At 59.8% G+C, this 56,435-nt stretch carries 55 protein-coding genes (1 of these 55 only partly in view); 44 read left to right on the top strand and 11 right to left on the bottom strand.

The features are described 5' to 3' along the window. The 20 genes from K0B93_RS05230 to flhB form a co-directional block, all read left to right on the top strand. Window positions 1-900, top strand: partial view of a sensor histidine kinase gene (locus K0B93_RS05230; protein ID WP_219866208.1) — the 3' portion only. 339 nt of this gene lie to the left of the window's left edge; only the last 900 of its 1,239 coding nucleotides appear in the window; the start codon falls outside the window, past its left edge; it ends in the stop codon at window positions 898-900. 12 nt (window positions 901-912) lie between these two features. Next, a complete protein-coding gene (locus tag K0B93_RS05225; protein ID WP_219866207.1) occupies window positions 913-2,370 on the top strand; it encodes a sigma-54-dependent transcriptional regulator in 1,458 nt (485 codons plus the stop codon). A 240-nt stretch (window positions 2,371-2,610) separates the two neighbouring features. Continuing rightward, complete coding sequence (gene fliE, locus K0B93_RS05220; protein WP_219866206.1) at window positions 2,611-2,988, top strand: flagellar hook-basal body complex protein FliE; 378 nt, start codon at window positions 2,611-2,613, stop codon at window positions 2,986-2,988. Between the two features lie 15 nt (window positions 2,989-3,003). Next, complete coding sequence (fliF, locus tag K0B93_RS05215) at window positions 3,004-4,710, top strand: flagellar basal-body MS-ring/collar protein FliF (RefSeq protein ID WP_219866205.1); 1,707 nt, start codon at window positions 3,004-3,006, stop codon at window positions 4,708-4,710. Next, complete coding sequence (fliG, locus tag K0B93_RS05210; RefSeq protein WP_219866204.1) at window positions 4,703-5,746, top strand: flagellar motor switch protein FliG; 1,044 nt, start codon at window positions 4,703-4,705, stop codon at window positions 5,744-5,746. The genes fliF and fliG overlap by 8 nt, the downstream gene beginning before the upstream one ends. Further along, entirely contained in the window at window positions 5,746-6,648 is a 903-nt protein-coding gene (locus K0B93_RS05205; RefSeq protein ID WP_219866203.1) for a flagellar assembly protein FliH, read from the top strand. Before fliG ends, K0B93_RS05205 begins: the two co-directional genes overlap by 1 nt. Continuing rightward, window positions 6,629-8,026, top strand: a complete 1,398-nt coding sequence (gene fliI, locus K0B93_RS05200; protein WP_219866202.1) for a flagellar protein export ATPase FliI — start codon at window positions 6,629-6,631, stop codon at window positions 8,024-8,026. The genes K0B93_RS05205 and fliI overlap by 20 nt, the downstream gene beginning before the upstream one ends. Continuing rightward, the gene (gene fliJ / locus K0B93_RS05195; RefSeq protein ID WP_219866201.1) at window positions 8,026-8,469 is read left to right on the top strand and encodes a flagellar export protein FliJ; all 444 of its coding nucleotides are present in this window, start codon (window positions 8,026-8,028) and stop codon (window positions 8,467-8,469) included. The genes fliI and fliJ overlap by 1 nt, the downstream gene beginning before the upstream one ends. 122 nt (window positions 8,470-8,591) lie before the next feature. Then, window positions 8,592-8,897 (top strand): STAS domain-containing protein, encoded by a 306-nt coding sequence (locus K0B93_RS05190; protein ID WP_219866200.1) that lies wholly within the window; start codon window positions 8,592-8,594, stop codon window positions 8,895-8,897. A 27-nt stretch (window positions 8,898-8,924) separates the two neighbouring features. Further along, window positions 8,925-10,688 carry a PP2C family protein-serine/threonine phosphatase gene (locus K0B93_RS05185; RefSeq protein ID WP_219866199.1) on the top strand — a complete coding sequence of 588 codons (1,764 nt, stop codon included), beginning with the start codon at window positions 8,925-8,927 and terminating at the stop codon, window positions 10,686-10,688. Window positions 10,689-10,715: 27 nt separating this feature from the next. Continuing rightward, a complete protein-coding gene (locus tag K0B93_RS05180) occupies window positions 10,716-11,063 on the top strand; it encodes an Hpt domain-containing protein (RefSeq protein ID WP_219866198.1) in 348 nt (115 codons plus the stop codon). Window positions 11,064-11,177: 114 nt separating this feature from the next. Continuing rightward, window positions 11,178-12,374 carry a flagellar hook-length control protein FliK gene (locus tag K0B93_RS05175; protein WP_219866197.1) on the top strand — a complete coding sequence of 399 codons (1,197 nt, stop codon included), beginning with the start codon at window positions 11,178-11,180 and terminating at the stop codon, window positions 12,372-12,374. 203 nt (window positions 12,375-12,577) lie between these two features. Further along, window positions 12,578-13,090 carry a flagellar basal body-associated FliL family protein gene (locus tag K0B93_RS05170; RefSeq protein ID WP_219866196.1) on the top strand — a complete coding sequence of 171 codons (513 nt, stop codon included), beginning with the start codon at window positions 12,578-12,580 and terminating at the stop codon, window positions 13,088-13,090. Window positions 13,091-13,128: 38 nt separating this feature from the next. Then, on the top strand, window positions 13,129-14,127 hold the full coding sequence (gene fliM, locus K0B93_RS05165; RefSeq protein ID WP_219866195.1) for a flagellar motor switch protein FliM: 999 nt from the start codon (window positions 13,129-13,131) through the stop codon (window positions 14,125-14,127). Next, window positions 14,120-14,614 carry a flagellar motor switch protein FliN gene (fliN, locus tag K0B93_RS05160; protein WP_219866194.1) on the top strand — a complete coding sequence of 165 codons (495 nt, stop codon included), beginning with the start codon at window positions 14,120-14,122 and terminating at the stop codon, window positions 14,612-14,614. The genes fliM and fliN overlap by 8 nt, the downstream gene beginning before the upstream one ends. 1 nt (window position 14,615) lies before the next feature. Continuing rightward, window positions 14,616-15,062, top strand: coding sequence for a flagellar biosynthetic protein FliO (gene fliO, locus K0B93_RS05155; protein ID WP_219866193.1), 447 nt, complete (start codon window positions 14,616-14,618; stop codon window positions 15,060-15,062). Window positions 15,063-15,066: 4 nt separating this feature from the next. Further along, complete coding sequence (gene fliP, locus K0B93_RS05150; protein ID WP_219866192.1) at window positions 15,067-15,852, top strand: flagellar type III secretion system pore protein FliP; 786 nt, start codon at window positions 15,067-15,069, stop codon at window positions 15,850-15,852. An 8-nt stretch (window positions 15,853-15,860) separates the two neighbouring features. Next, on the top strand, window positions 15,861-16,130 hold the full coding sequence (gene fliQ / locus K0B93_RS05145) for a flagellar biosynthesis protein FliQ (protein ID WP_219866191.1): 270 nt from the start codon (window positions 15,861-15,863) through the stop codon (window positions 16,128-16,130). Between the two features lie 3 nt (window positions 16,131-16,133). Further along, on the top strand, window positions 16,134-16,919 hold the full coding sequence (gene fliR / locus K0B93_RS05140; protein ID WP_219866190.1) for a flagellar biosynthetic protein FliR: 786 nt from the start codon (window positions 16,134-16,136) through the stop codon (window positions 16,917-16,919). Window positions 16,920-16,944: 25 nt separating this feature from the next. After that, complete coding sequence (gene flhB, locus K0B93_RS05135) at window positions 16,945-18,081, top strand: flagellar biosynthesis protein FlhB (protein WP_219866189.1); 1,137 nt, start codon at window positions 16,945-16,947, stop codon at window positions 18,079-18,081. Window positions 18,082-18,138: 57 nt separating this feature from the next. Here the strand turns inward: flhB and K0B93_RS05130 are convergent, their stop codons facing one another. The 3 genes from K0B93_RS05130 to upp are packed head-to-tail and all read right to left on the bottom strand — an operon-like array spanning window position 18,139 to window position 20,871. Then, window positions 18,139-18,993 carry a class I SAM-dependent methyltransferase gene (locus K0B93_RS05130; RefSeq protein WP_219866188.1) on the bottom strand — a complete coding sequence of 285 codons (855 nt, stop codon included), beginning with the start codon at window positions 18,991-18,993 and terminating at the stop codon, window positions 18,139-18,141. Then, window positions 18,974-20,230, bottom strand: coding sequence for a uracil-xanthine permease family protein (locus K0B93_RS05125; protein WP_219866187.1), 1,257 nt, complete (start codon window positions 20,228-20,230; stop codon window positions 18,974-18,976). Before K0B93_RS05125 ends, K0B93_RS05130 begins: the two co-directional genes overlap by 20 nt. A gap of 2 nt (window positions 20,231-20,232) precedes the next feature. Next, complete coding sequence (gene upp, locus K0B93_RS05120) at window positions 20,233-20,871, bottom strand: uracil phosphoribosyltransferase (protein ID WP_219866186.1); 639 nt, start codon at window positions 20,869-20,871, stop codon at window positions 20,233-20,235. 226 nt (window positions 20,872-21,097) lie between these two features. Here upp and flhA point away from each other — a divergent pair, with 226 nt between their 5' ends. The 14 genes from flhA to K0B93_RS05050 all read left to right on the top strand — a co-directional run bounded on the left by flhA (window position 21,098) and on the right by K0B93_RS05050 (window position 35,351). Then, window positions 21,098-23,278 (top strand): flagellar biosynthesis protein FlhA, encoded by a 2,181-nt coding sequence (gene flhA / locus K0B93_RS05115; RefSeq protein ID WP_219866185.1) that lies wholly within the window; start codon window positions 21,098-21,100, stop codon window positions 23,276-23,278. 61 nt (window positions 23,279-23,339) lie between these two features. Continuing rightward, the gene (gene flhF / locus K0B93_RS05110; RefSeq protein ID WP_219866184.1) at window positions 23,340-24,632 is read left to right on the top strand and encodes a flagellar biosynthesis protein FlhF; all 1,293 of its coding nucleotides are present in this window, start codon (window positions 23,340-23,342) and stop codon (window positions 24,630-24,632) included. 106 nt (window positions 24,633-24,738) lie between these two features. Next, on the top strand, window positions 24,739-25,551 hold the full coding sequence (locus tag K0B93_RS05105) for a MinD/ParA family protein (protein ID WP_219866183.1): 813 nt from the start codon (window positions 24,739-24,741) through the stop codon (window positions 25,549-25,551). A 30-nt stretch (window positions 25,552-25,581) separates the two neighbouring features. Then, complete coding sequence (locus tag K0B93_RS05100; RefSeq protein WP_219866182.1) at window positions 25,582-26,325, top strand: RNA polymerase sigma factor FliA; 744 nt, start codon at window positions 25,582-25,584, stop codon at window positions 26,323-26,325. Between the two features lie 162 nt (window positions 26,326-26,487). Beyond that, on the top strand, window positions 26,488-26,871 hold the full coding sequence (gene cheY, locus K0B93_RS05095; protein WP_219866181.1) for a chemotaxis response regulator CheY: 384 nt from the start codon (window positions 26,488-26,490) through the stop codon (window positions 26,869-26,871). Window positions 26,872-26,891: 20 nt separating this feature from the next. After that, the gene (locus K0B93_RS05090) at window positions 26,892-27,677 is read left to right on the top strand and encodes a protein phosphatase CheZ (RefSeq protein ID WP_219866180.1); all 786 of its coding nucleotides are present in this window, start codon (window positions 26,892-26,894) and stop codon (window positions 27,675-27,677) included. Between the two features lie 17 nt (window positions 27,678-27,694). Next, window positions 27,695-29,737, top strand: a complete 2,043-nt coding sequence (locus tag K0B93_RS05085) for a chemotaxis protein CheA (RefSeq protein WP_219866179.1) — start codon at window positions 27,695-27,697, stop codon at window positions 29,735-29,737. Window positions 29,738-29,783: 46 nt separating this feature from the next. After that, entirely contained in the window at window positions 29,784-30,938 is a 1,155-nt protein-coding gene (locus tag K0B93_RS05080) for a protein-glutamate methylesterase/protein-glutamine glutaminase (RefSeq protein WP_219866178.1), read from the top strand. Beyond that, window positions 30,938-31,678 (top strand): flagellar motor protein, encoded by a 741-nt coding sequence (locus K0B93_RS05075; RefSeq protein ID WP_219866177.1) that lies wholly within the window; start codon window positions 30,938-30,940, stop codon window positions 31,676-31,678. The genes K0B93_RS05080 and K0B93_RS05075 overlap by 1 nt, the downstream gene beginning before the upstream one ends. Before the next feature lie 18 nt (window positions 31,679-31,696). Continuing rightward, on the top strand, window positions 31,697-32,479 hold the full coding sequence (motD, locus tag K0B93_RS05070) for a flagellar motor protein MotD (RefSeq protein ID WP_219866176.1): 783 nt from the start codon (window positions 31,697-31,699) through the stop codon (window positions 32,477-32,479). A 206-nt stretch (window positions 32,480-32,685) separates the two neighbouring features. Continuing rightward, complete coding sequence (locus K0B93_RS05065) at window positions 32,686-33,483, top strand: ParA family protein (protein WP_219866175.1); 798 nt, start codon at window positions 32,686-32,688, stop codon at window positions 33,481-33,483. Continuing rightward, window positions 33,476-34,267: a chemotaxis protein CheW gene (locus K0B93_RS05060; RefSeq protein ID WP_219866174.1), complete on the top strand. Its 792-nt coding sequence runs from the start codon at window positions 33,476-33,478 to the stop codon at window positions 34,265-34,267. Before K0B93_RS05065 ends, K0B93_RS05060 begins: the two co-directional genes overlap by 8 nt. A 133-nt stretch (window positions 34,268-34,400) precedes the next feature. After that, on the top strand, window positions 34,401-34,889 hold the full coding sequence (locus K0B93_RS05055; protein ID WP_219866173.1) for a chemotaxis protein CheW: 489 nt from the start codon (window positions 34,401-34,403) through the stop codon (window positions 34,887-34,889). A gap of 69 nt (window positions 34,890-34,958) precedes the next feature. Further along, window positions 34,959-35,351, top strand: coding sequence for a DUF2802 domain-containing protein (locus K0B93_RS05050; RefSeq protein WP_219866172.1), 393 nt, complete (start codon window positions 34,959-34,961; stop codon window positions 35,349-35,351). A 27-nt stretch (window positions 35,352-35,378) separates the two neighbouring features. Here the strand turns inward: K0B93_RS05050 and K0B93_RS05045 are convergent, their stop codons facing one another. Beyond that, on the bottom strand, window positions 35,379-35,687 hold the full coding sequence (locus tag K0B93_RS05045; RefSeq protein ID WP_219866171.1) for an EscU/YscU/HrcU family type III secretion system export apparatus switch protein: 309 nt from the start codon (window positions 35,685-35,687) through the stop codon (window positions 35,379-35,381). Next, complete coding sequence (locus K0B93_RS05040; RefSeq protein ID WP_219866170.1) at window positions 35,684-37,039, bottom strand: flagellar hook-length control protein FliK; 1,356 nt, start codon at window positions 37,037-37,039, stop codon at window positions 35,684-35,686. The genes K0B93_RS05045 and K0B93_RS05040 overlap by 4 nt, the downstream gene beginning before the upstream one ends. 160 nt (window positions 37,040-37,199) lie before the next feature. On the opposite strand from K0B93_RS05040, the gene ccmA reads away from it, so the two are divergent. From ccmA to ccmI, 9 genes are read left to right on the top strand one after another with little or no spacing between them, the layout of a single operon-like run. After that, window positions 37,200-37,838 carry a cytochrome c biogenesis heme-transporting ATPase CcmA gene (gene ccmA / locus K0B93_RS05035; RefSeq protein WP_219866169.1) on the top strand — a complete coding sequence of 213 codons (639 nt, stop codon included), beginning with the start codon at window positions 37,200-37,202 and terminating at the stop codon, window positions 37,836-37,838. Beyond that, on the top strand, window positions 37,828-38,553 hold the full coding sequence (gene ccmB / locus K0B93_RS05030; RefSeq protein WP_219866168.1) for a heme exporter protein CcmB: 726 nt from the start codon (window positions 37,828-37,830) through the stop codon (window positions 38,551-38,553). Before ccmA ends, ccmB begins: the two co-directional genes overlap by 11 nt. A gap of 33 nt (window positions 38,554-38,586) precedes the next feature. Beyond that, entirely contained in the window at window positions 38,587-39,330 is a 744-nt protein-coding gene (gene ccmC, locus K0B93_RS05025; RefSeq protein WP_219866167.1) for a heme ABC transporter permease CcmC, read from the top strand. A 3-nt stretch (window positions 39,331-39,333) separates the two neighbouring features. Continuing rightward, window positions 39,334-39,570, top strand: a complete 237-nt coding sequence (ccmD, locus tag K0B93_RS05020; RefSeq protein WP_219866166.1) for a heme exporter protein CcmD — start codon at window positions 39,334-39,336, stop codon at window positions 39,568-39,570. A 14-nt stretch (window positions 39,571-39,584) separates the two neighbouring features. Continuing rightward, window positions 39,585-40,055 carry a cytochrome c maturation protein CcmE gene (gene ccmE / locus K0B93_RS05015; RefSeq protein ID WP_219866165.1) on the top strand — a complete coding sequence of 157 codons (471 nt, stop codon included), beginning with the start codon at window positions 39,585-39,587 and terminating at the stop codon, window positions 40,053-40,055. A 39-nt stretch (window positions 40,056-40,094) separates the two neighbouring features. Beyond that, window positions 40,095-42,098: a heme lyase CcmF/NrfE family subunit gene (locus tag K0B93_RS05010; RefSeq protein ID WP_219866164.1), complete on the top strand. Its 2,004-nt coding sequence runs from the start codon at window positions 40,095-40,097 to the stop codon at window positions 42,096-42,098. After that, window positions 42,095-42,631: a DsbE family thiol:disulfide interchange protein gene (locus tag K0B93_RS05005; protein ID WP_219866163.1), complete on the top strand. Its 537-nt coding sequence runs from the start codon at window positions 42,095-42,097 to the stop codon at window positions 42,629-42,631. Before K0B93_RS05010 ends, K0B93_RS05005 begins: the two co-directional genes overlap by 4 nt. Continuing rightward, window positions 42,631-43,110, top strand: a complete 480-nt coding sequence (locus K0B93_RS05000) for a cytochrome c-type biogenesis protein (RefSeq protein ID WP_219866162.1) — start codon at window positions 42,631-42,633, stop codon at window positions 43,108-43,110. The genes K0B93_RS05005 and K0B93_RS05000 overlap by 1 nt, the downstream gene beginning before the upstream one ends. Before the next feature lie 49 nt (window positions 43,111-43,159). Continuing rightward, a complete protein-coding gene (gene ccmI, locus K0B93_RS04995) occupies window positions 43,160-44,416 on the top strand; it encodes a c-type cytochrome biogenesis protein CcmI (RefSeq protein ID WP_219866161.1) in 1,257 nt (418 codons plus the stop codon). A 31-nt stretch (window positions 44,417-44,447) separates the two neighbouring features. Here ccmI and K0B93_RS04990 read toward each other — a convergent pair whose 3' ends face one another. The 6 genes from K0B93_RS04990 to K0B93_RS04965 are packed head-to-tail and all read right to left on the bottom strand — an operon-like array spanning window position 44,448 to window position 51,381. Further along, window positions 44,448-46,178, bottom strand: a complete 1,731-nt coding sequence (locus K0B93_RS04990) for a BatD family protein (RefSeq protein WP_219866160.1) — start codon at window positions 46,176-46,178, stop codon at window positions 44,448-44,450. Next, complete coding sequence (locus K0B93_RS04985) at window positions 46,172-47,959, bottom strand: VWA domain-containing protein (protein ID WP_219866159.1); 1,788 nt, start codon at window positions 47,957-47,959, stop codon at window positions 46,172-46,174. Before K0B93_RS04985 ends, K0B93_RS04990 begins: the two co-directional genes overlap by 7 nt. Further along, window positions 47,952-48,977 (bottom strand): vWA domain-containing protein, encoded by a 1,026-nt coding sequence (locus K0B93_RS04980; protein ID WP_219866158.1) that lies wholly within the window; start codon window positions 48,975-48,977, stop codon window positions 47,952-47,954. The genes K0B93_RS04985 and K0B93_RS04980 overlap by 8 nt, the downstream gene beginning before the upstream one ends. After that, window positions 48,971-49,441, bottom strand: coding sequence for a DUF4381 domain-containing protein (locus tag K0B93_RS04975; RefSeq protein ID WP_219866157.1), 471 nt, complete (start codon window positions 49,439-49,441; stop codon window positions 48,971-48,973). The genes K0B93_RS04980 and K0B93_RS04975 overlap by 7 nt, the downstream gene beginning before the upstream one ends. Further along, on the bottom strand, window positions 49,438-50,382 hold the full coding sequence (locus K0B93_RS04970; RefSeq protein ID WP_219866156.1) for a DUF58 domain-containing protein: 945 nt from the start codon (window positions 50,380-50,382) through the stop codon (window positions 49,438-49,440). Before K0B93_RS04970 ends, K0B93_RS04975 begins: the two co-directional genes overlap by 4 nt. A 36-nt stretch (window positions 50,383-50,418) precedes the next feature. Then, entirely contained in the window at window positions 50,419-51,381 is a 963-nt protein-coding gene (locus K0B93_RS04965; protein ID WP_219866155.1) for an AAA family ATPase, read from the bottom strand. Between the two features lie 163 nt (window positions 51,382-51,544). Here K0B93_RS04965 and K0B93_RS04960 point away from each other — a divergent pair, with 163 nt between their 5' ends. Beyond that, entirely contained in the window at window positions 51,545-56,431 is a 4,887-nt protein-coding gene (locus tag K0B93_RS04960; RefSeq protein WP_219866154.1) for an NAD-glutamate dehydrogenase, read from the top strand. Window positions 56,432-56,435 lie beyond the last annotated feature (4 nt).

Genomic DNA, 56,435 nt, shown 5'->3' with positions numbered 1-56,435 from the left:
CAGACCAACCCGGCCGCCATCGCCTTGCTGGGGGAGCCTCTGGACGGCGAACGCTGGATTGATGTCATTCAGCGTTGCTTTGCGCCCCGCCGTGACGACGGTCATGAAGTCTCACTCAAGGATGGACGTCGGGTCAGCATTGAAATTCGGACCATGGAAAACCAGCCAGGACAGCTCATTCTGCTGACGGACCTGACGGAAACCCGTCAGTTGCAATCCCAGCTTGCCCACGCCCAGCGTCTTTCGGCCATGGGCAAGATGGTGGCTTCCCTGGCACACCAGATCCGTACGCCACTCTCGGCCGCAATTCTGTACGGCGGCCATTTGAGCCAGGACGACCTGGATGAGGAAATGCGCCAGCGGTGCGCATCCCGTTTGATGTCACGCCTGACCCACCTGGAGCAGCAGGTTCGCGACATGTTGATTTTCGCCCGGGGCGAAACCCGGCTCGCGGAAGAGCTGTCTGCGGCGACACTGGTCTCGGCTCTCGAATCGGCCCTCGAAGGCCTGAAGCTGGCACCCGGAACCGACGTCTCGGTCATCGACGACGTGCCAGCCGCGTGTCGGTTGATGTGCAATCGGGATGCGTTGGTAGGCGCCTGCACCAATCTTGTTAATAACAGCCTTGAGGCCGGCGCCACCGCGGTTGCGGTCCAGGTGATTGCGGAACGCAGCGATTTGGTGGTCCGTGTGGTCGATAACGGTCCGGGCTTCGAACGTTCCGAGGCCAATCGGCTGTTGGAAGCCTTCTACACCACGAAGTCCCACGGTACCGGCCTCGGTCTGGCGGTGGTCCAGGCCGTGGTGAAGGCTCATCAGGGGCAGTTTCGCCTTGAATCGCCGGAGCAGGGTGGCGCTGTCGCTACCCTCCGTTTACCGCAACTGAACAATAACCACTGATCGGAGGCAAGCATGGCCAAGGCCCAGATTCTGATTGTTGAAGATGACCATGACCTGCGCGAGGCATTGGTGACAACGCTGGAACTTGCCCGCTTCCGGGTTCGGGAAGCTTCCAATGCCCGCGAGGCATTGGCTCGCCTGGCTGAGGCGCCGGTCGATATGGTGGTCAGCGACGTCAATATGCCGGGCCTGTCCGGCCACGAGTTACTCTCCGAGGTTCAGCGTCTGTACCCGGGGCTGCCCATGATGCTGATTACGGCCTATGGCCAGATTGATCATGCGGTATCGGCCATGCAGGCAGGCGCCATCGATTATCTGGTCAAGCCGTTCGAGCCTCAGGTTCTGGTTGAGGCCGTCAGTAAAGTGGTTGGCGGTTCCCGTCAGAAATCCGCAGACGCCCCCGTGGCGGAGGATCCGATCAGCAAGCGCATGTTCCAGTTGGCCACCAAGGTGGCCGGTAGCGATTCTACGGTAATGATCTCCGGAGAGAGCGGAACCGGTAAGGAAGTGCTCGCCCGTTACATCCATCAGCAGTCCCCCCGGGCGGATCAGCCGTTCGTCGCCATCAATTGCGCGGCGATTCCGGAGAATATGTTGGAGGCAATCCTTTTCGGCCATGAAAAGGGCGCGTTTACCGGAGCGGTAGCGTCGTCCCCGGGCAAATTCGAGCAGGCTAATGGCGGAACCATCCTGTTGGATGAAATCTCTGAGATGGATCTGGGTCTGCAGTCGAAATTACTGCGGGTGCTGCAAGAGCGGGAGGTGGACCGTGTCGGTGGTCGAAAGACCATTGATCTGGATGTGCGCGTGGTGGCTACCACGAACCGTGACCTGGGAGATTACGTTCGCGAAGGCAAGTTCCGGGAAGACCTGTACTACCGGTTAACGGTATTCCCCATGCACTGGCAGCCTCTCCGAGAGAGACCACTGGATATCATGCCGTTGGCCTCGTCGCTTCTGAAAAAGCATTGCCGAAAGATGAAACTGGCCGGGATTACCTTTGCCGCCGATGCGAAAAACGCGTTGATGGGCCATCGCTGGCCGGGCAACGTGCGCGAACTCGACAATGCGATCCAGAGGGCGCTGGTCTTGCACCAGGGCAACGTCATTCACGCCGGCGACCTGTGCCTGGAACTTGGCATAACGGGCAGACCGGATACCTCGCCTGCGCAGATGCAGTCGCCGTCTTTTGCTGGGCCAGCCGCGAGCGCGTTTGAGCCGGGCTCCGGTGAATGGGCGGGTGATGAGCAGTCGCAGCCGGATTCGGATGAATCTTTTGCGGCCGGATCCCTGGGGGATGATCTGAGGCAACAGGAGTTCCGTATTATTATCCAGACGCTCAAGCAGGAGCGCGGGCGTCGAAATCGCGCAGCCGAGCAGCTTGGCATCAGTCCACGGACCCTCCGTTACAAACTGGCTCAGATGCGCGACGCCGGTATCGATCTCGATTCCGAATTGGCCATGGCCTGACCTCGGGCAAAGACTCCTTCATTGGGCACTCATTCGAGTGCCTTTTTTTATGCCCCTCCGGATCCTTGTCCGTTCCTGTCAAAAGACCGTCACGGCTTGGGTTTAGGCATCCTGAAAGTCAATTAAGTCATTGAAAAATAACAATAAAAGTTACTTGGCCTAGTCATTGCTAAACGATCTGTAATGAGAATTCCATGAGTAAGTCTGCCGCCCCCAGCGCGGCGGAATCGGGAGAGAGTTATGGTCCAGCGTGCCGACATCAACAGTGTTCTGTCCGACATCCGCTCACTACGTTCACAGATGATGCAGAATCAGCAGATTCAGCAGGATCAGTCGGTGCGGGGTCGAATTGACGGTCCTCGTCAGGTTCAGGAAACCCGCGAAACGCAGGAAGTTCCAAGCTTCAGCGACATGCTGGGCAAAGCGGTGAACAACGTGAACGAACTTCAGCAGAATACCAGCGAACTGCGCACCGCGTACGAGATGGGTGACCCCAACGTGGACATCACCAGGGTAATGATCGCGGCCCAGAAGTCCTCTGTCTCCTTTGAAGCGCTGACCCAGGTACGTAACCGGGTGGTTCGTGCCTACGAAGACATCATGAACATGCCGATCTGATAACGGAGCAGAGAAATGGCCAGCGTTCCTGCAGAAACCTCTTCATCGAATGTTCCCGCGGCCCAGGCATCGGATGTGTCTGAGGGCGGCAACGATATGTTTTTGGGGTTCAACCGTCTGAATCTGCTGCGGCAGATCGGTCTGATGGTTGGACTGGCTGCCAGCGTGGCGCTGGGTGTCGCCGTCGTCCTGTGGGCACAGGAGCCCAATTATCAGCCTGTTGTCGGGAATTTGTCGTCGTACAATCCGCAGGACGTCACCGCGATTCTCGAAAGCAATGGTATCGACTACAAGATGGATCCGCGGAGTGGTGCGCTCCTGGTGCCGTCTGACCAGGTCTACAACGCCCGCCTGAAGCTCGCTGCCGAAGGTGTCACCGACGAGAAGACCATGGGCTTTGAACTGCTCGACCAGGATCGCGGTCTGGGCACCTCGCAGTTCATGGAAACCATCAGTTATCGCCGTGGCCTCGAGGGTGAACTTGCCCGTACCATTGGCGCCATGCGTGGGGTGCGCAGCGCCCGTGTCCACCTGGCCATCCCCGAGCGCTCGGTGTTTGTTCGCGATGCCCGCGAGCCATCTGCGTCCGTGTTCCTCGAGGTCTTTGCTGGCCGTCGTCCGGAGCAGGAGCAGATCAGTGCGGTGGTGAACCTGGTGGCCGGCAGCATTCCCATGATGAAAAAAGAAAGCGTCACCGTGGTGGATCAGAACGGCAGCCTGCTTACCGGTATGGAAGGTCAGGGCGAGACCGATCGAATGCAGGACCAGTATGAGTACACCTCGAAGGTTGAGGAACGGCTGACCCGGCGGGTGACGTCGCTCATAGCGCCCATCGTCGGGGAGGGGCGTTACCGTGCTGAGGTGTCAGCAGATCTGGATTTTTCATCGGTGGAACAGGCAGAGGAGCTGTTCAATCCGGAGCAGCAGGCGGTGCGCAGTGAGCGGGAAATGAGCGAACAGCGGGTGCCCGGTGGCGGCGCCCTTGGCATCCCGGGTGCCCTGTCCAATCAGCCGCCGGCGGATGCGACGGTTCCCGAGCAGGCTAACGACGATACCGGTGAAGAGCAGCGGGCCAGTCAGCCGGTAGATGTGCGCCGTGAGTCCACCCGTAATTACGAGATGGATCGAACGGTCAGCTACGTGCGCCAGGAGTTGGGCCGCATCAAGCGGGTGACCGTCGCACTGGCCGTGGACGACATGAAAGTGGTGAACCCGCAGACCGGTGAAGTGAGCTACCAGCCGTGGCCCGAACAGGAACTGCAGCGTCTGAGTATGCTGGTGCGTGATGCGGTGGGGTATTCGGCCGCTCGCGGCGACAGTGTTACGGTGATGAACACGGCGTTCGCGCCGGAAGAGGCGATTGAGTTCGAAGCGCCGGGCTTCTGGGAGCAGCCCTGGTTCTGGGACCTGATGAAGCAGGTGTTGGCGGGGCTGGTCATTCTGGTTCTGGTGCTCGGCCTGTTGCGTCCTGCCCTGAAGAGTCTGTCCGGTGGTGGCCAGCGCGAGAGGGGCGGGGCTCAGGGTGATCATGGGTACGGTGAGCTGGACGGCATCGACGGGGGAGCAGAGCTGCGCGAGGCAATGTCGGCCCAGGATGATCTGCTTTTGCCGGGTGCGACGGGCAGCTATGATAGGCAACTCAACGCTTTGAAAGGCCTGATTGCAGAGGACCCGGCCCGGGTGGCCCAGGTCATGCGCCAGTGGGTGAACGTCGATGACTGATCAAGACAACCAGCAGGGCGTGGCCGCGCCCCAGAAACCGCAGCGCAAGATCCCGAGGGTAGAACAGGCCGCGATTCTGTTGATGTCCCTGGGTGAGGCGGATGCAGCCGAGGTTCTGAAGCACATGGGTCCCAAGGAGGTCCAGCGCGTCGGTGTGGCGATGGCCCAGATGAAAGACGTCAGCAAAGACGACGTCACCTTCGTGCTGAATCAGTTTGTAGATGCGGTTGGCGGACAGACCGGCCTTGGTGTCGGCAACGACGATTACATTCGAGCCATGCTTACCCAGGCCCTCGGCGACGACAAGGCCGCGAGCCTGATTGACCGTATCCTGATCGGCGGCAATACCACGGGCCTCGACACGCTCAAGTGGATGGAGCCCCGTGCCGTCGGTGACATTATCCGTTACGAGCACCCGCAGATTCAGGCCATTGTAATCTCGTATCTCGACCCGGATCAGGCTGCCGAGATTCTGGCGACACTGGACGACAAGGTCCGGCTGGACGTGATGATGCGCGTGGCCTCCCTGGAGAGCATTCAGCCCCAGGCGCTGCAGGAGCTGAACGATATCCTCGAGAAGCAGTTCTCTGGTGGTTCCGCCGCCCAGACCAGCCGGATCGGCGGTATCAAGCGGGCCGCGGACATCATGAACTTCATGGACCGCAGCATCGAAGGCAATCTGATGGATTCCATCAAGGAGATGGATCCGGACCTGGCGTCGACCATTGAAGACCTGATGTTTGTCTTTGACAACCTGAAGGACATTGACGATCGCGGCATCCAGGCACTGCTTCGCGAAGTCTCGTCCGAAGTTCTGGTCGTGGCGCTCAAGGGTGCCGATGACGCAGTTCAGGAAAAGATCTTCAAGAACATGTCCAAGCGTGCGGCCGAGCTGTTGCAGGATGACCTCGAAGCGAAGGGCCCGGTCAAGGTCAGCGAAGTCGAAGCGGCCCAGAAGGATATTATTACGGTGGCCCGACGCATGGCCGAAGCGGGTGAAATCTCACTCGGTGGTGCTGGCGAAGAAATGATGTGATGAAAGACTCCTCCAAGGACCTCAACCGGATTCCCAAGGAACAACTCACAGCCTATGAGCGCTGGGAGTTGCCGCTGCTGGACGGCCATGGCAATGAAGTGGCCCGGGAAGAAGAGCGCAACGTCAAACCGCTGACGGCCGCCGATATCAGTGAAATTCGCAAGGCGGCTAGGGAAGACGGCTATAACGAGGGCCGGGAGGAAGGCTATCAGGCCGGCCTGGCCGAAGGCCGCGAGCAGGGCCATGACGAAGGGATGAAATCCGGCCTGGCCGAAGGTCGTGAGCAGGGCGAAAAGCAGGCTTACGAGGACACCCGGAAGGAAGTGGACGCAAGGCTCGACCGCCTGGAACACCTGATGGGTGAATTGCTGTTGCCGATCCGTCGTCACGAGGACGAGATCGAAAGTGCGCTGGTGAACCTCACCACGGTTCTGGCCCGAGCGGTCGTGTTCCGGGAGCTGACCATCGATTCCTCGCAAATTCAAAGCGTGGTCCGCAGGGCCCTGGATGCCCTGCCTTCGACCGCGGAAAACCTCCGGATCCAAATCCATCCCGACGACAGTGAACTCGTACGGGAGGTGATGGTGCGTCTGGAAACCCAGGCATCGGTTGTTGAAGACGACGGCATCCTGCCCGGGGGCTGCCGGGTGGAGACGCGTCACAGCCTGGTGGATTTTACCGTCGAGAAACGTTTCCAGCGCGCAGTACAGACTATGCTCGACCAGCAGGCTGGCGAAGGCGAGAGCGGGGAAGTCGAGGAACTGGATGCGCTGATGGGCGACCTGACCGATTTCCAGCGTGATGTGCTGAGCTCGACCGACGCCGGGGAAGAGGGTGACGCCGGGCGTCCGGGCGAGCGTGATGATGATACAGGTGAGGGCGATGACCTCTCGTCTGGCTGATCGTCTAAATCGTTTCCAGGATTTCGTCGGGGGCGATCCCGAACCCGAATTGTCCGGGCGTCTGACCCGCATGGTCGGATTGACACTGGAGTGCGTTGGCTGCCCCATGGTGGTTGGTGACCGCTGTGTTATCCAGGGTCAGGGAACCGGCACTGTGGAAGCCGAAGTGGTCGGTTTTGAGGATGACAGGGTTTACCTGATGCCGCTCACGGCCATCGAAGGCCTCAAGCCCGGGGCCCGGGTGGTGCCGGTTTCGGCAGCCAGCCGCGTGCCGGTGGGGCCACAGATGCTCGGTCGCGTGGTGGACGGCAGCGGTGAGCCGCTTGACGGCAAGGGCCCCTTGCAGGCCGAAGCCCGGGTGGCTTTGTCCGGAGATATTATCAACCCCCTGAATCGGGCTCCGGTCAGGGACTCCATGGATGTGGGGATTCGCGCGATCAACGCGCTTCTGACGGTGGGGCAGGGCCAGCGACTGGGCCTGTTCGCCGGCAGCGGTGTAGGCAAGAGTATGCTGATGGGCATGATGACCCGCTTTACCGACGCCGATATCACCGTGGTGGGCCTTATTGGCGAGCGTGGACGGGAGGTTAAGGAATTCATCGAGGATATTCTGGGGGAAGAGGGCCTGTCCCGGTCGGTGGTGGTTGCCTCCCCGGCTGACGATTCCCCCCTGATGCGCCTGCGTGCGGCGATGCTGACCACCCGTATTGCGGAGTATTACCGGGATCAGGGCAAGCGGGTGCTCCTGCTGATGGATTCGCTGACCCGCTACGCCCAGGCCCAGCGGGAAATTGCGCTGGCGGTGGGGGAACCGCCAGCCACCAAGGGCTATCCGCCTTCTGTTTTTGCGAAATTACCGCAACTGGTTGAACGTACTGGCAATGGCCGGCCCGGTGGCGGTTCCATCACCGCTTTCTATACGGTCCTGACGGAAGGCGATGATCAGCAGGATCCCATTGCCGATGCGGCGAGGGCCATTCTGGATGGCCACATCGTGCTGTCTCGGCGTCTGGCCGAGGAAGGTCATTACCCCGCCATTGATGTTGAAGCCTCGATCAGCCGGGTCATGCCCCAGGTGACCGACGTCGAACACTTCTCGCGGGCCCAGCGTTTCAAGCAGGTCTACTCTCGCTACCAGCAGGCCCGGGATCTGATCAGCGTGGGCGCTTATGTCAAAGGGTCTGACCCGGAAACCGATTTTGCCATCGCTCATATTGGCAGGATGGGCCAGTTCCTGCAGCAGGGACTGAACGAGAGTGCCCCGTTGCAGGAAAGCATTGAGCAGTTGCTGGCGGTCGTGCCGGAGCGTCGCTCCCCCGAACGCGTGAAGTCTGCCGCCCCCAACAGCCAGTCAGGCGCGGGTAGGGGGAATGCCTGATGCTGCGTTCCCGACGTCTGGAAGTGGTGCTGTCCCTGGAGGAGCGCAAGGAGCAGCAGGCCCTGGAACGGATGGGAGAGGCCCGCAGTGTCGTGGAGCAGCAACGGGAACAGGTCGACAACCTGAACCGGTATCAGCAGGAATACCGCGACCAGATTCGACACAGCCAGCAGGGCGTGGTGCCCGTCAGCCGCTTGCAGGCCTGGCAGGCATTCATCGCCCAACTGGATCAGGTGATCCTTCAGCAGCAGAGGCAACTGGACCAGGCTGAGCAGGTGTTTGAGGCGCGAAGGCTGGACTGGCAACAGGCCTGGGAACGCCGCCGGGGGATGGAAAAATATATCGAAACCTGTCGTCGCCAGGAACAGCGGGATCAGGACCTGCGTGAGCAGAAGTTGTCGGATGAGGCAGCCGGCCGCGCCTTCGCCCGTCGCCAGCGATAAATTTGCGTTGCATCAACTCGCCGCAGGTGCATTTTAGACGCGTTGGGCTATTCTTACCCGAAGATGATCCACGTAAAAAACCGGCGGCCAATGCTGCCAGTGACACCTTCGGAGGTTTCGGAATGCCGATTCAGACACGTCGCGGAGAGGATGGCCAGACTCTGATCATCAGTATTGAGGGACGTTTTGATTTCAGTACCCACCAGGCCTTCCGCGATGCCTACGAGCATGGCGACGAAAAAGTCCGTAACTACGTCGTAGATCTGTCTGAAACAACCTATCTGGACAGTTCGGCACTGGGGATGTTGCTGTTGCTCAGGGATTATGCTGGCGGCGATGGTGCCCGGATTGCCATAGAAAACTGCAACAACGACGTTCGCCGCATCCTTTCCATTTCCAATTTCGAGCAGCTGTTCGCCATCAGGTGATTCACTCAAACCGTTCGGGGCCTCATAGTGGACGAGTCTGTTGCCGAATCAAGGCCGCTCAAGATTCTTATCGCCGATGACAGCGACACCGATCGCCTTATTCTCAAAACACTCGTCAAGCGGCTTGGCCACAGTGTTTTCGATGTCAGCAACGGTGCGGAGGCGGTAAGGCTGTTCCGGGAATCCGATCCGGACATCGTACTGCTCGATGCGCTCATGCCCGTAATGGATGGCATGGAGGCCGCACGCCAGATCAAGCAACTGGCAGGGGAGCGGATGGTGCCCCTGATTTTTCTGACCTCGCTCTCCGAGGCGGGCGCGCTGGCGCGCTGTCTGGAGGCGGGTGGCGATGATTTTTTGAGTAAGCCCTACAACCGAACCATCATCGAAGCAAAAATTAACGCCTTCAATCGGATGCGGCTCATGCACCAAACCCTGTCGGATCAGCGGGATCTGATCAGGGAGCGCAATCAACAACTGCTGGAAGAACAGAAGGTCGCCAAACGGGTTTTTGACAACGTAGCCCATACCGGCTGCCTCGACGCCTTCAACATCCGCTATCACGCCTCGCCACTGACCATCTTCAACGGTGACGTTCTGTTCGCGGCGCCGCGCCCGGCGGGGGGCATGCTGATCTTCATCGGCGATTTCACAGGCCATGGGTTACCGGCGGCCATTGGCGCCATGCCGATGGCCGAGATTTTCTACGGCATGGCGTGCAAGGGCTTCAAGAGCGCCGATGTGCTCCGGGAGATCAACCAGAAGCTCAAGCAGATTCTCCCTACTGGCATGTTCTGTTGCGCCGGCATGATTGAGGCGGATTTCAAGCTCGACCAGCTCCGGTTCTGGAATGGTGGCCTGCCGGACGGCTGGCTGATCCGGGAAACGGGGGAGCCTCAGGTCTTGCCGTCCCGGCATCTACCTCTGGGAATACTGGCCCCGGATCAGTTTGATGCGGAAATGGAAACACTGGCCACCAGGCCTGGTGACCGGCTGCTGATGATGACCGACGGATTTCTGGAGTCGCGCAACGCGCAGGGGGAACTCTTCGGGGAAGCCGGAATCTGCCGGGTATTGGAGGCGCAGGGAGCTGACCAACACCCCTTTGACGCACTCATGGGCGCTGTACATCGGTTCAGGGGCGGCGACGGAGAGGGTGATGATCTCACCCTATGCTGCCTTGAAATGGTGGACGAGGCCGGCATTTCAGCGATTCCGGACCGCAATCCGCCGTCGGCCCGACCGGGCCCCACCGAGTGGCATTGCACCTATGAAATCCGAGAACGAACGCTGGGGGATTTCAGTCCCTTGCCGCTGTTGCTCCACATCTGTATGGAAGTGCCGGGGCTTCGGCGCAAGAGCGGCGAAATCTACACCTTGCTCGCGGAACTGTACAATAATGCCCTGGAGCACGGCGTACTGGCCTTGCCATCAGAGTGGAAACACTCCCCCGAGGGGTTCGGACGCTACTATGAGGAGCGTCGGCGCAGACTGACGCGGACTGAGGGGCATTACATCCGCTTCGGTCTTCATCATTCCATGAAACCCTCGGGAGGCCGACTGCGTGTCATCTGTGAGGACAGCGGCCCGGGTTTTGCCTTCAGGGACCACCCGATGCTGCGCGAAGACGCGAGTTCGGGTTCAGCTGCCAGGTATGCCGGGCGCGGGCTGTTGCTATTGAAACGCTTGTCAGAATCCGTCACCTTCCACCAACGGGGTAATCATGTCGAAATCGTTTACGACTGGGATTTTTCCGGAGCCTCGTCGGATCAGACGTCAACAAACCGGTGATAGCCGGTTCAAAGACAGGGGGTTGGTATGAGTGCAACACCACACCTTGACGAAGAAGCACTGGCTGAGCTTCAGGAGGTCATGGATGAAGAGTTTGAAGTGCTGATACACACATTTCTCAGCGATTCCCGCGAACGAATTGCCGGACTGAAACGAGCGGTCGATGTTCAGGACGCCGAAGCGCTCGCCCATATGGCTCACAGCTTCAAGGGCAGCTGCATCAACATCGGGGCACCGCAGCTTGGCGAGCTTTGCCGGGTAGCGGAAACGGCGGGCAAGGAGCAACGCCTGGAGGACGCGCCCGCTACGGTGGATGCCATCGAATCGGAGTTTCAGGCCATCACTGGCATGCTTGAGAATCTGCTGGCTCGCTGATTCACTAAAGCTGTCTGGCACCGCTTTTGCACAAATAACGGGAAACCGCCCGTCAACCGGCCTCAGGCCGGCAAGGATCGGGTGTCCACGAGACAAAAGCGGCAAGAGGTTGCCATGCCCCAGATGGTTCTTCCCCAGACTCCCGCCCCCGGGATGCAAAAAGACGCCAACGCCACCAGGCCCGGTTCCGGACGAGAACCCAATGGCGAGAGTCGGTACGAATCAGTGTCGCGGGCTGAACAGGAGCGGTTGGATCGGCAGAAGACCGAACGCCGGGACGAAGCCCGGGCCGGTGACAAACATGCTGCCGGCGCACCCGGCAAAGCTGGAAAAGACCGGCAATCCACCGCGTCTTCTGAGCAAGCCCCTCATTCGAAGCCCGAGGCTCCCACCCGAACGGAGAAGGCCGTTGCCGGCAAGGCGGAGACGTCTGAGTCGGCCGAGGCTGTCTCTGACATGGACGTGACCTCCACACCACTGACTTTTTCTGAATTGCAGGCATTGCTGATTCCTGCTGCCGGTCAGGCCGAAATGGCAGCTCCTGGTCTTTCCTCCAACACCAATGGGGTGCCTCAGGCGCTGAATCCCCTGATGCCTGCCGGCGGCCCCCTTAATGGTGTTATAGCGGGTAAGGCTGGCCAGGCCGGGCCAGCCGGGCAGGCGGCTCCAGGCATTACCGCAGGGCTGCAATTGTCCGAGGCGTTAGCGGCGACGCTGGGCTCTGAGAGTGGCCGACCGGCTGACCCGACCAGCCTCGTCGCCTCCGGCCGATTCCACTCCGCTCTGGAAGTCGCCGGTCAGCAGGCGGCGAATGCCGGTGCTGCCAAATTGACGGCAGAAACAGCGGTGCCGCTGAAAAGCTACGCCACTTCCATTGATACCCCCGTGGGCCATGCCGAATGGGGGGACAAACTGGTGGGCAAGCTCAGCTGGCTGACGGCAAGAAATATGTCAGTGGCCGAGATCCACCTGACTCCGCCGGATATGGGTCCGATGGAAGTCAAAGTACGGGTCCAGAACGAACAGGCCAACATTACGGTTCACACGACCAATCCGGTTGTGCGCGAACAGTTGGAACAGCAGTCGCACCGGCTTCGGGACATGCTCGGGGACCAGGGCCTGAACCTCGCGCGGTTTGAGGTCTCGGATTCTCCCCAGCAGCGAGGAGGCGAACAGGGGGCTGGTGAGGATCAGGGCGGTAAACCGGGAAACCATGTCAGTAATCAGGCGGTGTCGGAGGTTGATGAAGCCGATGTCCAGGCTGGTAGCCTTGATCTCAGTTGGAAGGGTGAGGTCGACATTTTCGCCTGAGAGTTCAGCCCGGGTAATGCTTCATTGGTAAACCGCTATCAGTCCGAGAATTTCCCTCCAAACTGTTTTGCCCATCCTCCCGTGCGACGCTAAACTGCGGTTCTGAACGGGAAGGGTGGGGCTTCTGGCCCACCCTTTGCATCCAACCAATGAAAGTCACGGAAAAACGCTCCGACTGACGGATTTCTGGCAAAGCGGATACTATGGCTGAAAATACTACGCCCGACGTGGCTCCCACCAAGAAAGGCAGGCTGAAGCTCATCATCATGCTGGTGGTGGTCGTCATTCTGGCGATCGTCCTCTCCGTTGTGGGTACGCTCTGGTTCCTTGGAGGCAGTTTGCCTGGCATGGAGGCAGACGGGGGCGAGGGTGCCAATGAGATGGCAGAAGAAAGCTTTGAACCCAGCACTTATTTGGAGCTGGACAAAGCGTTGGTCACGACGGTGCAGGCGGAAGGGCGCCAGCGGTATGCCCAGGTTTACCTGGCGATGGAGGCAACGGATCCCCAGGCACTCGCCGCGGCCCGGTTGCATCTCCCGCTGATCCGCAGCCAACTCGTCATGGCGCTGGGGAATAGCGAGTTTGATCGGTTGCAGACGCCGGAAGGAAGGCGAGGACTGGCCGACAAGATGTTGACGACCGTCAACGAGGTACTGGACCAGGAAGGCGAGCCCGTCATCAAGCGGGTGCTGTTCAGAAATTTTGTAGTGCAATAGGACCCGTCGCGGGCAAGGCATTTCAGGGCAGGACTACTATGCAGGACTTGTTGTCACAGGACGAAATCGATGCCCTCCTTCATGGGGTGGACGATGGCGATATCGATACCTATGAAGAGACGGACGACACCGGCGTAAAGTCCTATGACCTCGCCAGCCAGGATCGCATTGTCCGTGGTCGGATGCCGACTCTGGAGATGATCAACGAGCGCTTTGCCCGTTACACCCGGATCAGTCTGTTCAACCTGATGCGTCGCAACGCCGATGTCTCCGCCGGTGGCGTGCAGATCATGAAGTTCGGGGAGTACATCCACACCCTGTACGTACCCACCAGTCTCAATCTGTGTAAGGTCCGCCCTCTGCGCGGCACCTCCCTGTTCGTTCTCGACGCCAAACTGGTGTTCAAGCTGGTCGACAACTTTTTCGGCGGCGAAGGGCGTCACGCCAAGATTGAGGGCCGGGAATTCACGCCGACCGAAACCCGTATCGTGCAGATGGTTCTGAACCAGGTCTTCCACGACATGAAAGAGGCCTGGCATGCCGTCCTGAAGGTGGAATTCGATTACCTCAGCTCGGAAGTGAACCCGGCCATGGCCAACATCGTCAGTCCGAGCGAAGTCGTGGTGGTGAGCACCTTCCACATCGAGCTTGATGGCGGTGGCGGTGAACTGCACTTTGCCTTGCCGTACTCCATGATCGAGCCCATCCGGGATGTCCTCGACGCCGGTGTCCAGAGTGACATCGACGACGTCGACGAGCGCTGGGTGAACGCCCTGCAGGAGGATATCAAGGACGTCGACGTGCCGGTGAACACCACGGTCTGTCGGCGCCGGATCTCCTTGCGGGACATCGCCAAGATGAAAGCCGGCGACATTATTCCGGTAGAAATCCCCGAGTATCTGACAGTGACCGCAAACGGCATTCCGATCTACAAGGCCACCATGGGCACCCGGGACGGGAAACTGGCACTGCGAATTCATGAAAGGGCATCGCTGCCCAAGGTCAAGAAACAACTGAAGGTGGGACGCAATGGCTGACGACAAGAAAGACGAGCAGCAGCTCAGCGAAGACGAGAAGCTGGCGGCCGAATGGGAAGCGGCCATGGAAGAGTCGGGCGATGGCGACGACAGCGGTTCCGCCGAGGATGAGTGGGCGGCTGCCATGGCAGAGGCAGGCCAGACGGGGCGGGACGACGACGTTCAGACTGCGCCCATGGAGGAGTTTGATCACGTACGTCAGCCTACACAGGGCTCCGGGCCCGCGCCGGATATGGACGTGATTCTGGATATTCCGGTGACGATTTCGATGGAAGTGGGGAACACCCAGATCCCGATCCGTAACCTGCTGCAACTGAACCAGGGTTCGGTCATCGAGCTCGACCGGCTGGCCGGGGAGCCACTGGATGTCCTGGTCAACGGCACCCTGATCGCCCACGGTGAGGTCGTCATGGTGAACGAAAAGTTCGGTATTCGTCTGACCGACGTGATCAGCCCGGGCGAACGCATCAAACGGTTGCAGAAATAACATGTGGTCAAAGCTGGTTGGGCTGTCGGTGCTTTTTCTTGCCAGCCCGGTGTTCGCGGAAGAGACCGTCAAGGCCGAGCAATCAGCACCGGTTCGGGCCCCGGATACCATGGGCACGCTGGTTAGCCTCGGTGTCGGACTGCTGGCCGTGATCGCGATTATCTATGGCTGTGCCTGGATCATTCGCCGGATGAACGGCATGACCGGGATGAACAATAACGCCATCAAGGTGGTCTCGGTAATGGCGCTGGGTGCCCGGGAGCGTCTTGCGTTGATCGAAGTTGGCGGCCAACAGATACTGCTGGGAATCACGCCCTCGGCGATACGGACGCTGCATGTGTTCGATGAGCCGGTAGTCGATGCCAGTAATCCGCCTTCTGGTGACTTTGCCAGACGGCTTCAGAGCATGATTGGCAAATCCTGGACTTCGCCCACAAGGAACGACTGAGCCCATGATTGCCCTCATTTCCACCCGGTTCTTTCCGATTCTGCTCCTGTTGCTCGGCATGCTCTGGGCGCCTTTGTCCCTGGCGCAGGACGCTGGCGGCGCCAGCGGCATTCCCGGTATTCCTGCGTTCACCGTTGAGCCCGGTGAAGGGGAGGGTGTTCAGGAATACTCGGTAACCCTGCAGATCCTGGCGCTGATGACGGCGCTGACGTTCCTGCCGGCGATGCTGATGATGATGACGTCATTCACCCGTATCATCGTGGTGTTTGCCATTCTCCGGCAGGCACTTGGATTGCAGGCCACGCCGTCAAACCAGATCCTTCTGGGACTGGCGCTGTTCCTCAGCATTTTCATCATGAAGCCGGTCCTTGAGGAGGCCAATCGGGTGGGCCTGCAGCCGTACCTTCAGGAGGAAGTAACGTCCCTTGAAGCCGTCGAACTGGCCAGCCAGCCGTTCAAGAAGTTCATGCTGGAACAGACCCGGGAAAGCGACCTGGGCCTGTTCATGCGGATGGCGGATGAGCAATACCAGACGCCGGATGACGTGTCTTTTTGGGTATTGATGCCAGCGTTCGTCACGAGTGAGTTAAAGACCGCCTTCCAGATCGGGTTTATCCTGTTTATCCCGTTCCTGATCATCGACATGGTGGTGGCGAGCGTCCTCATGGCGATGGGTATGATGATGCTGTCTCCGATTATCATCTCGTTGCCGTTCAAGATCATGCTGTTTGTCCTTGTGGACGGTTGGGCCCTGATTATGGGGACACTGGCGGCCAGTTACGGAATATAGGGGGCGTTATGACTCCGGAAACCGTCATCGATATTCTGCGCGAGGCACTCTGGATGATCGTGCTGCTGTCGTCGGTGATCATCGGGCCGGGGCTGGTTATCGGCCTGGTGGTCAGCACCTTTCAGGCCGCAACCCAGATCAACGAACAGACCCTCAGTTTTCTGCCGCGCTTGCTGGTGACCCTGATTGTCATCATCGTCATGGGGCCGTGGATGCTGACCAAACTGCTGGATCACGCCAACCGGCTGATTTCCAGTATTCCCTACCTGATCGGCTGACGGATGATACCAGCGGAGTTCAGTGCAGATCTGCTGGGGCAGTGGGTAGGCCAGCACCTGTGGCCCCTGTTCCGGATTGCCAGTTTCCTGATGGTGATCCCCGTCTTCGGGACCCAGCTGGTCCCCGCCCGTGTTCGCCTAGGGCTGGCGCTGCTGATGACCATTCTGATCGTTCCGATGATCCCGCCGGTGCCGCAGGTGGAAGCGTTGAGTGCCGATGCGGTCGTCATTACCCTGCAGCAGATCCTGATCGGCGTGGGGCTCGGTTTTGCCCTCACCGCCTTGTGGCAACTTTTCGTCGTCGCCGGTCAGATGATCGCTATGCAGATGGGTCTCGGCTTTGCGTCCATGGTAGATCCGGCCAATGGCGTCAACGTGCCGGTGCTGTCCCAGATCTACACCATCACGATTACCCTGCTGTTCCTGGCCATGAACGGCCATCTTGCCGCGTTTGAGGTCTTTATCGAAAGCTTCCGTACCCTGCCCATTGGCCTGGAGGGTTTGGGGCAGGGCGGTATCTGGGACCTGGCGCACCGCATCAGCTGGATGTTTGCCTCTGCCATGCTGCTGGCGTTGCCGGCGGTGACGGCCGTGCTGATTGTTACTATCTCCTTTGGTGTGACGACCCGCGCTGCGCCTCAAATGAATATCTTCGCACTGGGTTTCCCGATTGGCCTGATTTTTGGATTGTTTGCCATATGGGTCCTGCACGCCAACTTTCTGCCGCACTTTGATCAGTACACGCGGGAGACGTTCGATTTCATGAGACAGCTGCAGGGCCAGCCCTAGGCACTAACACCAAAGACGCTGAGCCATGGCCGAAGAGAACGACAACAGCCAGGAAAAAACGGAAGAGGCCACGCCCCGAAGGCTTGAGAAAGCCAAAGAGGAAGGTCAGACGGCCCGCTCCCGGGAACTGGCGACCATGGCGGTGCTGATGGCGGGCGCCGGCGGTCTGCTGATGTTTGGCACCAGTCTCGGTGCTGCGCTCGAAGGGATCATGCGCGACAGTTTCGTGCTCGAACGCTCCGCGATCTTTGACACCCGCCACATGAGTATCCAGCTCATCGCTTCCGCCAAGGAAGCGGCATGGGCACTGTCTCCCATTCTGGTCGTGTTGTTGATAGCCGCTATCTTTGGCTCCATCGGCATTGGCGGCCTGCTGTTCAGTGGCAAGGCCATCACGCCGAAGCTGAACCGAATGGACCCCATCAAGGGCCTCGGCCGGATGTTCTCCGCGCGCTCGCTGGTGGAGCTGGTCAAGGCCATTGCCAAGGTCAGTCTGGTGATGGCCCTTGCGGTCCTGATCCTCGATCTGAGAACCGAAGATCTTCTGAGCATTGCAGAAGAGCCTGCCGTTCCAGCCATGGAACACGTGTTGTGGACGCTGGGCTGGAGCTTTTTCCTGCTTTCCTGCGCAACCATCATCGTTGCCCTGGTCGATGTGCCTTTCCAGATCTACGACCATCAGAAGAAGCTTCGAATGACTAAGCAGGAGGTCAAGGACGAGTTCAAGGACACCGAGGGTAAGCCGGAAGTCAAAGGCAGGATTCGCCAGCTGCAGCGCGAAATGGCCCAGCGTCGCATGATGCAGGATGTGCCTACCGCGGACGTGGTCATCACCAACCCGACCCACTATGCCGTGGCGTTGAAATACGATCAGGGCGCCATGGCAGCGCCGGTCGTGGTGGCCAAGGGTGCGGACGAAGTTGCTTTCAAGATCATGGAAATCGCCCGGGAGCACAAAGTGGAAGTCCTCCGCACGCCACCGTTGGCCCGGGCGGTCTACCACAACACCGATATTGGTGAAGAGATCCCCGACGGCCTCTACATGGCCATCGCGCAGGTGCTGGCCTACGTGTTCCAGCTCCGCCAGTTCCGCAAGGGGCGTGGTCCAAAGCCCGGCATGCCTGACCTTCCGATTCCTTCTGACTTGAAGCGCGATATCTAGATTGGTTTCGTTCCCTGGCCTGTGAGTTTCGGGCGAGGGCCGTGCCAGTCAGCGAGTTCAGGAGCGAGCTTCGATAACCCGAACCATCGGCTCCCCGCGGCTTTCCGGAATCGGTAGTGTCCCGTACCACGCCCGCGGATCATGAACCCTCGTGGAGCGGAATCCGCAGGCAAGGAAGTGCTGTCGTGCTTCGTCGTCATTCCGGAAATGGAATGACACTTGGCTCCGTGTGGCGGCGCCGAGAACGGACCCGAGTGCTCGCAGGGTGCCGTCCAGAAGAGGCTGTTTCGGGCGGTAGTAACTCTCGGAAAGATAGAGCGAACCGGGGCGCTTTGCCATCGCCGCGGCCAGGCGCCGCCAGAAGTCGCTGATAACTGCCAGGGAGAAATAGCTGGTCAGCCCTTCGGTGACAATAATCACGGGTCTGGTGTTGTCGAAGACGCGATCGATGACCTGTTCAAGGCAGTACTCGCCACGCTCGGCCAGAATGTCGATCGGGGTAACCTGGTGGTGGTCCCCCAGTCGGCCTGTGGCGAGCAGGCGCAGCGCTTTACGCCCGGCCATGTCCGGCAGGTCCGCTTCGACCATGTGAAGCCGCGGGTGCCGCTGTCGCAGCCGGATGCCCCTGGGAGACATGCCGCAGGCGATTTCCAGGACCTGGTCGATACCCTGGTGATTTATGGCCTCGTCGATCAGATGATCAATGATCAGATGGCGCTGGAGCAGGAAGGTCCGGATGTTGCCGCCGATGGCGGCCTTGCTGGCCGCTTCGAACGGCGTCATCAGGTGATAGAGCCAGCGGCCCTGTTGGGTGGCGAGGGCGTCGTCAGAAAGGCCATACCGGTGCCAGACGGCACCGGTATAGAGGGCGGTGAAGCTGATCCCCGAGCTGTCAGTCGGTTTGGTGCTCATAAATTGCCTTGCCCCATGCCTCGCGACTGCCTGGCAGGATCAGGTTCAGGATAATGGCGGCCACCGCACACAGGGCGATGCCTTCGAGGTGTCCCAGAACCATGCCACCGATACCGAAGACCAGGGTGACGCCCACAATCACCAGGTTGCGCGACTGGGAAAGGTCGACCTGATGACGAATCAGGGTGTTGAGGCCGACCACGGCAATAGAGCCGAACAGCAGGCACAGGATGCCACCCATGACCGGAACCGGAATGGTCTGCAGCGCCGCGCCAAACTTGCCGACGAACGCCAGCACAATGGCGATGACGGCAGCCCACCACATGACCCGGGGATTGAAGTTCTTGGTTAGCATGACCGCACCGGTGACTTCCGAATAAGTGGTATTGGGTGGGCCACCGAGCAGAGCCGCCGAGCTGGTTGCCAGGCCGTCGCCCAAGAGGGTGCGATGCAGGCCCGGTTTTTCGAGGTAGTTCTTGCGGGTGACGTTACCGATGGCCAGGACGTCGCCAATGTGCTCGATGGCCGGAGCGATGGCGACCGGAATCATGAACAGGACGGCGCCCCAGCTGAACTCGGGTGCGACGAATTTCGGCATGGCGAACCACGCCGCTTCCTGAACGGGGGTGGTGTCGACGATACCGGCAAAGGCCGACAGCACGTACCCGGTGATGACCCCGAACATAATCGGAATCAGGCGAAAAATGCCGTGCGACCAAACCGACATGACGATGGTCACCGCCAGTGAGATCATGGCAATCCAGATGGCCGTGTCGTAGGGAATGAGCTGGGTCGCTCCGTCACCGGTGCGGCCCGAGGCCATGTGCACGGCGACCGGGGCCAGGCCCAGGCCGATCGTCATGATTACCGGGCCAATCACCACGGGCGGCAGCAGGGCGCGGACAAAACCCGTGCCGCGAAGGCGAACCAGGCCGCTGAGCAGGATGTAGAGAATACCGGCCGCCATCAGGCCGCCCATAGTTTCCTCCATGCCGAATTTGCCCTTGGAGGCGATGACCGGGGCGATGAAGGCGAAGGATGAGGCCAGGAAAATCGGGATCTGGCCCCCGGTGACGATGTGAAAAATGATGGTGCCGAGGCCTGCGGTGAACAGGGCGACATTGGGGTCCAGCCCGGTGATCAGGGGCATGAGGACCAGGGCGCCAAAGGCGACCAGCAGCATTTGCGAACCGGCGATGGCCTGTTTCCAGATCGGGTCGTTGGTATGATCCTGCATGCTTATACGTCCTTCTGCTTGGTACCAAAGATCTTGTCACCGGCATCGCCGAGGCCCGGCAGGATATACCCTTTCTCGTTCAGACGGTCGTCAACCGAGGCGGTATAGATCGAAACGTCCGGGTGCTTTTCCAACACTTTCTTGACGCCTTCGGGAGCCGCAACCAGCACGAGGGCCCGAATTTCGGTGCTGCCCGCTTTCTTGAGCAGGTCGATGGTGGAAATCATCGAGCCGCCGGTCGCCAGCATCGGGTCCACGATCAGCGCCATTCGCTGATCCAGTTCGCCGACCAGCTTTTCCAGGTAGGTGCTGGCCTCCAGGGTTTCTTCGTTGCGGATCTGGCCGACCACACTCACCCGGGCGACCGGGATCAGGCTCAGGACGCCGTCCAACATGCCCAGCCCGGCTCGCAGGATGGGAACGATGGTGATTTTCTTGCCGTGGATCTGCTCAACGTTGACCGGGCCCGCCCAGCCTTCAATCGTCTTTTCCTGAAGATTAAAATCCTTGGTGGCTTCGTAAGTCAGCAGGGCGCCAACCTCCTGTGCCAGTTCACGAAAATTCTTGGTGCTGATGTCCGCCCGGCGCATAAGGCCGAGTTTGTGTCGGATCAGTGGGTGTTTAACCTCGTGGATTGGCATGGGTCACCTGTGTGTCTGGTTGGTCTGTCGTGGTTTTTCAGCGCGTTCAAATGGCGCAAGGATACCGTATCTGAGGAGGAACGTCAGGCGACACCGGGAGAAAGCCCGGGGAATTCGGGTAAGGAGTGGTACGGATCTTGCGATGCCACCTCCAGAAGGCGCCAGGGCGTCAGACTTTCGACCCTGAAACCCTCTTCAGGTAAAGCCAAGCGGAGAAGAGTCCTGCATGGACAGAGCATTAGTCCTTAACAACGTCAAATCCCTGACGCGGGGAAATCTGGGCATTCCCATTATGCTGATGGGGCTTCTGGGCATGATGATCCTGCCGATGCCCGCGTTCCTGCTGGACGTTTTCTTCACTTTCAACATTACCCTGTCCATCGTCATCCTGCTGGTGTGTGTTTACGCCATGCGCCCTATGGAATTTGCCTCCTTCCCCACGGTGCTGCTAGTGGCGACGCTTCTGCGACTAGCCCTTAACGTGGCTTCCACCCGCATCGTACTGCTGGAAGGTCATGAGGGTGGAGACGCTGCAGGTAAGGTGATCGAGTCTTTTGGTGCCGTGCTGATTGGTGGCAACTACGCCGTGGGGCTTGTGGTCTTCGCCATCCTGATGATCATCAACTTCCTGGTGGTTACCAAGGGCGCCGGCCGGGTCTCCGAAGTCAGCGCCCGCTTTACCCTCGACGCCATGCCGGGCAAGCAGATGGCCATCGACGCCGACCTGAACGCCGGTTTGATCAACCAGGACGAAGCCAAGCATCGCCGGTCGGAGATTGCCCAGGAAGCCGACTTTTACGGCTCGATGGATGGCGCCTCGAAGTTCGTCAAAGGCGATGCGGTTGCCGGCCTTCTGATTCTTGCAATCAACATCATCGGTGGCGTGGCCATTGGCATGTTGCAGCACGATTTGACCTTCGGGCTGGCCATGCAGCGTTATGCACTGCTGACCATCGGTGACGGGCTGGTGGCCCAGATACCCTCACTGCTGCTGTCCACATCCGCCGCCATCATGGTTACCCGGGTGACCTCCAGCCAGGACATGGGCGGCCAGATCCTGAGCCAGATGTTCAGTGCGCCCAAGGCCTTGGCCATCGCGGCCGCCATCCTCCTGATTCTGGGTCTGATCCCGGGGATGCCGCACGTTGCTTTCCTCGGGCTCGGCAGCCTCGCAGCGGCCGCGGCCTGGTATATCTGGAAGCAGGATCGCCAGACCGTTGAGGAAGACGGGGTCTTCCCGGGTCGTGGCGGCGCCGTGGGCGTGCCGCGCTCGACGGGGCAGGATCTGCCGCCCGGCGGAGACAGTGGTGGTGATGCCGGCCGTCAATTACCCGCGCCCGGGGAGAGCAAAGAGTTGGGCTGGGACGACGTCGCTACGGTCGATATTGTCGGACTGGAAGTGGGGTACCGGCTGATTCCCCTCGTGGACAAATCCCAGGGTGGTCAGCTGCTGAGCCGGATCAAGGGCGTGCGTAAAAAGCTGTCGCAGGATCTGGGCTTTCTGATGCCGTCGGTACACATTCGCGACAACCTGGACCTGATGCCCAACGTTTACCGCATCACGCTGATGGGCGTGACCATCGCTGAGGCTGAGATCCATCCGGAGCGGGAACTGGCCATCGATCCCGGCCAGGTGTTCGGGAAGGTCGAGGGAATCCAGGGCAAGGATCCGGCTTTCGGGCTGGATGCCATCTGGATCGAGCCTGACAAAAAGGACCAGGCCCAGACTCTGGGCTACACCGTGGTTGATGCCAGTACCGTGGTTGCGACCCATCTGAACCAGGTGTTGCAGAAGCATGCCCATGAGCTGCTGGGGCACGAGGAAGTGCAGAAGTGGCTGGATCAGTTGGAGAAAGTGTCGCCGAAGCTGGCCGAGGAGCTGGTGCCGACGACGGTGTCCATCAGCCTGTTGCTCAAGGTGCTGCAGAACCTGTTGAAGGAAGAGGTCCCCATTCGGGATATGCGCTCGATTGCCGAGGCCATCGTCAACGTTCATCCCAAGAGTCAGGATCCGAAACTGCTGACTACGGTGGCGCGCCAGTCCCTGCGACGGATGATCGTTCAGAGTATCTGTGGCAACGAATCGGAGATTCCGGTCATCACCCTCGATCCGGATCTGGAACAGTTATTGCTAAAGTCTGTTCAACAGAGTCAACAATCCGGCGGTCAGGACGACATCGGTCTGGTTCTGGAGCCGAACATGGTGGAGAAGCTGCAGCGTTCCCTGCAGGACAGTGTTCAGCGCCAGGAAATGCTGGGCAAGCCGGCAATTCTGCTGGTTTCCGGACCGTTGCGACCGGTACTGGCGAGGTTTGCGAGCTACGGGGTAGAGCGCCTGCACGTGCTCTCCTACCAGGAAATACCGGATAACAAACAGATCACTATCGTGGCGTCCGTCGGTCAGTAATGACACGGACCACAACGCGGCCAGCGCCCGCAAAGGGGTTGCCGGTGGAGGATGAGTCAGTATGAAAGTAAAACGGTTTTTCGCTCAGAGCATGGCAGAGGCGCTGAAGCAGGTCAGTGAGCAGATGGGGCCGGATGCCGTGATTCTTTCCAATCGTCGTGTTGACGGTGGCGTCGAAATCGTGACGGCACTGGACTACGACGAGAACATGGCGCGCCAGCGACTGGGTGACAAGGCCGAGTCTGCCATCAACGGGTCGCGGCTGGCGGAAATGCAGGCCGACCAGCATCGCCGGCTCGAGGACGAGCTGAACCGTTCCCGTGATCGAATCCGTGAAGTGCGGGAAAAGCGGGCAAAAGCGGGTGCAACCTATTCCGGCGCCACGTTTGCGGATCTGAACGAGGCAGCCTCGTCCGGCTTTGACGAGTCGGTGGCAGCGTCTGCGCCGAATGCTCGGGGGTATTCCGATGAGCTGGCCCAGATGCGGGCTGAAATCAGCTCACTCAAGGATATGATGAGCGGCCGTTCCGCCGAGCCGGCAAAGCCAGTCAGCAATGCGCTCCAGCAGCGGCTGGCCGAGCGACTGCAGGAGTTTGGTCTGAGCAGTGACCTGGCGGGTTCGCTGTCCCGCCGTCACAAGGGCGGCCGGCTTGAAGATGGCTGGAAGCAATCCCTGAAAATGCTGGCAACCGGCGTCCGCACCTCGCGCCAGGAATGGCCGGACGAGGGAGGGGTCTACGCGTTGGTTGGTCCGACAGGTTCCGGTAAGACCACCACCATCGGCAAGCTGGCGGCGCGTTATGTGTTGCGACACGGAGCGGACTCCCTGGCCCTGGTGACGACTGACCGCTACCGGGTGGCCGCTCACGAGCAGCTGTTCGTGTTTGGTCGGATCCTGAACGTTCCGGTGCGGGTGGTGGATGAAAGCCATTCGTTGGACGATATTCTGGACGAGCTGTCCGGTCGGCATCTGGTGTTGATCGATACCGCCGGCCTGACCAGCTCGGACAAAGGCTACCAGGAGCAGTTGGCCGAGCTGGCGCGCAGCCACCACAACATTCGTACTCATCTGGTGGTGTCTGCCACCAGCCAGCCGCGTATCATGAAATCCGTGTGGCATTGCTATAAGATGGCAAATCTTGCGGGCTGCGTAATGACAAAGATTGACGAAGCCCTGACACTGGGGGAATCTCTTGGGTTCGTGATGGAAACCGGATTGCCGGTGGCCTATTACACGGACGGGCAGAAAATTCCCGAGGACCTGCACCACGCGGAAGCCATTCCCCTGGTGCGGCTGGCGGTGGAACGGCTGAAACGCCTGCAGCAACAGCAGTCGGTTGCTGAAGGGGCCTGAGCGCGAACGCACCTTTACCGGATGACAGAGTATCCGGCGCGCAGAGCTGGCGCCGTTCAATGACAAGACGAGCCCTCAGTACAACTGGCGAGAGACAAGAATCAACATGAGCAAAGCACATCCGGTACAGGTGATTGCGGTTTCCGGCGGCAAGGGTGGGGTCGGCAAGAGTAACGTGTCGGTTAACCTTGGAATTGCCCTGGCGCAGAAAGGTCGCCGGGTGGTGATTCTGGATGCCGATCTCGGCCTGGCCAACATCGATGTCCTGCTCGGAATAACGGCCAGCCGGAATATTGCCGATGTGCTTTCCGGCGAGTGCGAACTCAAGGACATACTGGTCAGCGGGCCAGGTGGAGTCAAGATTGTTCCGGCCTCATCGGGCACCCAGCGCATGACCCACCTCAGCCCGATGGAACACGCTGGACTGATCAACGCCTTCAGTGAGCTGGGTGACCAGATTGACGTACTGATCGTCGATACCGCAGCGGGTATTTCCGAATCCGTTGTCAGTTTCCTCCGGGCATCGCAGGAGCTCCTTTTTGTCGTCTGCGACGAACCTACCTCCATCACCGATGCCTACGCCCTGATCAAGCTGATGAATCGGGAGTACGGCACAAACCGTTTTCGTATCCTGGCGAACCAGGTGCGAAATGAGCAGGAAGGCCGCCACCTGTTTGAGAAACTGAGCCGGGTGACCGAGCGCTTCCTTGATGTCGCATTGCAATATGTGGGTATGGTGCCCTACGACGAAGCCGTCAAAAAAGCGGTGCAGCGGCAGCGGGCGGTGCTGGACGCCTATCCCCGCGCCAAGGCGTCCCTGGCGATCAAGGCCTTGGCCGATAAAGTGGACAACTGGCCGTTACCGTCCTCGCCACGAGGCCATCTGGAGTTCTTTGTAGAGCGGCTCGTCCAAGTCTGAATCTGATCCAGTCAAAACAACACCGGATACATGACATTGGCGAAACATCTGGGAATCTATCAGCAGTCTGATGCGAAAAGCCCTTCGCGGCTCATTGAAGAGCATGCACCGCTGGTCAAGAAAATAGCCCTTCATCTCATGGCCAGGCTGCCTGCTTCGGTGCAGTTGGAAGACCTGATGCAGGCCGGCATGATCGGACTGCTCGAATCCGCACAACGCTACAGCTCGACCAAGGGCGCCACCTTCGAAACCTATGCTGGTATTCGGATCAGGGGCGCCATGGTGGATGAGATCCGCAAAGGCGACTGGGTGCCCCGTTCCGTCCACCGAAATGCCCGCCGGATATCCCAGGCCATCAAGGCCGTTGAAGACCGTCTCGGTCGCGAAGCCCAGGACCTCGAAGTCGCGCAGGAACTGGGCATGGAGTTATCCGAATACCATGCCTCACTTTCCGACGCGAACAGCGGACGACTTTTTAGTCTGGATGAGCTCAATGAATCCGGGGAGCTGCCGATAGAAGAGGCAGAGACCAGTGATAATCCGCTGGACGGTCTGGCATCCGACGCCTTCCGGCGCAATCTGGCTGAAGCCATTGAAGACTTGCCCGAACGCGAAAAGCTGGTGTTGAGCCTGTATTACCAGGAAGAGCTGAACCTCAAGGAAATCGGTGCTGTTCTGGGAGTGAGTGAGAGCCGTGTCAGTCAGATTCACAGCCAGGCCGCACTCAGATTGCGTGGGCGCCTTGCAGACTGGCGTCGCGACGCAGACGACTGAATGAGTGCTCCCTGTGTCCGGTTCATAGAGCTCTGTAGCTTTTGGTAACCGGCGCTTTACACGGACACCAAAGATCAGACAATAAGTGCTTCAAACAGCGGCCTGCTAGATTTCGAACTCGAAGGTCAAACGAATTCCGGGTGTTACCAACTGGAGGTCCCATTGGACAAGAACATGAAAATCCTGATTGTGGATGACTTTTCCACAATGCGACGGATCATCAAGAACCTGCTGCGAGATTTGGGCTTCAGCAATACCGATGAAGCCGATGACGGCAACACCGCGCTGCCGATGCTGAAGAGTGGCAAGTACGATTTTCTGGTAACGGATTGGAACATGCCGGGGATGTCCGGGTTCGATCTGCTCAAAGCCGTGCGCGCCGATGAAAATCTGAAGACGTTACCGGTGCTGATGGTAACGGCGGAAGCCAAGCGGGACCAGATCGTGGCTGCCGCCCAGGCCGGCGTGAATGGCTATGTGGTCAAGCCGTTCACGGCAGCGGTCCTCAAGGAAAAGATTGAGAAAATCTTCGAACGCATTCAGTAACCTGAGGTCGCATGGCTCTCATGAGCAATAGCAACAAGAACCATCGGAGCCTCGATCCGGAGGTGACAGAGCAGTTGCAGCGCCAGAGTGCGGAGCTGGCCGAAAGCGTGAAGGCCGGAGATTTTGCCCAGGCGATGACCGTGATCAATGAGCTCAGCGAGGTCAGGGATCAAAGTCTCTACCGTGAAGTTGGTCGGTTGACCCGCAGTCTCCACGAAGCCATCCGGAATTTCCAGGTGGATCCACGCAGCGCGGAACAGCAGGAAGCGCTGTCGAAGATGACCGACGCCTCGGACCGGCTCGAGTATGTGGTTCGAATGACCAGCCAGGCGGCCAACCGCACCATGGATCTGGTTGAAGAGACCATGCCGGTGGCCCACACCGTTCGCGATGAGGCTTCGGCGCTCCGGGATGAGTGGCAGCGTTTGCGCCGGCGCGAAATGCAGCCCTCAGAGTTTCGGGAGCTTTACGGGCGCATCGACCGTTTTTTTGCCGGCCTGACGACGGACGCCGACACCATATACAACAACCTCTCGGAAATTTTGCTGGCCCAGGATTTTCAGGACCTCACGGGACAGGTGATCCAGAAGGTCACGACCCTGGTGAAGGAAGTAGAGGAACAGATGCTCAGCCTCGTGGTAATGGCGAGCCATGTGGACCAGATCACCGGCACCGTGCACCAGATTGACGAGACTCAGGTTTCGGCGGAACAGGGCGTAGGACCGCAGATCAAGGCTGATGAGCGTGAAGATGTAGTTTCGGGACAGGACGACGTCGATGATCTGCTGTCCAGTCTCGGATTCTGAATTAATGAGGACTACGCATGGCGTTTGATGCTGATGACGAGATTTTGCAGGACTTCCTCGTGGAGGCCGGTGAAATTCTCGAGAAGCTGTCGGAGCAACTGGTCGATCTTGAGCGACACCCGGACGACAGTGATCTGTTGAATGCCATTTTCCGCGGCTTTCATACGGTAAAGGGTGGCGCAGGCTTCCTCCAGCTCGATGCCCTGGTGAATTGCTGCCACTCTGCCGAGAATGTGTTCGATATCCTGCGTAATCACAAGCGTAAGGTAGATTCAGACCTGATGGACGTGGTGCTTGAGACCCTCGATCACGTCAACGCCATGTTCGAGCAGGTCAGGAATCATGAGGAGCTGACACCCGCTCCGGATGCGCTGATTGCCGCCCTGGATGCTTTTGCACAACCGGAGGGCGACGCCGGACAACAACCCGCGGACCTTCGTCAGGACAGTCCGGATGACTGCGGTGATATCACCGACGATGAATTTGAACAGTTGCTGGATGCGCTTCACGACGGCGGCGACGCGGCCCAGGGTCAGCCCGCCGGTTCCGGTGAGTCTGCCAAGGCGTCGGCGGGCGGGGCCGGTGATGATGACATCACCGATGACGAATTCGAGGCCCTGCTGGACCAGCTGCATGGCAAAGGTCAGTTTGCCGGCGCTCCGGCGGCGGGTGAGCCAGCCGCCGATGCCAGCCCGGACGAGCAGGCGTCTTCGGGCAAAGGCGATGATCTGATCACCGACGATGAGTTCGAAAAGCTCCTGGACGAACTGCACGGTAAGGGCGGCGGGCCCACGGCAACTGACTCGGGCAAGGTGCCCGGATCTGGGCCTTCGTCCGGTGCAGCGCCGAAAGCGCCTGCGGCCAAGGCCGCTGCACCGGCCCGGGAGACGGCGCCGGCTGCCGAGACCACGGTACGGGTCGATACCAAGCGCCTTGACGACATCATGAACATGGTCGGCGAACTGGTGCTGGTGCGAAACCGCCTGCAACGCCTGGGTGCGGCGAGTGAAGACGAGCACATGCACAAAGCGGTGTCCAACCTTGATGTGGTGACTACCGATCTGCAGGCCGCCGTCATGCAGACACGGATGCAGCCTATCAAGAAAGTATTTGGCCGGTTCCCCCGCGTGGTCCGCGACCTGGCCCGAAGCCTGAAGAAAGAAGTGAACCTCGTGATGCACGGGGAAGAGACCGATCTGGACAAGAATCTGGTGGAGGCGCTTTCGGATCCCCTGGTTCACCTGGTGAGGAACTCTGTCGATCATGGTATCGAAGCGCCGGATGTTCGTGAGAAAGCAGGCAAGCCGCGGCAGGGTACCGTTACCCTGTCAGCCGAGCAGGAAGGGGATCACATTCTCCTGTCCATCGATGACGATGGTGCGGGCATGGACCCGGAAGTGCTGCGCCGTAAGGCCGTTGAGAAGGGCATCTACGAACAGGATGTGGCCGACCGGCTGACCGAAAGCGAGTGTTTCAACCTGATCTTCTCCGCCGGCTTTTCCACCAAGGAGCAGATCTCGGACGTGTCCGGTCGCGGCGTCGGCATGGACGTGGTCAAGACCAAGATCGGCCAGCTCAATGGCCAGATCAACATTGTGTCGAAGTTGGGCAAGGGCTCCCGGATCATCATCAAGGTTCCGCTCACCCTGGCGATCATGCCAACGCTGATGATCATGCTCGGAGACCAGTCGTTTGCGCTGCCGCTCGTCAACGTGGTGGAGATTTTCCACCTGGATCTGACCAAGACCAATATTGTCGATGGGCGTGAATGTATCGTTGTGCGGGACAAGGTGTTCCCGCTGTTCCACATCAAGCGGTGGCTGGTGAAAAACGCCGCCCGTGAGGACGAGCCGGACAATGCCCACGTCGTGATCGTGGCCATGGGCACCAAGCAGGTGGGTTTTGTGGTCGATCAACTGGTGGGACAGGAAGAGGTCGTTATCAAGCCTCTGGGCCGGGCGCTCCAGGGTACCCCGGGCATGGCCGGGGCCACCATTACGGGCGACGGGCGGATTGCCCTGATTATTGATGTTCCCAGCCTGCTGCAACATTACAGCTGACGCTGTCAGGGTGGGGCGAGAGATTGGACTTCGTTAGGAGAAATGGATGACAGTTTCTGTCCTGGTCGTGGATGATTCAGGGTTCTTTCGAAAACGGCTGACGGAAATTTTGACCGGCTCGGGCCAGATCCGGGTGGTGGGAGCCGCCACCAACGGCCGTGAGGGTGTGGAACTGGCCGAGAAGCTGCGGCCGGATGTCATCACCATGGATTACGAGATGCCGGTAATGGATGGCATTTCGGCGGTTCGGGAAATCATGAAGAATCACCCCGTGCCGGTGCTGATGTTCTCCTCCCTTACCTACGAGGGCGCCCGGGTTACTCTGGATGCCCTGGAGGCGGGGGCAGTGGACTTCCTGCCCAAGAACTTCGAGGAAATCGCGAGGGACAGCAGTCAGCTGCAAAAAATCCTCATTGATCGCATTCTGGATGTGGCTCAAAGCCGGCCCGGAGCGCGGCCGAAACCCGCTCCTGGCAAAGCGCCGTCCGTTCCGAGCGGGCACGAGACGGCACCCTTGCGCCCGCGCCCATCCTCGGCCGCCACTGCGCGCCCGGCTAACGTTCCCAGACCCGCGCAGCCGGCTGCCAACCCCGAGGCGCCCAGACGTCCGGCCCGACGCGGTTCCGCCAAGCACTACAGTGTGGTTGGTATCGGCACCTCCACCGGCGGGCCAGTGGCCCTGCAGCGAGTGCTGACATCGTTGCCGTCGTCGTTTCCCGCGCCGATTGTGCTGGTCCAGCACATGCCCGCCAGTTTCACGCCGGCTTTTGCCGAGCGCCTCGATAAACTGTGCAGGATCCAGGTGCGCCAGGCGGAAGACGGGGACGTGCTCAGGCCCGGCCTGGCCCTCCTGGCTCCGGGCGGTAAACAGATGATGATCGAAAATCGCGGCGGTCAGGCCAGGGTTCGAATCCTGCCCGGCGATGAACGCCTCAACTACAAGCCCTGCGTCGACGTCACCTTCGGGTCCCTGGCCCGCAGCTTTCCCGGTAAAACCCTTGGCGTGATCCTTACGGGCATGGGCTCGGATGGCAAGGACGGCTGCCGGATGATGAAGCAGACCGGGTCTGACATCTGGTCCCAGGACGAGAAAACCTCGGTCATCTATGGCATGCCGATGGCCGTGGCCAGGGCCGGTCTCAGTGACGAAGTTCTGGCGCTCGAGGAAATCGGACCGCGACTGATTGAGGGCGTTTCCTGATGGATATCCTGAGCCTGCTGGGAGTTGTACTCGCTTTTGCCGCCATCCTTGGTGGCAACCTGCTGGAGGGTGGGGCCCTGGGCTCCCTGTTTAACGGTCCGGCAGCGTTGATTGTGGTTGGCGGTACGTTTGCCGCGACGATTCTGCAGACGTCCTGGCCGGTGTTGAAGCGGGCATTCGGACAGGCCCGCTGGGTATTCGTGCCACCCTTCATCAGTATGGAGGATGGCATCGGCAAGGTCATTGACTGGAGTGTGAAAGCCCGCAAGCAAGGCCTGCTTGGTCTTGAGGGGCTGGCCGAGCGCGAACCCGAACAGTTTGCCCAGAAGGGGCTCCAGTTGCTGGTTGACGGCGCCGAGACCGAGACCATCCGCAGCATCATGGAAGTCGATCTGGAGTCCCGGGAGCAACGGGATCTGGAATCGGCGCGGGTTTTCGAGGCCATGGGCGGGTACTCACCCACCATCGGCATCATCGGCGCGGTGATGGGGCTGATCCAGGTCATGACCAATCTGGAAGATCCCCAGTCGCTGGGCAGCGGGATTGCCACTGCCTTCGTTGCGACCATATACGGCGTCGCCCTGGCAAACCTGCTGTTTTTTCCCGTGGCGAACAAGTTGAGGGGCATCATCCGCGACCGCACCCGGTACCAGGACATGATGATCGACGGCATCATTGCGATCGCTGATGGTGAAAACCCGAAATCCATTGAAATGCGACTGCGGGGCTTCCTGCAGTAACGATGATCAGGCCAACTTATGCGGCGGCGTAGGCAGTCCCAAGAAGATCTCCACAACAAGGAGCGCTGGCTGATTTCCTACGCGGATTTCATCACCCTGCTGTTCGCTTTTTTTGTCGTCATGTACTCCGTTTCCTCCGTTAACGAGGGCAAGTACAAGGTTCTATCCGAAACCCTGACTGGCGTATTCAATGCGCCGCAACGATCGGTTGAGCCGATCGAGGTGGGCGAGCAGCCGAAGCATTCTCTCGATACGCCCTCCGAGGCCGTGATTCCGCCGGCGGTCACCGAGGCTGCCCGCAATTCCGAGAGCGACGCCCAGGCCCGAGCCGAAGCCCTGCAGACCATGGCCGACCAGCTGGCCCTGGAGTTCGACGAACTGATCGAACAGGGTGTGGTGACGATGGAAACCAGCGACCACTGGCTGGAACTCAGTCTGCCGAACAGTCTTTTATTCGGAAGCGGAGATGCCGAACCCCATTACGACGCCTTTGACGTCGTGCAGAAGGTGGCCCGGGTTCTGCGCAATCGTGATAACGCGGTCAAGGTGGAAGGCTTTACCGACAACCAGCCCATCAATACCCCACGATTCCCCTCCAACTGGGAGCTCTCAGCCGCCCGGGCCGCCGCGGTGGTGAGAATGTTGACGATTGAGGGCATCGAACCGGAACGCCTGGCGGCGGTTGGCTACGGCCGGTTCCAGCCGGTCGCCCGCAATGATACCGATGAAGGCCGACGGCGAAATCGAAGGGTTGTTCTCCTCATTTCCCGTGACGCAAGTGTCCGTGGTGCTATGCGTTGAGCCGCGCGGTACGCGGCACATGCGGATAGCTGCCTTGGCACGGTTCCTGTATTGATCCGGGGCAATTATTCAAGGCCGGCAAGCGTTTGCCGTTTGATCTCATTTTGCAGGCTTGCGAGGGTCAAGTTGCGTATGAACCGGCCGATAAACCGGAATGCAGTGAGTGTGAGTCGGGCTGCAATGACGTTTTCTCTGGAGAAACAAGCGTGCGAATCTGGGCTGTAGCCAATCAGAAGGGCGGTGTGGGTAAAACCACATCCGTGGTTGCGTTGGGTGGTTTGCTGGCCGAACGCGGCGAGCGTGTGCTTGTGGTGGATCTGGATCCCCACGGCTCACTCACGAGCTGGTTCGGATACGATCCGGATACCATTGCCCATAGTGTCTTCGACCTGTTCCAGCATCAGGGCAAGGTGCCCGAGGGGCTTCCGGCCCAGCTTATCACCGAGACGAGCTGTAGCGGGTTGTCGCTGCTTCCGGCCAGTACCGCTTTGGCGACGTTGGAGCGCCGGATGGTGGGGGTTGAGGGCATGGGCCTGATTGTCTCGCGGGCCCTTGCGCAGTTATGGGACGATTTCGATTACGTGCTCCTGGACAATACGCCGTCGCTCGGGGTGTTGATGGTGAACGCTTTGGCGGCGGCCCAGCATCTGGTGATTCCGGTCCAGACCGAGTTCCTGGCGATCAAGGGGCTTGAGCGGATGCTGCATACCCTGAAAATGATCATGCGATCCCAGAAAAACGAGTTGCCCTACACCATAGTGCCGACCCTCTATGATCGCCGGACCCAGGCGTCAGTAAAGAGCCTCAACCTGTTACGCAAGACCTACGCTGACAGCCTCTGGCGGTTTGCCGTGCCCGTGGATACCAAGTTCCGGGATGCCAGCCAGTCTGGCGTTGTTCCGTCTGCGCTCGACGCGGCAACCCACGGAGTTCGAGCCTATGCCCACCTGTTGGAGGATTTGCTTGCCCGAACGGGTTCCGTGAAGGAGCGTCAGCATGCCTGACGAAAATTTGACGAGGCTGTCTGATCCGGCCAACGCCATTGCCAGTTACCTGGATGACCTGCTGCATACCGCGACGGATACTGCGCTGCGCGAGGAGTCGGCCGTTGAAGCTCCGCCGCGGGAGGCCGGGGCCAAAGCGCCGGTGAAAACCGTTCCGCAGACACAACCTGAAACCCGTAAAGCCAGTCCGAAGGTGATGGAAAAGCCGGTCCCGGCACCGAGCGTTGTCGAGTCGCCTGCTCCAGAACCGCCGGAACCCGAGGTTGTTGCCAGTCCGGAAGCCGATCTGCAGCCGGCCGTATCTGAACCGCCATCCCGGCCGGACTGGTCCGGTGCGCCGTTTGAGTGTCTGATCTTTACTGTGGCCGGCCTGCAGTTGGCGGTGCCCCTGATTCTGCTGGGTGCCATCCACCGTATCGAGGAAGGCATCCGGCCGATTCCGGGAAGCCCCCGCTGGTACATGGGCATTCGACCCGATCGCGACCAGAACCTGAGGGTGGTGGATACGGCTGAATGGATCATGGCGGGTCGGGTGCCGGACAATGCCCGTGACAACTACCGGTTTGTCATCCGTCTGGACAACAGCGACTGGGGTCTGGCCTGCGACGACGTGGCGCAGTCCTTCACGCTGAAGCCGGATGAGGTGCGCTGGCGTACCTCTCGCAGTAAGCGACCCTGGCTGGCCGGAACGGTCATTGACCATATGTGCGCCCTGATCGATGTGCGCACCATGGCCGACCTTCTCGTCAGGGCCGAGCGTGAACACCATCTCGACCTGAGTTGAGAAAAAACCGGTTACCGATTGAAACTGTGCCGCGCTGGCACGGTTTGTGCCCATAAATATAGTATTGGGCACTGATGATGATTTTTTGACGATCAGGTTGCCCGTCGGGCAGCCACACAGGAGACACAGTGCTATGGCATCCCCGAGCGGACAACACAATCAGGTCCAGGACGATCAGGTACTGCAGTACGTGACCTTCCGTCTGGATGACGAGACCTACGGCCTGAATGTCATGCAGATCCAGGAAGTGCTGAGGTACACGGAGATAGCCCCGGTCCCGGGTGCCCCCGATTATGTCCTCGGGATCATCAATCTGCGGGGCAACGTCGTCACGGTCATCGATACCCGGCGCCGGTTTGGACTGGCGGACGCGGAAGTGAACGATGCGACCCGAATTGTGGTGATGGAATCGGACAATCAGGTCATGGGTATTCTGGTGGATTCCGTGGCCGAAGTGGTCTACCTGAAGTCCAGCGAAATTGAGACTGCACCGAACGTGGGTAATGAGGAAAGTGCCAAGTTTATCCAGGGCGTGTGCAACAAGGATGGTGAGCTGATCATCCTGGTTGAATTCGACAAAATGTTGTCAGAGAACGAATGGGCTGAAATCGCCGCACTGTAACCGGGAACTCCTCGCCTGGCAGTGCCTCGGATGGACGCCTTTCGTCATAAATCACGGGAGACGTCCGTCATGTTTGCAGAAATTCCGTCCTATCTTCCCTGGGGGCTGACTGTTGCGGCCTTGTCACTGGTTCTGGTTCAGGGCGTTGTTCACGGACGCCAGATCCGGCAGCTGAAATCCTCGCTCAAGGACCGCTGCGATATCCTTGGCCGGGAACTGCACGCGACCACCAGCGGCAGCGTCGGCGTTGGCCAGCGGCTGGTCGCCTGCGAACGACAGCTTCACGAACTGAGAACCACACTGGACGAGATGCGCCAGAACGACCCGCTGCGAATCTCCTACGACGAGGCCTCCCGCTTAGTGGACCTGGGTGCCGATATCGACGACCTCATGAATACCTGCGGTATCTCCCGCCCCGAAGCCGAACTGGTATCCGCCTTGAAACGGCGACAGGCGGCGTAACCCCACCTTAGAATCTTCGGAGCGCGCTCAGTCGCTTTCCCGGTTTGCGGGTCGGGCATCGTCGGGTGTCCGGCCCCGGATGTGGAAGGCGAATGCCAGTATCTCGGCGATCACCCGGTACAGGCTCTCCGGAATTTCTTCATTGAGCGAGAGTCGGGCCAGGATGCTGGCCAATTCGGCGTTCTCATAAAGCGGAACATTGTGCTCCCGGGCTATCCGGACAATTTCCTCCGCCAGTTCATGGGTACCGGTCGCGGCAATGATCGGTGCCTGTTCGCCATCGTACTTCAGTGCGACCGCAGCGTTGGCGCCGTGTTCATTGGTTCGGTCGGTCATGCTCTTGTGTCCACCAGTCTGTGTTCAAGGCGTGTGGCCGAAGCCTGCGGGGTGCCTCTTCGACACTCCAGATCGGTCACGTCCAGCCCCAGGTCAGTCAGGCTCTGCCTGAGCAAGGGTAATTCCTCGTTAACCTGTCGCAGAGTGCTCTGCTTCTCGGCCCAGACCCGGGCGCTGACCGATTGCTGGCGCAGTGCCACGTCAAAGTGCAGGGGGCCGGCTTCATCCAGGTCCATGGCCAGCGAGAGTCGCCATTCGCTGACGGAGGCCTTGTGCTGTTGCTCCTGGGTTCCGCGGTCCTCGGGATACTGTTCGAGGCGCAACTGCGCAACCCGCGGTTCGTTCTGGGGGGTGACCCATGGCAGCTCCAGCAGCAGGGTAGACAGGGGCGCCGGTGCGTCACCGCCGGTCCTCGCCGTCAGAACCTGGCTGTGGAGCTGATTCACGGTAATCCGGTTCAGCATGCCCGCCAGTAGTCGGAGCATCTGGCCGACGGTGGTAGCTTCGCCGTTGGCGGATTGAGCCGGTGCCCGGGGGCTGGCCTGGGGAAAGTTCAGGGGGGCCTGAACGAGTTCCGGGCTGGCCAGTGGCGTCAGCCGGTTAAAGTGCTCCGGACCGTTTCCCTGCTGGGTCAGGAGGGCTGTAATGACTCGCCCGACTGCCAGTTTCAGATCCGGCAATGTGGCCGATGGGGTTTGAACCAGCCTCGATTCGGCAAACAGGCCGCTTTCGGCGATCCATTGTTTGATCTGTTGCAGTGGTTGCTCCTGACGTCCGCTGCCGGGCATGAGACTGGCGCTTGCGGGCAGGCGGGCGAGCACCTGCTGGATGCTCTGGCGGGCCGCCTCAGGCAAGGGTTGGGACGGTCTGGCAGAGGGCAACTGGCCGGGACTCGGGTCTGGTTTCAACCCCTGGCTCAGGCTGGCCAGCAATTTCGTGAGTCCGCCCTCCAGATTCTGCTGCCAGGGCATGTGCTGAACCAGGGCCCGGGCGATTCCGGTTTCCTGTGCCGGTGCCAATTTTCCCATCAACTGGAGTTCATTGCCGGCCCGCATGACCTTGACCCAGTCACCGGTTTCCAGTCTGGTGTTGCCAATGGCGGCTTCGACCAGCAGTGATTTGCCGCGGACGTCCAGCAACACCTCGGAAGTCGCCTGGCCCTGACGATTGATGATTTCGGCGACCCGTGCCAGTGTGGCTTGCCGGTTGGCCAGCTGCAGCGCATCAAGCTGTTGTCGCGCAGAGGGCTGCGGGTTGTCCGCGCCTGCCGCATTCACCGTTGCCGCGCGGGCCGGTGAGATCGGGGTTTGCCCGGCGGGTTGGGGCGGTTGTTGGCCAGTCGGTAGTTTCATCGCGATCGATTTGATGTTGGAAAAGAGTAATCCGCAAGCGCTTTCGTTATAATACGCCGCGCTGGCGAGTCTTACCGTGAATAATGTCTGCACCCGCCGCGTCAGTCTTGAATGCACCCGATGCCGTATGAGCGTGCATCGTCCTGGTTACGGGGCCCTGATGTCTGAGCCGTTACTACAGGCTGCCAATCTGCAGTGTGAACGAGGTGAGCGGATACTGTTCCGTGACCTTTCGTTTTCCATACTGCCCGGTACGGTGACCCGTGTCGAGGGTGCCAATGGCACCGGTAAAACCACGCTGCTCCGGATCCTGGCGGGGCTCAACGATGCCTGGTCGGGTGAGCTGCTCTGGCGCGGGCAGTCTCGGGTAATCCACCGGGAAGAGTTTCTCCGCAACATGCTCTACCTGGGCCACCGGCCCGGAATAAAAGCATTGCTGACACCAATGGAAAACCTCCGGGCGCTGACGGCATCCCGCCGACCGGTGGCCGATACAGTGTTGCACCAGGCGCTGGCCGGGACCGGACTGGATGGTTTTCAGGAGGTTCCCTGCCGGAAGCTGTCAGCGGGGCAGCAGCGCCGGGTGGCGCTCGCTCGTCTGTTGATTGCCGACGAGCCACTCTGGCTGCTGGATGAGGTCTTCACGGCAATTGATGCAGACGGCGTCCGCGCCATCGAAACCCTGCTGCAGCATCGCGCGGAAGAGGGCGGGGCGGTGGTTGTAACCACCCATCACGATCTGCAGTTGCCAGGTATGCAACGCATTGTCCTGGGCGGGGAGTCAGACGATGAATGCTGAGACCCGTCCCCTGATCAAACCTCTGAGTTCCGGGGTTGGCAACATGGCATCCATGAAGGCCGTGTTCAGCCGGGATATGAAAGTGGCCTTTCGGCAGCGTCAGGACCTGCTCAACCCGCTGCTCTTCTTCGTCATGGTGGTGACACTCTTCCCCCTTGGTGTTAGCCCGGAAGTGTCATTTCTCCGGGAAGCGGGTGCGGGTATCCTGTGGGTGGCGGCGCTGTTGTCAGTGTTATTGTCGCTGGATCATCTGTTCCGCCACGATTTTGATGATGGCACCCTGGAGCAACTGGTGCTTCAGCCGCAACCGCTGTTTTTGCTGGTTCTGGCGAAAACGCTGGCGCATTGGACGCTGACCGGGTTGCCGCTGGTGCTCCTGGCTCCGGTTCTTGGGGTAATGGTTCATCTGGAAGGGAACTCCATTGCAGTTTTGTGTCTAACGCTGCTGATTGGTACGCCGGTGCTGAGTCTGATCGGGTCCATTGGTGCAGCCTTGACCCTCGGTTTGCGTTCGGCGGGTGTGCTCTTGTCCCTGCTGATCATTCCGCTGTACATTCCTGTCCTGATTTTCGGCACAGGTACGGTCGCTGCGGCTACCGAAGGCGCGCCGGTGGCCGCTTACCTGGCGCTGCTGGGGGCTTTCCTGGTCCTGGCGATCACGCTGGCGCCGTTTGCGGCCTCGGCGGCGTTGAGAATAAGCCTGTCAAACAGCTAGGAAGATGTTGATGATTTTTAGGGTATCCAACTGATGTGGCAGATTTTTCATAAACTGGGGTCACCCAAATGGTTTTTCGGGATTGCGACCCGGTTAATGCCCTGGCTGCTGGCAGGTGGGGTACTGCTGATGATGGCGGGCATCGTCTGGGGGCTGGGGTTTGCGCCCAAAGATTATCTTCAGGGCAACAGTTATCGCATTATCTTTATCCATGTACCAACAGCATTCCTTGCTCAATCCGTGTACATCATGATGGCTGTGGCCGCCGTCGTCACCCTGGTTTGGCGAATGAAGCTGGCCGACGTCTTTGTCAAAGCCGTGGCACCTGTTGGCCTGGTTCTGACCTTTCTGGCGCTCTTCACCGGTGCGGTCTGGGGCAAACCAACCTGGGGAACCTGGTGGATCTGGGATGCCCGGCTCACGTCCATGCTGATTCTGTTGTTCCTTTACGGTGGAGTGATTGCCCTCGACCGGGCCATAAACGATGAGAAATCGGCGGCCCGGGCGGTGGCGGTTCTGGTCTTGGTTGGAGTGGTGAATATCCCTATCATCAAGTATTCGGTGGAGTGGTGGAATACTCTGCACCAGCCGGCGACCTTCAAGCTGACCGAAAAACCAACCATGCCGGCCGAAATGTGGGTGCCACTGTTATTGTCCGTGCTGGGTCTGTATCTGGTGTTTGGCTGGCTCGCCTGCCTGCGCATGCAAACCGAGATTCTGGTCCGCGAACAACGCACGCGTTGGGTAAGAGAGCATGTTATGGCTGGGAGGACCTGATTTATGGCGTTCGAATCACTCGCGGCCTTCCTGTCGATGGACGGGCATGGTCCTTACGTATGGACCTGTTACGGTGCTTTTTTCGTGCTGATGGCGGTAATGATGGTCTGGTCGGTTCGCCGTCGCCGGGCGGTCATCGAATCGTGCCGTCGGCGCTATGAATCCCTCGAGAGCAGGGATGTTGGTGCCACAACCCGGGCAGCGGCCACGTTCACTCGAGTTAATGTTTCCCAAGACTGAAGGGCAGATACTGAATGCACCCGATCCGTAAGAAGCGGCTGACCATTGTTTTATTCCTCGTCGCAGGAATTGCCATTGCGGTAGGTCTGACCACCTACGCGCTTCGTCAGAACATCAACCTGTTCTATGATCCGACCCAGATCTCGGCAGGTGAGGCACCGGTGGACGTGCGGATTCGCGCCGGTGGCATGGTTGAGGAAGGGTCTGTGATTCGCGACCCGAACAGCCTGAAGGTCGAGTTCCGGGTAACCGATTTCAACGCGTCAGTGCCGGTGGAATACGTTGGTATCCTGCCGGATCTGTTCGCCGAGGGTCAGGGTGTTGTTGCCATGGGCCAGTTGAACGGTCAAGGTCGCTTTGTTGCGGACCAGGTGCTGGCGAAACACGACGAGAACTATATGCCACCGGAAGTGGCCGACGCGTTGGCGAAATCGGCGAAGAACGGGCAGCAGCCAAGCAAGGCTGGCGACGCACCCGCTTACTGATCACCACTTAACGAACAGCCAGTTGGCTGGAGGGCTTTGATGTATCCGGAACTCGGACAGCTCGCACTGATTCTCGCGCTGTTGCTGGCAGTGCTCCTTTCCGTCGTGCCTCTGGTAGGTTCTATAGCCGGGCGGGATAACCTGCAGGCATTTGCCCGCCCCCTGGCAACCGGACTGTTTGTATTCATCGCACTGGCGTTCGCGGTGCTGACCCACGCCTTCCTGACGGATGATTTTTCTGTTGCCTATGTGGCCAACAACAGCAACAGCCTGCTGCCCTGGTACTTCAAGTTCAGTGCGGTCTGGGGTGGTCATGAAGGGTCATTGCTGTTGTGGATACTGATGCTGGCGGGTTGGACGATGGCCGTGGCCGTCTTCAGCCGGCGCTTGCCGACTGTGATGATCTCCCAGGTTCTGTCGGTTCTGGGGATGGTCGCTGTCGGCTTCCTCCTGTTCATTATTATTACGTCCAATCCGTTTGATCGCCTGTTGCCGAACATACCGGCTGACGGAGCGGATCTGAACCCGCTGTTGCAGGACTTTGGCCTGATTGTTCATCCGCCGATGCTGTACATGGGCTATGTCGGTTTTTCCGTGGCGTTTGCCTTTGCGATTGCCGCGCTGATGAACGGTCGGCTGGATGCGGCCTGGGCCCGGTGGTCGCGGCCCTGGACGACGGTGGCCTGGGCATTTCTGTCGGTCGGTATTGCCCTCGGCAGTTGGTGGGCCTACTACGAGCTCGGTTGGGGCGGCTGGTGGTTCTGGGATCCGGTTGAGAATGCCTCGCTCCTGCCCTGGCTCTCTGGGACCGCACTGATGCATTCCCTGGCGGTGACCGAAAAACGCGGTGTGTTCAAAAGCTGGACGGTACTGCTCGCGATCGTTACCTTTGCGCTGAGTCTGCTGGGGACCTTCCTGGTGCGCTCGGGGGTCCTGACGTCGGTGCACGCCTTCGCGTCGGACCCGGAGCGGGGGGTGTTCCTGCTAGCCTTGCTGGCGGTCACCGTTATCGCCAGCCTGACGCTCTATGCCTTCCGCGCGCCCGTAGTCCATGTCCGGTCGCGTTACGGTACCCTCTCACGGGAGATATTCCTGCTGCTCAACAATGTGCTGCTGGTCTCGGCCACCCTGCTGGTGGCCGTGGGTACTCTGTATCCGCTGGTATTGGATTATCTGGATATGGGCAGATTGTCCATTGGCGAACCCTTCTTCAACCTCACCTTCAGCCCGCTGGCAGTAGCCACCGGACTGCTGCTCGGCACCGGTATCTTCTCGCGTTGGAAAAAGACCGACGGTGGCTGGCTCGGGCGCAAACTGCTGTGGCCCCTGGCCATCAGCCTGGTAGCAAGCACAGCCGTTCTGATCGGTTACGGGGGATTCAAACCCTGGGCCTTTGCCGGGATCTTTTCCGCCATGTGGGTGGCGGTAGCCACATTCTGGGATCTTCTGGACAAATCCTCGTCCCGCAAGGGCCGGCTCCACGGCCTTAAGCGCCAGTCCCGAAGCTACTACGGCATGGTCCTCGGCCACCTCGGCCTGGCCATTACCATGGCCGGTGCCACGGTGGTGTCCAATTACGGAATCGAGCGAGATGTCCGGATGGTGCCGGGAGATGTCGCCACGGTTGGAGATTATCAATTTGTCTTTCGCGAGATAGGCGAGCGCCAGGGACCTAACTTTACCGCCCAATATGGCAGCTTTGACGTGATCCTGGACGGCGAGCAGGTCGCTGACCTGCATCCGGAGAAACGCCAGTATTCGGTGGGTATGAGCGTCATGACCGAGGCGGACATCGATGCCGGACTGTTCCGGGACATTTTCGTTGCCATTGGAGAGCGCATCTCAGACCAGGCCTGGGCAATCCGCCTCCAGTACAAGCCGCTGGTCCGTTGGCTGTGGTTGGGTGCAGTGTTCATGGCGGCGGGAGGCTTCCTTGCCATTTCTGACCGCCGTTACCGTATTCGTGAGCGGGCCGGGGTACGTGAGGGCGCCAGGGAAGACACCGCTCGTCAGTCTGATGATCCTGCTGGAGCTTTGTCATGAAGCGGTTTTTTCTGTTCCTTCCCCTGTTGATTGCGGTGGTCCTGGGGGTTGTCCTGTTCGCCGGTATCGGGAAGGATCCCACCAAACTGGAGTCCGCCCTGGTGGGTAAGCCGGTGCCCGCTTTCAGCCTGAAGGACCTCAATAACCCGGAGGCGGAGCTGGACGAGAGCCTGCTTCGTGGTGAAGTGCAGCTGTTGAACGTCTGGGGGACATGGTGCCCGGCCTGCCGTGACGAACACGATGACCTCATGTGGCTGGCCCAGGATAAGGGCATCTCGATTGTCGGGCTGAATTATAAGGACAATCGGGCAGACGCACTGGTCTGGCTGGAGCGTCTCGGGAATCCCTACCGCAAGACAATCTACGACCCCAAGGGAACACTGGGCTTTGATCTGGGTGTCTATGGGGCGCCGGAAACCTTTGTGATCGATGCGTCAGGCGTGGTTCGTTACCGCCACGTTGGCGTGGTGAACAAGCAGGTATGGCAAGAAACCTTGCTGCCCGTGATCAACGACGCCCGGGGGAACGGTTGATGAGGCATCTTCTGTTCGTCATGCTGCTGACTGGGTTGTCTGGGGTGGCGACCGCAGAGGTGGCCGATGTCTATGATTTCCGAACCGTGGAGCAGGAGCAGCGGTTTCAGAATCTGATTGAGGAGTTGCGCTGTCCCAAGTGCCAGAACCAGAACATTGCCGATTCGAATGCTCCGATCTCCAAGGATATGCGAGCGGAGGTGTATCGTATGATGAGTGAGGGCGCGACCGACCGGGAGATTATTGATGCCCTGGTTGCCCGGTTCGGCGAGTTCATTCTCTACAAACCGGAAGTCGAAAAACGCACCATCCTGCTTTGGGCGACGCCCGCTATCGCAGTCCTCGGCGGGCTGCTGATGGTTACCATTGTGGTGATTCGTTCCCGGCGCGGTAACGCTGAGCAGACCGCTCTGACCCCGGAAGAGAAAGCCCGGGTGGAAAAGATTCTTGCAGAGGGTGACCGGGACACAAACGCCTGACTCAACCCTTCTCTGCTTTACCCATGACTGAACCTGTGACGATAACTCCATGACCGAAACCTTCTGGATTGCCGCAACGGTATTAATCATTCTTGCCCTTGCCTTTGTCTTATACCCGGTACTGTTCCACAGCTCCGGAGCAAGAGAGCGTGCGGACCTCAGAAATCAGAACCTGTTGGCCTACCGCAGCCGGATGAAAGAGCTGGAGGCGGAGTATGAGGCCGGCATCCTCGAAGAGGAAAACTACCGCCTGCTGAAGGAAGAATTGGCGGGCGCCATGCTCGACGATGTCCCGGACACTGCGCAGCCAAGCCGCCTGGTAAGCGGCCGGAAAAGTGCAATGGCCGTTGGCCTTGTGGCTATTCTTGTGCTGCCTGCCGCTACCTTTCTGCTCTACCAGGAATGGGGAGCCATGGACCGGGTGGAACAGTTCATCACCATGCAGGAGATGGGCGATACCGATGCTGCGCGCCAGACCCGGATGAACGAACTGGCCGGGCAACTGAGGGAGAAGCTTGAGGCCAGCCCCGAAAACTCCGATGGTTGGGCCATGCTCGGGCAAAGCTACATGCGGCTTGAACGCTACGAGGATGCCGCGTGGGCGTTCCGGCGACTGGCGGACAGCGTCGAGGAAGACGGTGCGCGCGCCGTGGCCCTGGGGCTTGCGGCGCAAGCGCTTTTTTACCGTAGCCAGGGAGCTATGACTGAGGAAGTGACTGCCGCCATTGAGGCGGCCAGGGCGCTGAACCCTGACGAGGTGAATGCCCTGGGACTCCTGGGCATCCATGCGTTCAGTCAGCAGGACTACCGCGAAGCGATCCGTTACTGGGAGCGCATCGGTACCGTCGCCCCGGACCATCCGCAACTGGCCTCCATTCAGGGGGGCATTCGGGAGGCTTACAACCGTTTGGGCGAGGAGCCGCCAGCCATGAACCAGATGGCGGCTGACGGTCCCGCGGTGACCGTTCGGGTCGCGCTCGCCGACGCTTTCCGCGATCAGGTGCCCGCTGACACCACGTTGTTCGTCTTTGCCCGTCGGGTCGACGGTGCCGGTGGACCTCCACTGGCGATCACGCGGCTGACCGCCGGGGCGCTACCTGCGGAAGTGCGCCTGGATGACAGCAAGTCGATGTCACCTGAGGCGAAGATTTCCGGCGCCGACGAAGTCATGGTAACGGCCCGGTTAAGCCGCTCGGGCAACGCCATTGCCCAGGCGGGCGACTGGCAAGGCAGCCTCGAAGCTCCCGTTGCCGTGGGGTCGGATGCGCCGGTGGAGCTGGTTATCGACAAGCAGCTTACTGAGTAAGCCGCTAGACGAGGCGGTCTCTATCAAGGTTTCAGGCAGACAGGTTGCCGGGATAGAGCGGCGGCAGCCCAGATTCCGGAGAGTCCTGCTCGTTTCCCTCTCGGCGTAGTCGCTGCAGAGCCTGAGCCAGCGCAACGCCGTCCCAGTCAGGGGGTGTTTGCGCTGCGGGCGAGAACAGGTGCGCCTGCAGCCGGCGAATCTCGGTTTCCAGGTTCTGATCGGCACACCAGTCGCATACTTCGCTTGCCGTATGGAACTGGTGTCCGGGAAAACGCTGGTTCATCCACTGCACCAGTAGGACAGGGGTGGACGATGACCCTGCGCGGGCAGACTGAATCAGGTGTTCAAACAGTGTCCCTTCCCGCGAATCGGGGCCACTCGAGTCTGTCCGGGGATGAGCATCTTGTTTCCTGGCGCGCCACCACAGCACCATTGTGATCACCCACAGAACTGCCAGTGCCAGGCTCAGCCATTGCCAAACGCCGACGCCGTTCCCGGTTTCGGCTGCCATGTCACTGCGGCTTTCAGTAGCCTCCGGTTCCACCTCATTGTTGGCGGGCGCTGTCGGCTGGGTAACCTTTGCCGGGGAGCCCGCAACCTGAAGGGTTTGTGCCGGTATAACGGCAACACGCTGGCTGTCCGTGCTGGTGTCCCACCAGGGTATGCGGATCTCTGGCAGGGTCAGCTGTCCGGACTGCACGGGCACCAGAGCACTGGTCTGGCTTAGCCTGGAGGTCAGGCCTTCAGGTGTTACTTCTGTTGATCGTTCCGGTTGCTCCGGATAGCTTCTGAGACCCTCGGGTGTTGCGTCGGGCAGCGGCGGCAGTGCCTCTGAGGGCAGTCCGACCGCCTTGAGGGTTATTTTCCGGGTAAGGTTTTCGCCGGTTTCCACCTGCATGGTGGGCGGCAAGCCGGCCTCGTCCAGGCTGAGGGAGTTCGCGGGCAGCCAGGTGTCCCCGGTAAAGCCCGCTGGCACTTCCTTGACCGGCACTTCGTAGAGTTGTTCGCTATCTCGCAGGAAGATCAGTTTGCCGCTGGCATCGCGAGCCTGCCCTTCGAAACGGATCGGAGGCAGCGAGAGTTCGCCCGGCTGTTGTGGAAACAGGGCGTAGCGGCGCTCCACCACCCGATATCGGACGCCATCACGGTAGCGGGAAAACTCCCGTTGTTTGCCCAGGGGCTCGATGATGGCATTCGGGTGTTGGGGTTCCGATAACTCCCCGCGAATGAGGTTGCCGCTGAAGAACAGGCGGATGGTCAGCGTGAGTTGTTCCTGAACATAGACCTCAGCCTTGTCGGCGGACAACTCGATGAAGCTGTTCCTGCTGGCGGTCCCCTGATCCGGTGGATGGCCGCTGACTACCTCAATCTTTACCGGTTTGGAGGTCGAATCCCTGAAGCTGAGAGTTGGTATGGTCAGCGTTCCATTCCGCCTCGGTGCCAATTGGTAGGTCCAGGTGATTTCACCGATCATCTCGCTGTTTTCGGTGCGAATGCTATAGCGCTGGTTCTTGCCAATGACCTCGAAGTCCGGCTCCACCTTTTCAATGTCCGGTGCGGGCAGCTCCGAGAGATCAAAATCGAACAGGTTGCTCAGGTTGATGTCGAGCTTCATCGAGCCGGTTATGGTCAGGGTCAGCACTTCGCCTTCGTACAACCGGGTCCGGTCCGGTTCCACCTTGAGTTCCTCGGCCCGAAGCGATGTCGTCAGAGTCACCAGCAATAACAACAGAATGGTGGGGAAGGTTAGCGGTTTCACCATGGTGTATCGCCCTCATCGGATGGTGTCTGACGTTCCTGGTACTGTTGCAGGAATTTGCGTTTCAGCAGGCCGCCGGGATTATCCGGAACCCGCCGCAGCCACTGCTCCTGGCCCTGGGATAGTGGCCGCTCCGAGATCTGTGCGGGCGCTTCGGCCTTACCCGCAGGTTGCTTGCCACCATTGGTTTGGTCCTGCTGCTCCTGCTTTTTCCGATCACCTTCGGATTCACCCGGAGATTCCTGCTGGTCGCGGTTTTCGTTTTCCGGTGACCCATTGGACGACTGCTGCGGCTGCTGGCCCGAGTTCTGGCTCTCGTTGGATTGCGATGGGTTTTGCTGCTGTTCCTGATTCTGGGACGACTGGTCCTGATTCTCGCTCTGACTGTCGCCGGACTCCTGCTGGTTCTCCTGTTCCTGCTGTTGCTGCTCGAGCAACTTCTTCACCAGTGTACGGTTATAGTCAGCATCCTCCAGGTCCGGGTTTTGGGCCAGCGCCTTATCATAGGCGGCAATGGCTTCCTCGAGTTTACCCGCCCGTGCCAGGGCGTTTCCCCGATTGTAGTCGGACCGTGCACCCTCAGCGGCGGAAAAGGCGTCAATGGCCTGATCGAATTGGCCGGATTTATAGAGCGCTGAACCGCGCCATTCCGGGTCCTCCAGCCGCTCGGCCGCGCTGTCGGGGTCCTCACGGATCATGTCCGGCGCTCGCTGATCTTCCCGCTGCCAGAGAGCGGCCCAGTCCTGGGCCTGAGCGGGTTGAGGGACGAGCGGCATGATGGTCAGGGCCACGATCGCGAATGCGCCTCTTCGCCATCCCAGTAACAGTAAGGGTAATGTCAGCCAGAGCAACCAGTAGCCGTCGTCCTGCCACCGGTTCACGGTAAGTCCGCTTTCACTTTCCTGCCAGTCGTCGTTATCCGTGGGTTCAAGTTCGAGCGCCTGGATGTCGGTTTCGTCGAGGGTCAGTGTCTGGCTCGCGCCGCCGTTTTCCGCGGCCAGATCGGCCATGGTATCGGGTGCGGCCCGAGCGATAACGATTTCCCCGTTGTCACGGATAAAGCCGCGCTTGGCAAGGGGGATAGGCCCACCTTCCTCGGTGCCAACCACCAGTGTGCTCAGGCTAAGATCAGTACCCGACAGGGTTTTGCTGATTGCAGAGTGGTAGCGTTCGGGCACTTCATCCGAGATCAGAAGAATCCGGCCCTTACCCGGTGCCCCCTGGGTGAGCAATGCCTTGGCCCGGGCGATTGCCAGATCGGCCCGGTTTCCCGGTGCCGGCATAATCACGGGATCGAGGACGTCGAGCATTCCTTCGATAGTCTTGCTGTCGTCCGTCAGGGGGGCAACCACGTGCGCATCCGCAGCAAAAACGATCAGGCCATTAAGGCTGCCCTGGCGCGCGTCCAGAATATCCCGGATCTTCCGTTTTGCGAGAGTCAGCCGATCGGGTTCCACGTCGGTGGCAAGCATGGACAGTGACAGGTCCAGGGCAATCACGAGACTGTCCCCCGGTTGTTTCAGCGGCGTGGGTGCTTCCCGCCAGGCCGGGCCGGCCAGGGCAACGGCAAGTACCGTTGTCGCAAAACAGACCGGCAATAGCGGCGACCGATGTCTGGCCCCCGCTGCACCCCCGTGACGGATCACCGGCGCGAGCAGTCTGTCAGATATTACCCGGGACCACCCGCTGTCTCCGGCCCCCAAATGCCTCAGGGTTATGTAGATCAGCGGCAGGCTCAGGATCAGCAACAGCCAGAACGGTCGAAGGAAGTGAAAATCAGTCACGGGCTTCCTCCCCCTCGGTCTGTTGGCGAGATATCACCAGGTGTCTGAAGGGTCTGAGCATGAGCAGCGCCAGCCAGAGCAGGGCCGCCATTCCGGCCGGCCAGGCAAATAACTCGGTCACTGGCCGATAGAATTTACCCTCCACTTCAATCGGTTCCAACTGATTGATGCTCTCGTAGATCATTTCCAGTTCAGGCAGGCTTCGGGCCCTGAAATAGCGGCCGCCAGTCTGTTCGGCCATGCGGGTGAGGAGTGCTTCGTCGAGGTCCCGAGAGGGATTGACCCGCCGCGACCCCAGAAACCCCCTCTGAACCATGGATTCTGCGCCAATGCCGATGGTGTAGAGTCGAACCCCGGCGGCTTCGGCAATCTCCGTGGCCTTGTCCGGCGTAATCTCACCTGCCGTGTTGGCGCCGTCCGTCAGCAGGATCACCACCCGTTGATCCTGAGGCCGATCGCGAAGTCGTTTGATGGCGAGGCCGACGGCGTCGCCGATAGCGGTAGCACGGCCCGCCATGCCCAGCCCGGATTCGCGCATCAGGGTACGAACGGTCTCCAGGTCGAAGGTCAGTGGCACCTGCACATAGGGTTGGGTGCCAAACAGGATCAACCCCAGCCGGTCACCTTTGCGTCGCGTGACAAAGTCGTCGAGCACGACCTTGACGGCCTGCAGCCGGTTGATGCTTCGCCCCTGAATGATCATGTCCTGTTCATCCATACTCGGGGAGATGTCCACCACCAGCATCAGATCCCGACCGGACACCGGAAGCTGGACGTGCTCGCCCACGTGCTGTGGCCGTGCTATGGCGACCACCAACAAGAGCCAGATGACGAACAGCAGGACCTTTTTCCAGATTGGCGTGGCACTGCCCCTTCGACTGACGCCGGGGAGTTCGGACAGCCAGTGGCCGACAGATAGTACCGGCGCGTCCACCGATTGTCCGACCGGCCGCCGCCATTGCAGGAGCAAGGGCAGGCCTGCGAGTAACAACAGCCAGGGGTAGGCGAGGGTCAGCATTTCTGACCTCCCAGCCAGCGCCAGGCGAAGTCCATGGCCTGTCGGGGATCGGCGCTGGCCCTTGGCTGCCAGGCACTGTGGACGATGGCTTCGACCACCGGTCGCGAGGCCACCCGGTCGCCCGGTGCTTTCTCAAGCAGAAAGGCCACCCAGGCTTCACCGGACAGCGTTTCCGGGTGGAGGTCGGGGTAGCGCTGGCGGGCGGCGCGTTTTAGCAGGCTATTCAGTCGGGAAAACCAGTCCGGATCTCGTGCGGCCCCTCGCTCAAGGTTGGCAAGTTCCGCCTTCGCCAGCCGGAGCCAGCGATTCTTCTGCTGTCGCCGGCGGATCAGCCAGACAATGCCGGTAATCGCCAGAAGCATGATCAGCGCCAGGATCCACCAACCGGGCGCCGGGGGCCAGAAACCTCCGGTCTGAGGCAGATGAATATCCCTGAGCTGGCTGAGCGGGTCCTGGGAATTCATCCGATCCGCCCTCCCGGCCCCAGCAGGCTCTTCAAAACCACTGCAGGGTCGTCGGCAGTGGACAGGGTAGCGGCCGCCACGCCGGAGGTTCGGAAGCACTCTTTCAGACGTGCCTCGTGGGCTTCCACCTTGCGATGCCATGCTTCCTGGAACTTCGTATTGGCAGCATCAAACCAGACCGGCCCGTCCGGGCCCGCGACCGCGAAACGGCCGCTGTTCGGCAGTTCGAGCTCCAGCGGATCGACCACCCGCAGTGCGCTCACCGAGTTGTGGCGGGCCAGAGCCCCGAGGAGGGCGCCGGTTTCGTCTGACACACCGAGAAAATCGCTGATCACAAATATGCGGCTGCCGGTATGGGCCACCCGACGGGCTTCGTCGAGAGCCTGATCCAGGCCATTCGACACGTCATTAGTCGAGCGGGCCTCCGGATCTCGACCCGGACGCCGCTGTTGTTCGGCCAGCGTGTCCAGCAGGCGCAACACCGATTTCTTCCGGCGGGCAGGGCGCAGGACGCTGAGTTCCCGGTCGTTAAACACGATGCCTCCGACCTGGTCGCCGGCCCACAGCGCCAGCCAGGCAAGCAGGCTGGCAACCTGGGCGGCACGGACCTGCTTGAAGGCGCCGGTGCTGGCGAAGTACAGGGTCTGGCCAAGATCGCACAGCAGCAGGACCGGGCGTTCCCGTTCCTCTTCATAGAGCTTGGTGTGGGGTGCCTGACGCCGTGCCGTTACGCGCCAATCGATGCTGCGGATATCGTCTCCCGGCTGGTACTGGCGGACTTCCGCGAAGGCCATGCCGCGGCCCCGTTGAGGGGACCGTTGCAGGCCCGCCTGCCGGGTGCGTACCGGCCGGGCGGAAGGTAGCTTCAGGGCCCTGGCATCCGCTTGCAGGCGGATCAGGTCGGGCAGACTGATATGTGTTACAGCGTCGATGTTGGCCATGGTGGCGTGGTCAGTCTGTCGGGTCAGGAGTGAACATCAGGCGGTTACCGGCACCCTGTCGATCAGTCGCTGGATGACCGTATCGGCCGTCATGCCTTCGGCTTCCGCCTCGAAGGTCAACAGGATGCGGTGGCGAAGGACATCGAAGGCCATAGCCCGGACATCGTCCGGAGTCACGTAGTCACGACCATCCAGCCAGGCCAGCGCCCGTGAGCAGCGATCGAGGGCAATGGTGCCCCTTGGACTGGCGCCGAACGCCGTCCAACGTGCCAGTTCCGGGTCCAGACTAGCGGCATCCCGACTGGCCAGCACCAGAGCCAGAAGGTACTGCTCGACCGGTTCGGCCATGTAGATATCCGCCACTTCGCCCCGGGCCTCGAACACCTGCTCAGCGGTCAGTTGTATGTTTGCCTGCGGCTGGCCCTGGCGATAGTCATTGCGCGCCAGGTGCAGGATGGCTTTTTCGGCATCCGCGGACGGGTAATGAATCACCACGTGCATGAGGAATCGGTCGAGCTGGGCTTCGGGCAGCGGGTAGGTACCTTCCTGCTCAATGGGGTTCTGGGTGGCCATGACCATAAACAGGCGGTCGAGTGGGAAAGTACGCAGGCCCACACTGACCTGGCGTTCTCCCATGGCTTCCAGCAATGCCGACTGGACTTTGGCCGGCGCCCGGTTGATTTCATCGGCCAGTACGAGGTTGTGGAAGATGGGCCCCCTCTGAAACTCAAACTGGCCCGTTTCGGCCCGGAATATCTCGCTGCCCGTCACATCGGAGGGCAAAAGATCCGGTGTGAACTGGATCCGGTGAAAGTCGCCGTCCAGGTGATCGGCGAGCGCCTTGATCGCGGTGGTCTTTGCCAGACCGGGGGCACCCTCTACCAGCAGGTGTCCATCCGCAAGGAGCGCAATCAACAGCCGGTCCACCAGTTTTTCCTGCCCGATTATCCTTTTTGCCAACTGCGATCTGAGCTCACCGAACGTATTCTGTAACGACATTGGAAGTGACTGCTCCCACTCTTTTTGGGTTCATCAAAAGAACGTGTTTCGTCCGTAAGTAGTTGCCGCAGTTTTGGTGTCTGGCCGGCAAAAATCAAGGGTTTGACTATGCTTATGTGACGATACGACGATTACGTTTATTTCACACTAACCGAGGTCGACCATGAATGCGCTGACAGTGGCCAGCAAGGATCAGTTTTTTGAACAACTGGCTGATGCGTTCGCCCAGAAGATTGCCAAAACAGAGGCAAAGAAAATCAGCGAATTTGCGAAACAGCATTACGCCCATATTCCTCTCGAAGAGCTCGTTAGTCGACGATTTTCGGATACCTACGGTGCGGTGCTGGCCGCCTGGCAGTTTCTCCAGAAGCGAAGTGCCGAGGAATCCCCGGTCTCGGTGTTTAACCCGGACCTTGAAAGTGATGGTTGGCAGTCCACCCATACCGTCATTTTCATCCTGCACCCGAACATTCCCTTTCTGATCGATTCCCTGCGGATCGCGATCAACCAGCGGGAGATCGGTACCCACTCCATCCAGCACTCGATCCTGCAGGTGGAGAGGACTCAGGAAGGCAAACTGAGCAAGCTGCTCTCCAGCAGGAAAACCAACAAGGAGGCCGAGTACGAAGCCTTCATCGTACTCGAGATTGACCGTCACAGCGATCCGGCGGACCTGAGAGACCTTGAGGAAGCGCTTCAGACTGTCCTGCACGAGGTGCGGATCGCGGTGGCGGACTTCCCGGTTGTGACCAACAAGGTGACGGAAATCCTGGAGGAGCTGGACGACACCACGGCGGGCATCAGTGAGGAGGAAAAGGAGGAGGCGCGGTCCTTCCTGAACTGGCTGGTGCAGGATCATTTTACCTTCCTGGGTTATGACGAGTACGACTTTGCCAAGGACAAAAGCGGCATGGTGGTGCGACGGGTCGAGAACTCCGAGCTGGGTATCCTCAGGGTCAATAACGAACGACCGGACAGGGTCCGGTTGAACGAGTTGCCCCAGCGGACTCGCCATGAAATGACCCGCACCGACGACATCTTTATCTTCGCCAAGTCGGCACAGCGGTCCCGGGTGCACCGCCCGGCCTACCCGGATTACATCGCGGTGAAGAAGTTCAACAGCAAGGGCGAAGTGGTCGGCGAACGTCGTTTCCTCGGCCTCTACACGGCCCGGGTATACAACGAGCGCCCCGACGAGATTCCCTTGCTGAGGCGGAAGTACCAGAGTGTCATGAAGCGCTCGGGCTTTCTCCGGGACGATTACGCGGGCAAGGAACTGGAACAGATTCTGACGCTGTACCCGCGGGACGAACTGTTCCAGATCGAGAGCAATGAGTTGCTGAAGGTTGCCAAGAGCATCCTCTACATTCAGGAACGTCGGCGGATCGAGCTCTTTCTGCGGGAGGATGTCTATGGGCAGTTCGTGACCTGCCTCGCTTTCTTTCCCCGGGATATCTACAACACCGAGTTACGGCTCAAGGTCGAGCAGGTGCTGTTGGACCGGCTGGAAGCGGAAGACATTGAATTCGTGACCCATTTCTCCGAGTCGGTACTCGCCCGTGTGCAGTTCACGGTCCGGGTTCCCCAGGTGGAAAACCGCCAGCTTCCGATTTCCGAGATTCGGGAGAAGGTAATTGAGATGGCCCAGTCCTGGCGTGACGGACTGTACGAGGCGCTCAGCGAAGCCTACGGTGAAGAGGAGGGGAACGAGTTACACCGGCTCTGGGCCAGCGGTTTCCCGGCCAGTTACACAGATATGTTCTCACCGCGCCGTGCGGCCATTGACCTGGAGCATATCTCCCAGTCGGCCCGCTCTAATGATCTGGCGATGAGCTTCTATCGGGCGCTGGAAGAAAATGAGAGCACACTGCATTTCAAACTCTTCTTCCCCGACGAGCCACTGCCCCTGTCCGATGTGATGCCGATTTTCGACAATCTCGGCTTCCGGGTGTTGGGTGAGCACCCGTTTGAGGTGGTGGACCGTCACGACAAGACGGTATGGATTCACGACTTCACCCTGCAGGCCCACACCGGGCGCGTGGTGGATATCCATCGTATCCGGCCGATCTTTGAAGATCTGTTCCGGCGTATCTGGTACGGCGAGGCCGAAAACGATGCCTTCAACCGGATGCTGCTGTCCTCTTACATGAGCTGGCGCGAGATTGCGTTGCTCAGGACCTATGCCCGTTACATGAGGCAGATCCGCTTCTCCAACAGTCAGACGTTTATCTCAAACACCCTGGTCAATCATGTTGATCTGACCCGGATGCTGCTGGATTACTTCGAAGTGCGATTCAATCCAGAGCGCTATCAGAGTGGCGGCAAGAGTGGAGCGGCCCAGCAGAAGCTGGAAATCGAGTTCAATGCCGGCCTGGACGAGGTGGAAAACCTCAGTGAAGACCGGGTCCTGAGGCTGTATCTGGAATTGATGCAGGCGACCCTTCGTACCAACTATTACCAGCCTGACGATCAGGGCGCCAACAAGTCCTATATCAGCGTCAAGTTCGATCCATCACGGATCCCGGACATGCCGTTACCCATGCCGATGTTCGAGATTTTCGTGTACTCGCCACGGGTTGAGGGCGTGCACCTGAGGGGCGGAAAGGTCGCCCGCGGGGGGCTGCGCTGGTCGGATCGGTTCGAGGATTATCGCACGGAGATCCTCGGGCTGGTGAAAGCGCAGCAGGTCAAGAACGCCGTGATTGTCCCGGTGGGGGCCAAGGGTGGCTTTGTCGCCAAACGCCTGCCAGATCCTTCTGATCGCGAAGCCTTCCAGGCCGAGGGTATCGAAGCCTACAAGACCTTTATCCGAGGGTTGCTGGATATCACCGATAACCTCGTGGAGGCCGGCATCCAGCCCCCCGAACGGGTCGTGCGGCACGATGAGGACGACCACTACCTGGTGGTTGCAGCGGATAAGGGTACGGCAACGTTCTCGGATATCGCCAACGGCCTGTCCGCTGAATACGGTTTCTGGATGGGTGACGCCTTTGCATCCGGCGGTAGCAACGGCTACGACCACAAGAAAATGGGCATCACGGCGCGTGGCGCCTGGGTGTCTGTCGAGCGACATTTCCGAGAGTTGGGTGTGAACCCTGCGCTGGATGAGTTCACGGCGATTGGTATCGGTGACATGGCCGGTGACGTGTTCGGCAACGGCATGCTGTGCTCCGAAAAGACCAAGCTCGTTGCGGCGTTTAACCACGTCCACATTTTCATTGACCCGACGCCGGATCCGGAACGGAGCTTCAAGGAACGGAAACGGTTGTTCGAGCTGCCCCGTTCCTCCTGGACCGACTACGACACCAAGCTGATCTCGAAAGGGGGTGGCGTTTTCAGTCGCAACGCCAAGTCGATTCCGCTCAGTCCGGAAATGAAGAAGCTGCTGGGGATCAAGTCGGACCGGGTTCCCCCAAACATGCTGATTTCCCATATCCTCAAGGCGCAGGTGGACCTGCTCTGGGTCGGTGGTATCGGCACCTACGTGAAGGGCGTCAGCGAAACCCATGCGGACGTCGGTGACAAGGCCAACGATAGCTTGCGGATTAACGGCGCCGAGCTGCGCTGCAAAGTGGTCGGTGAGGGCGGAAACCTGGGGCTTACCCAGCTCGGGCGTATTGAGTTCGCCCTGAGGGGCGGGCGCCTGAACACCGACTTCATCGACAACTCGGGCGGCGTTGACTGCTCGGACCATGAAGTGAACATGAAGATCCTGCTGAACCAGGCTGTTGCCATGGGGGATCTGACCGGCAAGCAACGCAATCTCATGCTGGAAGAAATGACCGACGAAGTTGCCGCGCTGGTGCTGAAGAACAACTACCGCCAGACCCAGGCGATCAGTATTGCCAGTGAGGACGCGGCGGTCCGGCTTGAAGAGTACCGCCGGCTGATGAACACCTTCGAAACCGAGGGCAAGCTCAACCGAGCGCTTGAATTCCTGCCCGACGATGAAACCCTGTCGGAGCGCAAGCTGGACAAGAAGGGGCTGACGCGCCCGGAATTGTCGGTGCTGATTTCCTATGTGAAAGGCGACCTGAAGCAAACGCTGATCGACAGCACATTGCCAGATGAGCCCCTCCTCGCCGGGGAGATGTATAAGGTCTTTCCTCGCGGGTTGACCCAGAAGTTCGCCAAGGAACTGGGCGAGCACCAGTTGAGACGCGAGATCATTGCGACCCAGATTGCCAACGACATGGTCAATCACATGGGTATCACTTTTGTCGAGAGGCTGAGCCAGTCCACAGGAGCCGACCCGGCTTCGATCGCCCTGGCCTGGATAATTGCCCGGGATGTGTTTCGGATCGATAACTGGTGGGACCGGATCGAGGAGCAGGACTTTAACGTTCCTGCCCAACTGCAGATGTCGCTGATGCAGGATCTGATGCGGCTGATGCGTCGTTCGGTCCGCTGGCTGCTGCGTAACCGTCGGGCCGAACTCAGCATCCAGAACCATATCGAACGGTTTGCGGACAGTGTCTGGGCAATCACGGCCAATCTGCCGGAATATCTCGGCGAGCAGGCTCGCACGGCCTGGGAAAAACGCCACATGGCACTTGTCGAGGCCGGTTTGTCCAAAGAGCTGGCATCGGTGGTGTCAGGTACCGACTACCTGTATTCATCGCTGGGCATCATTGAGGCCCAGGAAGCGACTGGAATGCCCCTGAAAACGGTAGCCAATCTCTATTATGAGGTCGGAGACCGGCTTGACCTGAACTGGTTCGCGCAAGCGATTGCTTCGCTCACTCCTGCGTCTCACTGGCAGGCACTGGCGAGGGAAAGTTTCCGTGAGGATCTCGAGTGGCAGCAACGGGCCTTGACCACCGGCGTGCTCCGGCTGGCGGAAAAAGCGGAAGATCTTCCGGCCTGCGTGGACGCCTGGCTGAACCGGCACACGGGAATGGTCCATCGGTGGAAATCCATGCTCGCGGAGCTCAAGGGTGTACGCGAACCCGAGTATGCGATGTTCTCCGTCGCACTGAGGGAATTGCTCGATCTGGCCCAGAGCACAACGCACTTGGGTCATCTTGAAGTCGAGCCTGAGACCAACTGAGTAT

The organism is Marinobacter sp. F4218 (assembly GCF_019443085.1).
Classification (GTDB): domain Bacteria; phylum Pseudomonadota; class Gammaproteobacteria; order Pseudomonadales; family Oleiphilaceae; genus Marinobacter; species Marinobacter albus.
Note: the sequence above shows the minus strand (reverse complement) of the source record. Positions and strands in the feature narration are given on the sequence as shown.

Excerpts from the sequence above, each read along its gene's own strand:
- K0B93_RS05225 (WP_219866207.1), top strand. The coding sequence starts at position 913 with ATGGCCAAGGCCCAGATTCTGATTGTTGAAGATGACCATGACCTGCGC.
- fliE (WP_219866206.1), top strand. The coding sequence starts at position 2,611 with ATGGTCCAGCGTGCCGACATCAACAGTGTTCTGTCCGACATCCGCTCA.
- fliF (WP_219866205.1), top strand. The coding sequence starts at position 3,004 with ATGGCCAGCGTTCCTGCAGAAACCTCTTCATCGAATGTTCCCGCGGCC.
- fliG (WP_219866204.1), top strand. The coding sequence starts at position 4,703 with ATGACTGATCAAGACAACCAGCAGGGCGTGGCCGCGCCCCAGAAACCG.
- K0B93_RS05205 (WP_219866203.1), top strand. The coding sequence starts at position 5,746 with ATGAAAGACTCCTCCAAGGACCTCAACCGGATTCCCAAGGAACAACTC.
- fliI (WP_219866202.1), top strand. The coding sequence starts at position 6,629 with ATGACCTCTCGTCTGGCTGATCGTCTAAATCGTTTCCAGGATTTCGTC.
- fliJ (WP_219866201.1), top strand. The coding sequence starts at position 8,026 with ATGCTGCGTTCCCGACGTCTGGAAGTGGTGCTGTCCCTGGAGGAGCGC.
- K0B93_RS05190 (WP_219866200.1), top strand. The coding sequence starts at position 8,592 with ATGCCGATTCAGACACGTCGCGGAGAGGATGGCCAGACTCTGATCATC.
- K0B93_RS05180 (WP_219866198.1), top strand. The coding sequence starts at position 10,716 with ATGAGTGCAACACCACACCTTGACGAAGAAGCACTGGCTGAGCTTCAG.
- K0B93_RS05175 (WP_219866197.1), top strand. The coding sequence starts at position 11,178 with ATGCCCCAGATGGTTCTTCCCCAGACTCCCGCCCCCGGGATGCAAAAA.
- K0B93_RS05170 (WP_219866196.1), top strand. The coding sequence starts at position 12,578 with ATGGCTGAAAATACTACGCCCGACGTGGCTCCCACCAAGAAAGGCAGG.
- fliM (WP_219866195.1), top strand. The coding sequence starts at position 13,129 with ATGCAGGACTTGTTGTCACAGGACGAAATCGATGCCCTCCTTCATGGG.
- fliN (WP_219866194.1), top strand. The coding sequence starts at position 14,120 with ATGGCTGACGACAAGAAAGACGAGCAGCAGCTCAGCGAAGACGAGAAG.
- fliO (WP_219866193.1), top strand. The coding sequence starts at position 14,616 with ATGTGGTCAAAGCTGGTTGGGCTGTCGGTGCTTTTTCTTGCCAGCCCG.
- fliP (WP_219866192.1), top strand. The coding sequence starts at position 15,067 with ATGATTGCCCTCATTTCCACCCGGTTCTTTCCGATTCTGCTCCTGTTG.
- fliQ (WP_219866191.1), top strand. The coding sequence starts at position 15,861 with ATGACTCCGGAAACCGTCATCGATATTCTGCGCGAGGCACTCTGGATG.
- fliR (WP_219866190.1), top strand. The coding sequence starts at position 16,134 with ATGATACCAGCGGAGTTCAGTGCAGATCTGCTGGGGCAGTGGGTAGGC.
- flhB (WP_219866189.1), top strand. The coding sequence starts at position 16,945 with ATGGCCGAAGAGAACGACAACAGCCAGGAAAAAACGGAAGAGGCCACG.
- K0B93_RS05130 (WP_219866188.1), bottom strand. The coding sequence starts at position 18,993 with ATGAGCACCAAACCGACTGACAGCTCGGGGATCAGCTTCACCGCCCTC.
- K0B93_RS05125 (WP_219866187.1), bottom strand. The coding sequence starts at position 20,230 with ATGCAGGATCATACCAACGACCCGATCTGGAAACAGGCCATCGCCGGT.
- upp (WP_219866186.1), bottom strand. The coding sequence starts at position 20,871 with ATGCCAATCCACGAGGTTAAACACCCACTGATCCGACACAAACTCGGC.
- flhA (WP_219866185.1), top strand. The coding sequence starts at position 21,098 with ATGGACAGAGCATTAGTCCTTAACAACGTCAAATCCCTGACGCGGGGA.
- flhF (WP_219866184.1), top strand. The coding sequence starts at position 23,340 with ATGAAAGTAAAACGGTTTTTCGCTCAGAGCATGGCAGAGGCGCTGAAG.
- K0B93_RS05105 (WP_219866183.1), top strand. The coding sequence starts at position 24,739 with ATGAGCAAAGCACATCCGGTACAGGTGATTGCGGTTTCCGGCGGCAAG.
- K0B93_RS05100 (WP_219866182.1), top strand. The coding sequence starts at position 25,582 with ATGACATTGGCGAAACATCTGGGAATCTATCAGCAGTCTGATGCGAAA.
- K0B93_RS05090 (WP_219866180.1), top strand. The coding sequence starts at position 26,892 with ATGAGCAATAGCAACAAGAACCATCGGAGCCTCGATCCGGAGGTGACA.
- K0B93_RS05085 (WP_219866179.1), top strand. The coding sequence starts at position 27,695 with ATGGCGTTTGATGCTGATGACGAGATTTTGCAGGACTTCCTCGTGGAG.
- K0B93_RS05080 (WP_219866178.1), top strand. The coding sequence starts at position 29,784 with ATGACAGTTTCTGTCCTGGTCGTGGATGATTCAGGGTTCTTTCGAAAA.
- K0B93_RS05075 (WP_219866177.1), top strand. The coding sequence starts at position 30,938 with ATGGATATCCTGAGCCTGCTGGGAGTTGTACTCGCTTTTGCCGCCATC.
- motD (WP_219866176.1), top strand. The coding sequence starts at position 31,697 with ATGCGGCGGCGTAGGCAGTCCCAAGAAGATCTCCACAACAAGGAGCGC.
- K0B93_RS05060 (WP_219866174.1), top strand. The coding sequence starts at position 33,476 with ATGCCTGACGAAAATTTGACGAGGCTGTCTGATCCGGCCAACGCCATT.
- K0B93_RS05055 (WP_219866173.1), top strand. The coding sequence starts at position 34,401 with ATGGCATCCCCGAGCGGACAACACAATCAGGTCCAGGACGATCAGGTA.
- K0B93_RS05050 (WP_219866172.1), top strand. The coding sequence starts at position 34,959 with ATGTTTGCAGAAATTCCGTCCTATCTTCCCTGGGGGCTGACTGTTGCG.
- K0B93_RS05045 (WP_219866171.1), bottom strand. The coding sequence starts at position 35,687 with ATGACCGACCGAACCAATGAACACGGCGCCAACGCTGCGGTCGCACTG.
- K0B93_RS05040 (WP_219866170.1), bottom strand. The coding sequence starts at position 37,039 with ATGAAACTACCGACTGGCCAACAACCGCCCCAACCCGCCGGGCAAACC.
- ccmA (WP_219866169.1), top strand. The coding sequence starts at position 37,200 with ATGTCTGAGCCGTTACTACAGGCTGCCAATCTGCAGTGTGAACGAGGT.
- ccmB (WP_219866168.1), top strand. The coding sequence starts at position 37,828 with ATGAATGCTGAGACCCGTCCCCTGATCAAACCTCTGAGTTCCGGGGTT.
- ccmC (WP_219866167.1), top strand. The coding sequence starts at position 38,587 with ATGTGGCAGATTTTTCATAAACTGGGGTCACCCAAATGGTTTTTCGGG.
- ccmD (WP_219866166.1), top strand. The coding sequence starts at position 39,334 with ATGGCGTTCGAATCACTCGCGGCCTTCCTGTCGATGGACGGGCATGGT.
- ccmE (WP_219866165.1), top strand. The coding sequence starts at position 39,585 with ATGCACCCGATCCGTAAGAAGCGGCTGACCATTGTTTTATTCCTCGTC.
- K0B93_RS05010 (WP_219866164.1), top strand. The coding sequence starts at position 40,095 with ATGTATCCGGAACTCGGACAGCTCGCACTGATTCTCGCGCTGTTGCTG.
- K0B93_RS05005 (WP_219866163.1), top strand. The coding sequence starts at position 42,095 with ATGAAGCGGTTTTTTCTGTTCCTTCCCCTGTTGATTGCGGTGGTCCTG.
- K0B93_RS05000 (WP_219866162.1), top strand. The coding sequence starts at position 42,631 with ATGAGGCATCTTCTGTTCGTCATGCTGCTGACTGGGTTGTCTGGGGTG.
- ccmI (WP_219866161.1), top strand. The coding sequence starts at position 43,160 with ATGACCGAAACCTTCTGGATTGCCGCAACGGTATTAATCATTCTTGCC.
- K0B93_RS04990 (WP_219866160.1), bottom strand. The coding sequence starts at position 46,178 with ATGGTGAAACCGCTAACCTTCCCCACCATTCTGTTGTTATTGCTGGTG.
- K0B93_RS04980 (WP_219866158.1), bottom strand. The coding sequence starts at position 48,977 with ATGCTGACCCTCGCCTACCCCTGGCTGTTGTTACTCGCAGGCCTGCCC.
- K0B93_RS04975 (WP_219866157.1), bottom strand. The coding sequence starts at position 49,441 with ATGAATTCCCAGGACCCGCTCAGCCAGCTCAGGGATATTCATCTGCCT.
- K0B93_RS04970 (WP_219866156.1), bottom strand. The coding sequence starts at position 50,382 with ATGGCCAACATCGACGCTGTAACACATATCAGTCTGCCCGACCTGATC.
- K0B93_RS04965 (WP_219866155.1), bottom strand. The coding sequence starts at position 51,381 with ATGTCGTTACAGAATACGTTCGGTGAGCTCAGATCGCAGTTGGCAAAA.
- K0B93_RS04960 (WP_219866154.1), top strand. The coding sequence starts at position 51,545 with ATGAATGCGCTGACAGTGGCCAGCAAGGATCAGTTTTTTGAACAACTG.